Genomic DNA, 57671 nt, shown 5'->3' with positions numbered 1-57671 from the left:
AGCTCTCGAAATATCGCGCGGAACAGGCGGTTCTGAAGCTCGTGGCCGAGCGGGGCCTTCCCGCCGTGATCGTCAATCCCTCCACGCCGATCGGTCCGCGCGACATCAAGCCGACGCCGACCGGACAGATGATCGTGGACTGCGCGTCCGGACGCATGCCGGCTTATGTCGAGACGGGGCTGAACATCGTCCATGTCGACGATGTCGCCGAGGGCCATGCTCTGGCGCTGGAGCGCGGCGAGATCGGACAGAAATATATTCTCGGCGGCGAAAATCACAGTCTGGGCGACCTGTTTCGGATGGTCAGCGAGATCGCGGGCGTCAAGCCGCCGCGTATCAAGCTTCGACAGTCCTGGCTCTATCCGGTCGCCACGGTGTCGGAATGGATGGCGCGTGGATTCGGTATCGAGCCGCGCGTAACGCGCGAGACGCTCGCGATGTCCCGCAAGCTGATGTATTTTTCATCCCGCAAAGCGGAGGAGAAGCTCGGCTACGCGCCGCGGCCCGCGCGAGAAGCGGTGTCCGACGCCATTGCCTGGTTTCGTGATCACGGTCGGATTGGCTAACGATGCTCCAGACGCTGATTGGCTCCCTTTCGCTCGCGGCGTGGCTGAAACTGGTTTTTGGAAATGGCCGTTTCTGGCAGTACGGTCCCGAACTGCACCAAACGCATTCGGAAGCATCATCATGGCCGGACGTGGCGGTCATCGTTCCGGCCCGTGACGAGGCCGAAACGGTCGCGCTGTGTATCCGCTCGCTCCTGAATCAGGATTACGGTGGCAAGCTGAGCGTGTTCGTCGTTGACGATCGCAGTCGTGACGGAACGGGCGACATCGCCCGGTCGGTGGCGGACCCCGAGGGGCGCCTTACGGTCATAGACGGCCAGCCGCGCCCGGCCGGATGGAGCGGCAAGCTCTGGGCCGTGCATCAGGGTGAGCAGGAAGCGATCCGGCATCTGGGACCGGACGGTTTCATTCTGCTGACCGACGCCGATATCGTCCATGAACCCGGCCATCTCTCGACACTGGTCCATAAGGCGATTTCGGAGCATCTCGATCTGGTCTCCGAGATGGTTCGCCTCAACTGCGAAAGTGCGGCGGAAAGGGCGCTTGTGCCCGCGTTCGTTTATTTCTTCGCGATGCTCTATCCGTTTGCCCGGGTGAACGATCACAATTCGCCCATGGCGGGCGCGGCGGGTGGCACCATCCTGCTGCGGCGTGACGCGCTTGAGCGTATCGGTGGCATCGGTGTCGTCCGGGGCGCGCTGATCGACGACTGCACGCTCGCCGCCCATGTCAAACGTTCAGGCGGTCGACTGTATCTGGGGCATTCGACACTTGCGCGGTCCCTGAGGCCATATGTGGGAGCGCCGGACATCTGGCGCATGATCGCCCGCACGGCGTATGTGCAGCTTCGATATTCGCCCGTCCTTCTGCTTCTGACCCTGTTCGCTATGGGGCTGGTCTGGTTCGTTCCCGTCGCGCTCACGGTGTTCGGTCGCGGGCGCGGGCGGGCGCTCGGGGCTGTGGCATGGGGGCTGAGCATGGCGTCATTCGTGCCTACGCTGCGACGTTTCGGTCTTTCGCCATGGCGCGTTATACCCCTGCCATTGGTGGCGGCATTCTATATGGCGGCCACGATCGGATCGGCGCTCGATCATTACCGGGGCAAAGGGGTGCGTTGGAAAGACCGCGCCTACACGGAAGAGGTGCAGGGTTGATGGATATGGTGACGGCTCCGCGTGGAGCGGATGAACGCACGATGAACGATGCTTCCGTGTGGGGTGTGAAGGATGTCACGTCCGCCAAGGGAGCGGCCGACGAGAATTTCCCGGTGGGCTCGTTTCTCATCAGTCGCCGGATGCGGCCCCATGTTCATGCCTATTATAATTTCGCCCGGGTCATCGACGACATGGTCGATAACGCCGATCTGACATCGGCGCAGAAGATCGCACGGCTGCGCGCCATGGGGGAGGTGATCCGGGGCGAACGCGAGGCACCTCAGCGCGCCGATGCCCAGACCGCCGTGACGCTGCGTCGTCATCTGCTGGAAACCCGCGTGCCTCTCGAAACGGCGACGGACCTGATTGAAGCCTTCTGCATCGACGCGGTGAAGAACCGTTACGAGACGTGGGAGGAGCTGCTGCATTACTGCCGCTATTCCGCCAACCCGGTCGGACATTTCCTCCTCAGGCTGCACGGCGAGGACGAGGACACGCTCGCGCCGTCCGACGCCCTGTGCAGTGCTTTGCAGGTGTTGAACCACCTTCAGGATGCCGCATCCGATCTGAAGGTTCTGGACCGCTGCTATCTGCCGCAGCCGTGGCTCGCCGAAGAGGGTGTCAGAACGGAAGACGTGTTGCTGGTTCGCAGTAAACCAGGGCTGAAGCGCGTGTTCGACCGCCTGCTGGACAGGGTGGACGAACTCAATGCCCAGGCCCGGCGGCTCCCGGATCTCGTCCGGGACCGGCGCATGAGGTTGGAAGCGGCTGTGATCGTGGCGCTGTCCCATCGTCTGGCCGAGCGGCTGCGTCATGAGGATCCGATCGCGGACCGTGTGAAGCCGACACGCGGGGACGGGCTGCGCGCCCTGGCTTGGAGTGCGCGCTACATCGTCTGACCGGCAGGGTGTTTCCCGGTTACGCCTGAAAAGGCGGTGTCGGCCCGATCCTTCGATTGCGCCAGCGCGTAGCGTTCCGCTATTGAGGGGCGGTCATGACGATCCTTCCCCAGCCTTCCTGCCCCCAGACATCTAAAGCCGCTGCGCCTGTCCTGAAGCCGATTGACCTCGGTGACGGCGTTGTGATCGATACGCCGGTCATTCTGGCGCCCATGTCCGGTGTGACGGATCTGCCCTTCCGTCAGTTGTCGCGCGAGCTGGGTGCGGGACTGGTCGTTTCGGAAATGATCGCGTCATGGGCGATGGTGCGGGAAAATGAAAACACCATGCGCATGGCGCGCAGCGCGGCGAACGGGCCGAATTCGGTCCAGCTCGCCGGATGTGATCCTGACGCGATGGCTCAGGCGGCGCGTATCGCCGTGGATCATGGCGCGGATATCATCGACATCAATTTCGGCTGTCCGGTGAAGAAGGTGGCGGTCGGCCAATCGGCCGGATCCGCGCTGATGCGCGATGAGGTCAAGGCGGCGGCTCTGCTGGAAGCCACGGTCAAGGCGGTGAACGTGCCCGTGACGCTCAAGATGCGCATGGGCTGGGATCATGACAGCCTCAACGCGCCCCGTCTGGCGAAAATCGCCGAGGAGGTGGGCATTCGCCTGGTCACCGTGCATGGCCGCACACGTCAGATGTTTTATAACGGGCATGCGGACTGGCATTTCGTTCGCACCGTCAAGGATGCTGTCCGGCTTCCGGTGATTGTGAATGGCGACATCGTCACGATCCGTGACGCACGCGCCGCTCTGGCGGCTTCCGGCGCCGATGGCGTGATGATCGGAAGGGGCTGCTACGGGCGTCCCTGGTTCCTGGCCCAGGTCGCGCAATCCCTGCGCACGGGCGTGAATGTGCATGATCCCGATCTCGTTACGGAGAAAAGCATAGCCCTCAGGCACTATCACATGATGCTCGAACATTTTGGCGAGCGGCCAGGGCTGCGTCTCGCGCGCAAGCATGTCTCATGGTATTCGGCGGGCCTGCCCGGATCGGCTTCTTTCCGGGCCGAGATCAACAAACTTGATTCCGCGCCGGATGTGATCCGTCGCCTTGAGAATTTTTACGACGAGCAGATCGCCGGCGGCATCCTGCGCGATCGTGAAGCCGTCTCCCAGGCGGCCTGATTCATGGTTCTTTGATGGATCTCCAGCCTGCCTGCCGCGGAACGCCTGAAGCACTGGCCCGCGACCTTCCCGGTGGATCGGCGGCAATCCGGAATTTCCGCGAACGTCTCATGACCTGTGTTGATGCCGAAGGGCCGATCTGGCTCATGGGCGAAACAGGCGTCGGAAAGGCCCGTGCCGGATGGCTTTTGCATCGTCTCGGCTGCCGGGCGCAAAAGCCGTTCGTCGTGCTGGACGTGACGCTCGATCTCGAAGGGCAGATCGCCGCCGCCGCCGATGGGACCGTGCTGGTTGCGGGCGTGGAAGCGTGTCATGCCTCGCGGCAATCCGCGTTGCAGGCCTGGCTGGCATGCTGGTCGCGGCAGACGGGTCCACGCCCGAGCATCGTGCTGACGGTTTCCGATCGTGAGGCGCTGGCTCGTCACGCCATGGGAGCTGGCGGGGCGATTTCCGGTCGGAATCATAACGGACGGAACGATATTCGTCTTGCCGTGCCGTCACTGAGCGAACGTCGTGAGGATTTCGGGTCGTTATGCTGCCATCTTCTCGCGGAAGAAGCTGATGAAGGGACGCCCGTGGCGACGGTGACGTCCGATGGCGCGCGTTATCTCGCATCGCTTGGCTGGCCGCGGAATATTGACGATCTGCGGGCATGCCTGAGAAGGGCGTCCCATCGCTGCGGCGGCGTCCCGCTTGATCGTGAGATCCTGGCCGCCGCGCGCCGCGAGGACGTGCTGATCCCGATGGCCCAGCGGCTGGCGGAGGTGCTGGGTTCCTATCTGGACTGTGCGCTTGAAGACGGCGGTGTCGTTGCCCCGGATCTTCACGAACGTCTGATCGAGGAAATCGAACGGCCTTTGTTTATCCGCGTGCTGCGGTCCACCGATGGCAATCAGCTGCGTGCGGCGGCACTGCTTGGCATGAACCGCAATACCTTACGCAAACGGCTCCAGAAGCTTGGCGTCGGCACGCCGCGCCGCGGTTCCCGCTGACACATGTCTCATGAGAGTGACGTGATGAAGGCAGAGCGATGAAGCGGCTCCTCTTCCGCCTGAGGGGAGGCATTGCCGAGAAGTCGGGCGGGACGCTGACCGCCCGGTTTCTGGCCCGTGTCGCGTCGATGAACACGGCGCTGATGCTCGTGATTGTCGCGCTTTGTCTCGGGTTTGTGACGTTCGTCGTCCTGGCGGGGGGCATGTCCCTCGCCCATCGTCCGCAGGTCGAGGCGACCATCTTCCTTTTTGATTTCATCGTCCTGATGTGCCTTGCCGCGGTCGTGACGGGACGTGTCGGACGCATGCTGGGCGAGCGGCGCTCCGGGCTGGCCGGAGCGAGCCTGCATCTGCGGCTGATCACGCTGTTCGGCGTGGTGGCGATCGCACCGACGGTGGTCGTCGGCGTGCTGGCGGCGCTGTTCTTTCATTTCGGAATTCAGATCTGGTTTTCCAACCGCGTGAATACGGCTCTCACCGAGGCGCGGGCGGTGGCGGCGGGATATCTGCAGGAGCATAACGAGAACATCCGTTCCGACGCCTATGCGATCGCCAATAACCTCATCACCGAAGAGAATGACGACGTTTTTCGCGGCTCCGGTTCCGATGACCTGTTTCACGACCCCGAGCGCCTTGGCACCATTCTCGATACGGAAGCCACCGAACGGGGGCTGAACGAGGCCATCGTGTTCGACCCGGCGACGCACAAGGTGACGGCGGCGGGGGGGCTCGAGGCGCGGCGGATCGGTGGCGGCGCGCTCGACCTGCCGCCACGGGCGGCGACCGATCTTGCGCGCGCGGGCGACATTGCGATCCTCGACAGTCCGGACGAAAGCACGGTGCGGGCTGTGGCGAATATTGGACAGACCTCGGGTCTGATGCTGGTCATCACCCGACCTGTGGATCCCAAAATTCTGGAGCATACGCGGCTGACCGACGAGGTCGTCGCGGAATATGAACGCCTCAATGCCAATCGCGCGCGGATACAGTACGCCTTCGTCCTGATCTTTGGCCTACTCGCGATGCTCGTGCTCGTCGTGGGTATGTTGACCGGACTTACACTTGCAAATCAGATCGCCCGACCGCTCGGACTGCTGATTCTGGCGGCGAGACGGGTCAGCGAGGGTGATCTGAGCGTTCGCGTGCCCGAGATGCGCGGTCGCAGCGACGGGCGCGACGACGAGGTGGCGACGCTTTCGCGCGCGTTCAATCGCATGACGGACCAGCTCGATGCCCAGCGTTCGGAACTGATGTCGGCCTACGATCAGCTCGACGAACGTCGCCGTTTCATGGAGATCGTGCTGGGTGGCGTTTCGGCGGGGGTCATAGGGCTGGATCGCAATGAGGTGATCGAACTGCCCAACCGTGCGGCGTCCCGCGTGCTGCATCGTGACCTGGGTGCCGCGATCGGTCGCAGCCTGCGTCAGAGCGTGCCCGAGTTTGAGGTTCTCATCGAGGCGGCGCGGCTGGCTCCGGACCACGTCAGTACGGCTGAAATCCAGATCGATGCCGAACGCGCGGGCTCGGCCCTTGGAGATGGTCCGACCGTCGGCGCCAGCGGTCGCACGCTGCTGGTGCGGGTCGCGGCCGAGCACCGTGGCGATCGCATCGAGGGTTATGTAGTGACGTTTGACGACATCACGGCCCTGGTGTCCGCGCAACGCAAGGCGGCCTGGGCGGATGTGGCGCGGCGCATCGCGCATGAAATCAAGAACCCGCTGACCCCGATCCAGCTCGCGGCCGAGCGTCTCAAGAGACGCTTCATGCGCGAAATCAGCAGCGATCCCGATACGTTCGGACAGTGTGTCGACACGATCGTGCGTCATGTTGGCGACATTCGTCGCATGGTTGACGAGTTCTCGGCCTTCGCGCGCATGCCGCAGCCGGTTTTGCGCGACGAGGACTTCTCACGGATCGTGCGCGAGGCGCTTATCCTTCAACGCAATGCGCATCCCGAGATCGTTTTTCTCACGGAGGCGCTGCCGCTCCATGGTCCGAAAGTGCGATGCGACCGGCGTCTGGTCGGGCAGGCGATCACGAACCTGCTACAGAACGCGGCGGATGCCATTGCCATGACGCCCAAAGAGGGGGATGGTGGCGTTGTGAGCAACGTTCTGAATGATCATGGAGGCGGACATCTGCCTGTGAATGTGCGCGGTCATATCGCGGTCGCGCTGCATGTCGACGGGCAAGACGCGGTTCTGACAGTGACGGATGACGGGATCGGTCTGCCTTCGGCGGATCGTCATCGTCTGACCGAGCCTTATGTGACACATAAGCCCAAAGGTACGGGGCTTGGCCTCGCGATCGTCAAGAAAATCATGGAAGATCACGGGGGAAGCATACGCCTCGAAGACCGGGTCGAGGGAAAGGGTGCCGTTGGCATCCTGACCGTGCCGGTCGCCGACCCGACCGAGACGACGGCGCGGGACGAGGTCGGAGCCGCATGAAGCGCCGATGGGGATGACAGATGGAACATGAAATCCTGATCGTCGACGACGAGCCCGACATCCGACTGCTGGTCGAGGGTATTCTGGGCGACGAAGGTTACAGAACACGCACGGCAGGCAATTCGGATCAGGCCCTCGCGGCGTTCCATGAAAGTCGTCCGTCTCTCGTTGTGCTCGACATCTGGCTGCAAGGCTCCAGAATGGATGGGATCGAGGTTCTCAAGGCCATGAAGGCCGAGGATCCGTCCGTCCCGGTTGTCATGATTTCCGGTCACGGCACCATCGAGACGGCCGTGTCCAGCCTTCAGCTTGGCGCCTACGACTTTATCGAGAAGCCTTTTCAGGTCGACCGTCTGGTGGTCGTTGCGCGCCGGGCGATCGAGGCGGCGAAACTGGCGCGTGAGAACGCGGAGCTGCGTCTGCGTACCGGTATCGAGACCTCTCTTTTCGGGAAAGGCTCTGCCATTACGGCGGTGCGCCAGCAGATCGACCGCGTTGCGCCAACCGGGTCCCGGGTTCTGGTCACGGGTCCCGCCGGGGCGGGCAAGGAAGTGGCGGCGCGGATGATCCACGCGCGTTCCCGGCGCGCTGACGGTCCTTTTGTGATCCTCAACTGCGCGACGCTGGCGCCGGCACGTTTTGAAGAAGAGCTTTTCGGTTTCGAGGGGCAGGCGGACGGCGCGATGCGTCGCACGGGCGTTCTGGAACGTGCCCACCGCGGTACGCTGCTGCTCGATGAAGTCGGCGACATGCCGATGGAAACGCAGGGCAAGATCGTGCGGGTCTTGCAGGATCAGGCGTTCGAGCGTCTGGGCGGAGGCGCGCGGGTCAAGGTCGATGTGCGCGTGCTGGCGACGACCAACCGTGATCTTCAGGCGGAGATCCTGCAGGGCCGATTCCGTGAGGATCTCTATTACCGTCTCGCTGTCGTGCCGCTGCGCGTGCCGAGCCTGCGTGAACGGCGCGAGGATATTCCCGCGCTGGCCCAGCATTTTGTCCAGCGATACGCCGAGAACTCAGGCATGGCCATTCGCGAGCTTTCCGTGGATGCCATGGCGGCGCTGCAGGCCTATGAGTGGCCCGGGAACGTTCGTGAGCTGCGCAATCTGATGGAGCGGTTGCTCATCATGATGCCGGGCGGCAACGAGCCGATCCGCGCGGATATGTTGCCGCCGGATCTGAGCGACAGCGCGCCTTCGATGGCCAGGCTCAACGCGCAGTCCGATGTCATGAGCCTGCCTCTGCGCGAGGCGCGCGACCTGTTCGAAACCCAGTATCTCCAGGTTCAGCTGCTGCGGTTCGGCGGCAATATCAGCAGGACGGCCAATTTCGTCGGGATGGAGCGCAGCGCCCTGCATCGCAAACTCAAGCAGCTCGGCGTGACGCAGGAAGAGCGCGTAGCGTCGTAATCTGATGATTTGAATGAATTTGCGCGCTGATTTCGTACCGGACATGAAGCCTGATCATCTCCGGTTGCGTTGTGCATGAGTACGGGTTCGCTGAAAGCGTCCGACTCCGAAAAAAGCACAACTGATACCGAAGGCCTCACCGTGAGCAACAACACAAGAACAACCCAGAACGCCGTGTCACGCGAGCATCCCCCCGGTGCCGCCGTCCAGGATGTCTTTCTTGGCCAACTGCGGAGCATGCACGCGCCCGTGACGGTTTTTCTGGTCAACGGCGTGAAACTTCAGGGCATCATTCCCTGGTTTGACGCCCAGGTCATCATCCTGCGCCGCGACGGTCATACACAACTGGTGTATAAGCACGCCATCAGCACGATCATGCCGGTCGCGCCCGTAGGTCTGTTCGACGAAAGCGTGGAACAGGCGGAAGATGCGGTTTCCGGCTAGACCACGCATAGTTACGGCCGCATTCGGCTTCGGGAGTATTCTTGAGTTTGGGCACGACCAGCACCGTTCCTCCGGCGACACGCGCCGCGGTCATTCTTCCATGGGAGCGGCCCACGCCGCATGACGAGTTTCGCGCGGCGGAGGCGCGTCTTGAGGAGGCCGTCGGCCTCGCGGCCTCCATCGGACTGGTCATTGTGCGGCAGGCCGTTCTCAGCATCCGCGCCGTCAGGCCATCGACCCTGTTCGGAAGCGGGCAGGTCGAGCAGCTGGCCGAGATGGTGCGACAGGACGACGTCAAGGTCATGATCGTCGATTCCAGACTCTCTCCCGGACAGCAGCGCAACCTCGAGCGCGCCCTGAACTGCAAGGTTCTGGACAGGACCGGACTTATTCTCGATATTTTCGGCGCCCGCGCCGCGACGCGTGAGGGCGTGTTGCAGGTGGAACTCGCTCATCTCGAATACCAGCGTTCCCGGCTCGTGCGTCTCTGGACCCATCTCGAGCGCCAGCGCGGCGGTTTCGGCTTCCTCGGCGGCCCCGGCGAGACGCAGATGGAGGCGGATCGCCGCATGCTTGACGAGCGGCTCGTCAAGCTGCGCAAGGAACTCGAACAGGTTCGCCGGACGCGCGGTCTGCATCGCACGGCCCGCAAGAAGGTGCCATTTCCCGTCGTGGCGCTCGTGGGTTACACGAACGCGGGTAAATCGACGCTCTTCAACGCCCTGACGGGTGCGGCCGTTCACGCGCAGGACCAGCTTTTTGCGACGCTGGATCCGACGATGCGCGGCGTGACACTGCCGTCGGGGCGTCGCGTCATTCTTTCCGATACGGTGGGATTCATCAGTGAACTGCCGACGGAACTGGTCGCGGCCTTCCGTGCGACGCTCGAGGAAGTCGCCGAAGCCGATATCATTCTCCACGTGCGCGATGTGGCGCACCCGGACTCGGCGGCCCAGCGCGCGGATGTGATCAACGTGCTGACGGGCATGGCGCGAGACGGCATGCTGGACGCGAACTGGCCCGATCGTTGCATCGAGGTACTCAACAAGGCCGATCTGCTGGGCGGTGTCGAAGCCGTGGAGCGCAGTCCCGGTAGCGTGGTGATTTCCGCGATCACCGGGCAGGGCATGGCGGATCTTTTCTCCGCTCTCGACGCGAAAATGACCGCGACGATGATTCTGTCCCATGTACGGCTGGACGTGACCGACGGCGCGGCGCTCGCATGGCTGTACGCACACGGAGAAGTTCTGGAACGCTGCGACCGGGAGCGTGATATTACGCTTGAGGTCCGGCTTTTCGAAGAAGATCGCGCCCGTTTTGAAGGGCTCTATCCTGGAACGCTCGTAGGAGTTGACCAGGACTGACTGCCGCGTGCCCGTCCGACGCCTTGTCAGGTGTTGAGAACAAGGAGACGATAGAATGTTTGCATGTGTTGGATACGGAGCCGCTTCCGCTGACTCCACGCTCGCGCCCTTCAGCTTCGAGCGTCGTGAACCCGGTCCCAGAGACGTGAAGATCGACATCCGCTATTGCGGCGTCTGTCACTCCGACCTGCATCAGGCACGCAATGAATGGCGCAATACGGTTTTTCCCTGTGTGCCGGGGCATGAAATCGTGGGCGTCGTTTCGGCGGTCGGGGCGGATGTGACGCGCCACAGGATCGGCGATCGCGTCGGCGTCGGCTGCATGGTTGATTCCTGCCGGGAATGCGAAGCCTGCAAGGCGGGGCTGGAGCAATACTGTCAATCGGGCGCGCGTTTCACCTATAACAGTCCCGAAGCGGACGGGAGCGGGCACACGTTTGGCGGTTATTCCCGGGCGATCGTGGTCGATCAGGATTTCGTCCTGAAAGTGCCCGACAATCTGGATTTCGCCGCCGTCGCCCCGCTGCTTTGCGCGGGCATCACGACATGGTCTCCCCTGCGCCACTGGAAGGTCGGCCCAGGGCAGCGTGTCGGTATCGTCGGACTGGGCGGCCTTGGGCATATGGGCGTGAAACTCGCCGCCGCGCTTGGCGCGGAGGTGACGCTGTTCACCACATCGCCCGGCAAGGTGCAGGACGGTCTGCGTCTCGGCGCGCATCGCGTCGTGATCTCACGCGACGCCGAGGCGATGGCCGCCGAACAGGGCCGGTTCGACTTCATTCTGGACGCGGTCGCGGCCCAGCATGACATCAACGCCTATATCGCGCTTCTGAAGCTGGACGGCACGCTGGTGCAGGTCGGCGCGCCGGAAGAGCCCTTGCCCGTCAGTGTTTTCGGTCTGCTCATGGGCCGCCGCAGCTTCGCCGGATCTCTCATCGGCGGCATTCCCGAAACGCAGGAAATGCTGGATTTCTGCGGCGAGCACGGGATCACGGCCGATATCGAGATGATCCGTATGGATGAAATCGAGACGGCCTATCAGCGCATGCTCGGCTCGGACGTGAAATATCGCTTCGTGATCGACATGGAGACCTTGCCGCAGGCCGCGTGACGGCGCATCGGCGCTCTGCGAGCGCATTTTTCGAGGCGGGACATCGTTGCGCCGCAGAATGCGGGCAATTGACGGGCCCGTCCGCGGATCGTGAGGGACGCGGCAGGAAAGGAACTGGGACATGACACCGACCGAAGCCGTCGTGACCTCCGCGGAACTGGCGCATCTGGTGGCCATTGCGCGTGAGGCCGCGCGTGACGTCATTCTTCCCCGTTTCCGCCGCCTCGGCGCCGGTGACGTTCAGACCAAGACCAGTTGCCTTGATCTCGTGACGATCGCTGACGAAGAAGCGGAACGTCTGATTGCCGGTCGGCTTCGCGATCTCTGGCCCGAAGCCGTGATTGTCGGGGAAGAGGCGTGTTCACAGGGGTCGGCCGTCAGAGGCGCCCTGAGCAGCGCGCCGCTTGCTGTGGCGATCGATCCGATTGACGGCACGTCGAATTTCGCGGCGGGTGTGCCGCTCTTTGCGGTCATGATGGCGGTCGTGTCTTACGGACAACCGATTGCAAGCGTCATCCTCGATCCGATAAGCGGCGAGGCGGCCGTTGCCTTGCGCGGGGGCGGCGCGTGGATGGACCGGGACGGGGAAAAACTCCGCGATCTTCGGGTGTGCGGGGCCGCGCCGATCGAACGCCTGACGGGCAAGGCCGCCTGGCGCAACATGCGCTCTCTGGACCCCGAACATGCGGTATCGACGCTGCGAAGGGTGGCGGCGTTGTGGGACTTCCGATGTGCGGCGCATGAATATCTGCTGACAGCCGACGGGCGGGGACATTTCCAGCTTTATACGCGCAGCCTGCCCTGGGATCATCTGCCCGGCTGGCTGATCCTGCATGAAGCGGGTGGATATGGCGCCCGGCTCGACGGTCGGCCCTACGATCTCGCCAGTCCTGAGGGCGGTCTGCTCTATGCGCCCGATCGGGCAACGTGGCATGTGCTGGCGGAAGCATTGGCCCTGCCGCTTCGCGACTGATCGGGATGGCCGACGTTGAACGGGCCGGTAAGGGAAGATCTTGGAAAGAAGAGGAAAAATCTCGCTTCGGGTTGCTTTGGCCGTCGTGCGGTCCCATGTCTGGGGCATGCTTTCGTGCACCGGGCACGAGGCAGCCGTCATGGATGTGACGGCTTGATGTTCGTGAATGGAAAGAATGACGATGGCGACTCATGAGCCTGTTCTTTACGCCGTATGCGACGGCGAAAAAGCCCGCTTCCTTCGTTACGACGGCGGTCAGCTCCGCACGGTGAGCAAATTCGACGTTCACAGCAAGGGCACGAACGCCGAGGCGGAAGTCGGCTCCGTCAAGGAACCGAAATCCGACCCGCATGTGCAACTCAAGCAGCATTTCGCGCATGACGTAGCGGGCCAGATCAACGAGGCGTTTCAAAAGGACACGGTTCTGGCTGGTCTCGTTCTGACGGCTCCGGGCCATGTGCTTCATGAGATCCGCACGCATCTGACGAAGGCCGTGGCGGCCAAGGTCATTGTCGCGGAAGACAAGGATCTGACGAACACGCCGGATCACGACATTCTCGGGCACTTCGATCGCCCCGCGACTGGCTGGCGTCTGCCGACCGCATAAATCAGGGCGCTATGGCGCTGAGGTATGAAGGACGGTCGGCATCGTTTGCCGACCGTTTTTTTTGTGGGCGGTTGGGTAGCTTCGGGGGGACTGCGGAATGTCGGCTCTGAGGCACACTCAACTGAAATCTGACGTACCCAACGATCTCGACAAGCTTCAGAGTTTTGCGTCCGACCGCGCAAATAGCCCTGTGGCACGGACAGAAACGCTGCCCCCTTTCCACGGAATGATTCTGAGGCTCAATCGGTTTCGATCCAGGCACTCACCTTAAGGTCTTGACTGAAGCATCCTCCAATATATCCGCTTTCCACTGTTACGTTGCCAAATTTCGAGAGAGATACCCCACTGTGTTCATAGTCGGGGCGACCGGATCTTGTCCCGAAGGATTCGTATTTGCCAGGTTCGTCGCGCAACCGCGAGGAAGTTCCTGGCCAGACCAGCATCGCATCGAGTAAGGCGTTTCGCGCCCGTTGTAATAGCGCTGGCGCCGGGATCAAATCATCTGAATGTAGGCGGGAGGTGGGTATATAATCCTCTGCAAAGCGCATATCGGGGTGACCTGAGACGCTTGCGCGCCGCGTGCCGACATTGAACAGTCTGTGCAGATCGAACTTCATTGTCTTTCGGTCGAAGGGGTCCCCTGCGAGGTAAAAAAAAGCATTTTCGTCGGCATAAAGAAACTGTGCGATCGGGCGATAATCTACTCCACAGAGCAGGTAGCTCCCGCTTTCCGACGGGAGAACCACCGCGCCACCGTCGTTCCGCCGCATGGCCGGCATCCTTCCTTCAAATCCGGACAATTCCGCAGATTCCGGCAGATAGAACCGGCTCCTGTCCAACTTCACCTCCCCTGACAGCCGAATGGGAGCATCGACCGTCACGGGTGCGTCGATATAGATCCACGACGGGGCCACGGCATCCAGTCGTTCGACGAAGGGCGCATGGGCCGCAGATTTGCCGATAACCGAGTCACGTCTAACGGGGTTTACATAGCGGCGGAGCGCCGGTAGCCACGCGCCGTTGAACCAGCCACCGGAGATCTTGAGTCCAACGGGCTTCTGCCCGATTTCCTCCGTGTCCGGCCAACACAGCAGCGCATCGATAACGCAATCGTCGACGCGTCGCCAGAGCCCGTAAGGAACGGCCAGATCGCCCATTTCTTCACGCGCGCGCCACAACGCGGCAGAGCGCACATGATCCAACGTCCAGAGGAATCTTATCGAACCGGTGTCTAATATGCGCTCCTGGACGACGCGAAGAGGATACTCACCATCTGGATCCCGGTAGAGAAAGCTCAGTGCACGATCGGGATCGCGTCCGACGAGCGACAGGCTCTGTCCTGTAAGTCGGCGCCAGAGTGTTGTAGAGGGCGGATCGTATTCCCAAAACGCACCGATCATGACCGACGCACGACCGTGCAGGATGCCGTCGTCGCTGGTCTCGTCGAACACTGAACGCAGCGTTCCTCCCCACCAGACGAGCGGATCGTCCAAAGAGACTGCGGCGTCGAGATTTGGTCGGGATTCTGTGCCGCCTACGCAATGACTTTCTAGGCGCACCTCCGAGCAGCCCCCTGTGGTCATGGCGTCACCAAAGGGCGTCCACTCCTTCTGCCGATCGAATAGCAGCCCATCGCGACAGAAGTCGGCGAGCTTGCGTTCGATCGACAGCGGCGCATAAATCGCATCGAAGACGAATCCGCCCGGATCTTCTTTCCTGTACTGGGGGCAAGATACCGCCCCCCCCAACCGTCGGTCGAAAAGAACGCTTGTTCTGGGAGCGAATTCAATAGACCATGGTGGAGGTGATCGTGCCGCATTGTCCTGCTGTCCGTGCAAGCCGAACAGAACCATGTCGGTCGCCAGATCGGAATCGCAATAAAATATCCTCGCCGAGGATGTCCTCACATCATCGACCGAGATAGGCAGTCCGACCAGATAACGCTCGCCATCGCCCGCGACGAGACAGGGACGCGCCTGTAGTGCGGATGCAACCTCTTCTCTGAGAGCGGCAGGCAGATTGGCATCCAATACCGGCGTAAAGCTCCCGGTGGGGGCGATCCGCCATGGTGAGGGCGGCGTCAGGTCCAGGGGAATGGAAACAGGAGTTTGGAAGACAACGTTGTTCACAAACCCTCTATTGTAAGGGTATTCGGGGGCTTTTCCAGATACCCGATAGAACGCCTCGGTCCAGGAACCGTTCATCCACCCGGCGTTAAAGGCTATAAAGACGGGCGCAGGACCGAGACCGTTGGCTGCCCCCCAGAATGGCAGAGCATCGATCAGGAACTCATCGAGACGTTTCCATATCGCGTAAGACATCTGACCAATCTTCGCTGCCTTATATTTTTTCTGTTCCTGGTCGTGTAGCCTGGCGGTTCGTGCGTAATCGACGCGCCAATTGACTAACCATTTACCATCTCCAGTATTGAATTTTCGCCATTCAATGAGGAGTGGGCAGGTAAGATCGGAGTCTTCGTAAACGAACAGCATCCATTGCCGCGTCTTGTTCGTCACCGGCACGATTCCCGGCAGCGTTGCCGCTATGTTGCTAAAGGATAGTGTCTGGCCTGTGACGGAATGAGTAATTTTACGTGCAGCGGGATCAAAAAGCCACCATCCGCTCTTAATGTCGCTCATTGAAATTACCTTCAGCGGGATTCTTTGATTGTCCTGTCCACCATATCGCTGGTCAAGGCCGAATTCATCGACGCATTGGATCCTCAGGCAAATACGAATTTAGACTTGGTGAGCGGAATCTGAGGCGGTCATTCTGCCACTGCCTATGAACTGTGCGGGCGGTAGCGAATTGTCTGCTGGTTGAATTTAATATTCTACCTCTGGGTCGCTCTCGGGTTCAAATAATGTCCGCTTCGGAGTGCCGGGAATGAGAGGCGGAACGACCGACATGAAGGCGAAAACTGCATGCCAGCTTCAAATAATCCTCCTGCCGGTCCTGCATGGCCGCCATGCGGTGGCTTCCCATCTCATTCATTGGAGTTCCTTGCTACGTTCCTGCAATGAGGCACAGGATCGAACGTTTACTGCCATTTTTCGTGACCATCGCGATTACGTCATGGGCCAGTGCCTATCCGGTCGTGCGCATCGCGTTGCACGATCTGTCGCCGATACCGCTGGCGGCGGATCGTTACGCTGTCGCCGCCGTTCTGGCGGTGGCGTGGCTGGCGTGGAAGAAGCCGCCTTTGCCGCGACGGCGCGATGTTGCGCAAATTCTGGCCTGTGGTCTGGTCGGTATCACGCTTTACAATATTCTCTTCAACTGCGGTGAAGTCACGGTATCCGCTGGCGCGGCCAGCCTGCTGATCAGCGCGGCGCCGCTCATGGCGGGGCTGCTTGCCATGGTGTTCCTCGGCGAGCGGATGTCCGGCTGGGGTTGGGCTGGCTCCGTCCTGAGTTTCTGCGGCGTCGTGCTGATTGCCGAAGAGCAGGTGGGCGGCCTGTCCTTCGGTTCGGGGGCGACGCTGGTGTTTGGAGCCGCAGTCTGCGGGGCGCTGTATACCATCCTGCAGAAAGGCCTGATTCATCGTTACGGTGCACTGCCGACGATCGCTTACGTGCTCATTTCCGGCGCGCTGCTTCTCTCTCCGTGGTTGCCGGAAGGGCTGGCGGGTTTTGCGCAGGCGTCCACGGCCGGGAAACTCTCGGTGCTGGAATTAGGGATTTTTCCGGCGGCTTTCGGTTATGCCGCCTGGGCTTTCGTCATTGGCCATCTCGGTGCGACGCGGGGCGCGATCCTTCTCTATCTGCTGCCCCCCGTCACCATGATCCTGGCTTTCATTCTCACCCATGAGATCCCGACGCTCCGGACGTTGGTCGGCGGGGTCATCGTCATGGCAGGCGTCATCCTGACCAAGACCTACGGGCGGCGCGTGCAACCTGCCCGACAGGCTGGCTGAGGCATTCCGATCAGGATGTGCCGCCGATCCTGTCCTGCATCCGGGTCTCGAAATCCGAGGCGTCGTGCCGCTCATGCAACTGGCTGGCCGGATCTCCCGAGAGGCGGTTGACCATGCGGCCGCGACGCACAGCCGGGCGCTCCGCGATCTCATCGGCCCAGCGTTGCAGGTGGGAATATTCCTGCACGTTCAGGAACTCGGCGGCGCGGTCATAAGACCAGCCTTTGGCCAGACCGCCGTACCAGGGAAATATGGCCATGTCGGCGATCGTGTAGTCGTCGCCCGCGATATAGGGTGTTTTCGCCAGTTGACGATCCAGAACGTCCAGCTGCCGCTTGGCCTCCATCGCGAAACGGTCGATGGCATATTCGATCTTTTCCGGCGCATAGGCGAAGAAATGCCCAAAGCCGCCGCCCAGATACGGTGCACTGCCAACCTGCCAGAACAGCCAGTTAAGGCATTCGGTCCGTCCCGCCCGATCGGTGGGCAGGAAAGCTCCGAACTTCTCGGCGAGATAGAGGAGAATGGAGCCTGATTCGAAAACGCGGACCGGCTTTGGTTCGCTGTGATCGACCATCGCGGGGATTTTCGAGTTGGGATTGATCGCGACGAACCCGCTGCCGAACTGGTCGCCCTGGCCGATACGGATGAGCCAGGCATCGTATTCCGCGCCTTCATGGCCGAGAGCCAGCAATTCCTCGAGCATGATCGTGACTTTTACACCGTTGGGCGTGCCCAGCGAATAAAGCTGAAGGGGATGTCGACCGACCGGCAGTTCTTTCTCATGGGTCGGCCCGGCGATCGGACGGTTGGTGCTGGCGAAGGTGCCTCCGCTTGGCTGGTTCCACGTCCAGACTTTCGGGGGCGTATAGGACGGTTTGTCGGTCATGGTGCGGCTCCGGCAGTGATGTCGTAAGGTCGGTTAACATGCGCGGTTACGCACGGTACGAAAAGCCGTTTTCCTGTAATGTGGCGTGGGGCCGGTGGCCGTCTACGCGGATGGTGTGGCGGGGGGAGGGTTGCCGTTGCCCATGCCGTCCTTCCATGTGGGATGGAAGCGAGCCATGTGCGTCGTGTGCATGTAGCGTCCGCGCGTGAAAATGGCGAAACGCGATTCATGCTCGCGCTCGAATCCGAAGCGCTCATAAAGGGCGATTGCGCGCGTGTTGTCCGACGCGACGCTGAGTTCCAGTCGCAGGACGTTGAGCCAGTTATCGGACATGTTGAGCATCTCGCGCAGCAATGCGCTGCCGATACCCTGATCGTGGACGCGGGGATGCACGCAGATCCCAAAGGTGGCGACGTGTTTGCGGCGTGGCGCACGGTTGAGGATCATCCCGAGATGACCGACGACGCGCTCCTCGATTTCCGCGACGAGTTCGACCGCATCGGGATCACGGGTGCGGTAGAAATCGCGCCAGAATGTTGCATCCCGGTACGGGAGTTGTGCCGTGTAGGCGACGACGTCTTCGAACGCGTAGATGGCGGCGATGTCGCCCGCGTCTTCGGCACGGGCAGCGCGGACATTGACGAGTGTCATGGCTCGAACTCTGGACTGATGTTGCTGGTTTCCCGCCTTCAGAGGGCGAGGAGGGGTTCGGATGACAGGCGCAGGACGCCATGCTGGGTGATATTGAGACCCTCGACGGAAACCTCGATATCACGGTCGCGAAGCTTCCCGATGATTTTCTCAAGGGTCTCGACGGACGTAACGTCCCAGAAGTGAGCTTCGTTCAGGGCGATAGCCACCACTTTGGATGCGGTCTGAAAATCGATGGCGTCGTAGAAAAGGTCGGCGGATGCGAAAAAGACCTGTCCCCTGACGAGATAGAGATCCGCGCTGCCACTCGTATGCTTTTCGACTTTCAGCATGCCGGTCACGCGCCAGGCGAAAAAGACGCCGCTGAGCAGAACGCCGACCGCGACACCCGCGGCAAGGTTATGTGTCGCTACGACGACGACGACCGTGGCGAGCATCGTCAGGCTGGAAAGGCGCGGATGACGTATCAGTTCACGAAATGAAGGCCATGAAAACGTGCTGATCGAGACCATGATCATGATGGCGACGAGGGCCGCCATGGGCACCTGCCCGACATAGCGATGCAGGGCGACCATGAGGATGAGCAGGAAGACGCCCGCCGTCAGCGTCGAGAGACGTCCGCGACCGCCATATCGCAGGTTGCCCACGGTCTGGCCGATCATGCCGCAGCCCGCGATCCCGCCGAACAACCCGACCATCATGTTGGCGATGCCAAGTCCGGTCGCTTCCATGCGCGGTGCACCATGCGTGTCCGTCATGTCATCCACCACGCTGGACGTCATGAGGGATTCCAGCATGCCCACAGAAGCCATTGCGAGAGCGTAGGGCATGACGATTGCGAGGGTTTCAAAGGTCAGCGGCAGGTGAGGCAGAGTCAGTCCCGGCAAACCTGTGGGGAGCGCGCCCAGATCGGCGACGACATGGATCGGCATCGGAAATGTCAGGCTGATGGCTGTAAGAGCCACGATGCAGATCAGGGGCGACGGGATGGTCGTGCTGATTCTGGGCAGCAGATAGATGATGGCGAGCCCCAGAGCGATAAGCGCATAGGTGTGCCATGTCACGTGTAGCATCTGCGGGATCTGCGCTGAAAAAATCAGAATGGCCAGAGCGTTGACGAAGCCCGAGCGGACTTCGCGCGAGACGAAGCGCATCAGCACATGCAGGCCGCAAAGCCCGAACAGGATTTGCATCGCGCCTGCCAGCAGCGTGGCGGCAAGCATGTATTGCACGCCATGAGCGTGCACGAGCGCGGCCGTGACCAGTGCGACCGAGCCGGCGGCGCCGGAAATCATGCCCGGTCGTCCGCCGGTGACCGAGATCGCCACGCTGATGACGAAGGACGCGTAAAGCGCCGTGGCGGGAGATACGCCCGCGATATAGGAAAAGGCGATGACCTCGGGAATGAGGGCGAATGTGCCGACCATACCGGCCAGCACTTCACGTAGCGGATTATAGGACCACTGCGCGCGGTATTGCGTGAACGTCACGGCGTTGAAAACCTTTCGACGAGATCATGACAGGAGGATCGTCGTATTCGGGCCCGACGTGGCAATGCCGGAAGTAGTTTAAGGAAGCCTTTGTAGGACCGCAAGGAAGGCGCCTCCCGAGCAGAGCCGCACGCGTTTCAGACACAGCAAAAAGAGTGTGAGAAGGGGCTGGACTTGAGCGGCGGCTTTCTCTAAATGGGGCGTCGCTGTGTGGCGGACGTAGCTCAGTTGGTAGAGCGCCGGTTTGTGGTACCGGTTGTCGCGGGTTCGATCCCCGTCGTTCGCCCCAGCGATTTTTCCCTTGAAAATCAATGATTTAGAAGGCCGGGTGTCAAAGCTCTAGCGCCGTACCCCTCGCGTTGAGATGGGTGGAAAAGATATGAGAAACATGATCACCCGAGGAGGAGTCTGTTAGGCTCATTCATCGTCTGCAAAAGAACGTTGGCCAGATGTCGCTTGGAGCCCGATGATGCCCGAAAGAATATAGCCGAAAAATCTTGCGGTATCAATGATCTGTGCTTCTCGTATGATCGAGGGAAAGAGTTTTTCGAGCCACTTAGCTCATTTTGTGTCAAAGTTGACATATTTTTAAAAATAATGCATAGGCTGACTTAGCCTTTATCATATAACGAAAATCAGTGTCTTTAAAGAATTATATATGAATATTGGTTTTGTCATTCATAATATTCATCTTATGGGTGGGACGGAAAGATCAGTTTCCGCGGTCATGAATGGACTGGTAGATAAAGCTCAGATTTATCTGATCGAAGTGTCTGCAGTGGATGTTCCTGCATATCCGCTTGATGTGCGGATCAAGCGCTCATGTTTATTTACCCATCCTGTTTCTCTTCTCAATTCATGGTTTCGCCTGGTCATTCGTCTGGCCCATCTGATAAGGCATCTCCAACTTGATGCTCTGGTAATCGTAGAGAGTACTCATGCGCTTTACGCCGTGCTTGCGGCGCGAATGGTTGGAGTGAGAAGTATTGTATGGGAACACTTCAACTTTAACGTACTTTTAGGTAGGAAGAAGCGTGGGTGGGGTCGTCGTGTTGCTGCCCGTTGGGCTGACGATATTATTACTTTGACCGAACGTGATCGCACATTATGGACCGATGCAGTTTGTCCTAAGGCCCAGATAACCTGTATTCCCAATATGGCACCTTCTGCTTCAAATATGTTTTCGACCTCAGCCCTCAAGGTCATGGCGGTGGGACGATTAACAAAGCAGAAAGGCTTTGATCGGCTTCTTGATGCTTGGAGATTGATTGAAAAAGATAGGAGATCGACAGAGTGGGTTCTTGAGATTGTAGGTGAAGGCCCTGAACATACAAAATTATTACAGAAAATTATTTCTATGCAGCGTGTGAGTATTATTCCACCTATAAAAAATATTGAAAATCTATACAGAGATGCGGGTATAATTGTTTCATCATCGCGATATGAAGGCTTGCCAATGGTCCTGCTGGAGGCATCTGCCTATGGTATTCCGATTGTGGCTTTTGACTGCGAAACTGGTCCTGCTGAAATTATTGCTCATGGAGAAAGTGGTTGTCTGGTGCCGGAGGGGGATATTAAAGGGCTTGCAGAAGCACTTATTCAACTTATGGCTTCTTCCGAGTTGAGGCAGAAATTTTCTCAGGCGATAAGCAAGAGTAGCAGCCGATTTTGTAAAGAAGTAATTTTGCAAAAGTGGTCTAATTTATTAGATATTCCGAGATAGTATAGTGTTTTTTTTGTTTAATCAGACGGTTATGGGACAGTGATATTTTCTTTGACCATTGGTGTTGTCATTCATGATTTTAGTCTGGGTGGCTCGGAGCGAATCGCCATTAGATTAGCAAATTACTGGAGTGAGCAAGGGCATGATGTGACTGTTTTTTGTGGTCGAGAGCATGGCCAGATGCTTGGCCTTGTTTCTAAAACAGTCAAGATTGTTACGTCTATTCCTGTGATTGTTCGGGGCAGGAACTCTGTTCAGACTCTCGCGTATGCTGCGCAGAAATATTTTACCTTGAATCCTGTCGATTTCTGTTATGTTCCCGGGAATTACCATTGGCCCGTTTCGTATCGATTGGGGAAAATACCCATATCTTCCAGACCTATTATTGTTTCTCAAATCAGTTCCCTCATTTATAAACCAAATAGAAAACCAATTTTTCAAAAGCTTTTTAATTTCAGAATGAGAATTCTTCTGAAAAAAAGTGACGTCGTGGTTGCAATGGACCCAATCACTGCACAGCAAAGCAATGCTATCCTTGGAAGAGATGATACTATTGTTATTCCTCTCCCAGCCTTGCCAGTGCGTTCATTCCCGCTGTCAGATCTTCCGTCTGCCGTACCGTATTCTGTTATGGCAGCTGGACGTCTAACAGAACAGAAGGGTTTTGACACGCTTATCAATGCGTTTCGTCTCGTAGTTAACGTGCATCCCGAAGCTCGTCTAACAATTTATGGTGAAGGTGAAGATCGATCTGCCCTTGAATTTCAAATAGAGACTCTTCAACTACAAAATAACGTTCATCTTTTTGGATATGTTTCTAATATTATTCCATTTTTGAAAGAAAACTCTTTATTTGTTTTATCTTCACGTCGAGAAGGGTACGGAGCAGTCTTGCTAGAAGCTCTTGATGCTGGCTGCCGTATCGTGACAACCGATTGCACTCCAGCTATTCGTGATATATTTTTAAATACATTGGTTGGAAAGGTTGTCCCTGTCGACGATGTTTTGAAACTTTCTAAGGCTATTATAGAAGAGCTTTCTCATTTTTATTCGGAAATCGACTTTGATTCTAAAAAACTGGACAGATATCGTATAAACATTGGTGGAGATTTATATATTAAAGCCGTCCGTACAATAAAAAGATACAATCAGAAGGTATGAAATATGGGGATACGTAAAGATATATGGAAAGTTTTTCTGATAAAAAAAAGCCTGGAAAAAATCGTAAAATCAGGATCTTTACCATCTGAGTGTATTGATATTACTGGAGATCTTAATTTTTATACATTTTTGGCTGATCCTTTTGGTATCGTAAAAGGTAAGTTTTTATATGTATTTGCAGAATACTACGATTACAGATCACGAAAGGGAATTATTGAGTGTTTTGTTTTTGATGAAAATATTAAATTAATAAGGAGAGTAAATGCTCTTTCTGAGGCCTGGCACCTTTCTTATCCTTATGTATTTGAGCATGAGGGAAAATATTTTCTTTTACCAGAATCATCAAAAAACAATAAATTGACTCTTTATGAGGCAGAAATATTTCCTGATCAATGGATGAAAATATGTGATATTGATTTGGGTGAAGACGTTGCAGTTGATGCCACCCCTTTTTTTCATAACGGTATATGGTGGCTATTTTATATGTTGGCCACTAAAAAGCCTGATAGAAAGCATGAGCTTCACGTTGCTTACGCATATTCTCTAACTGGCAAATGGACTCGACATAGGGCGAATCCTATAAAAAAAGGACCATCATTTTCTCGTCCTGGCGGGACGCCTATCGCTTTTCCCGACGGGAGCATCATTCTTCCGGTACAGGATTGTGAATCAACTTACGGAGGGGGAATACGACCACTCATATTTGACATACTCACGCCAGAGCAAGTTCGTTGCGAAGTCGCTCCGGCCCTCAAAATACCGTTGTCGCTAGCCCCTTACACGGAAGGCGTTCACACTCTTTCCAGTATTGGAAATATGACATTAATTGATGCAAAAAAAACAGATCTATCACTCAAAGGGATTTCTATACAAATAATCCGGGAGATCAAAAATTTATAAACTCATATTTATTATAATTGATGAATTCAATGATAAATACTTTAATATATATTATATTTATTTGGAATGTGCGGGGTGCGTCACGATGATTCCGCGTGCGGAATCTCGCTGTGCGTTTCCATTTGCGAAACAGCCGCCCACCCGACTGACCGCTGATGATCGTCAGTGACCATGACGCCAAGATGACTTCAAACGCGCCCCTGACCTGGCAGCAAAAGCGGTCGGTTCCGGGACGAATGCCTGAGCAAACGTCAGTTCCGTGACAGCGTCCACGCTCGAACGGTCATTGGCGCGTGACGGGCTGACCCTAAAGCCGTCATGCCTCGCACCGGCCTCAATGGCATGACACCAGAGACGTTCAGTCAGCGCATCAACAGGACATACGAGTAACCACAAATCCTAACTTCAAACCGAGGGCGTGTCGGGGGAGCATCACCAGCAATATGGAGGCTCATTCGTAATCGCATCCCGCCAAAATCATGCTAAACCATAGGCGATGAGCATCTTTAGAACCGATATCTGGCGCGTTGGCGTCGTGCGGGCCGGATTTTCCACTATTTGTCACGCAGGTTCCCTAGATCCGTTCTCTATCCGCTGGCTTCCTAATCCGGGTCGATACCGTTTCCTGGCGGACCCGTTCGGAATATGGCGTGACGACAAACTGTATGTCTTCGTCGAACATTATGATTACCGAACGCGCAAAGGTGAGATTCATCTACTGATTATGAATCACGCACTGGAAATTCTTCAGCAGGGAAGGGTTCTTTCTGAACCGTGGCACCTGTCCTATCCCTTTGTATTTGAGGCCGATGGCGAGACCTGGATGCTGCCCGAAGCCTATCGCTCGGGAAAGCTGACCCTGTATCGGGCACGTCGTTTCCCGTGGGAGTGGGAGGTCGTTCCCGAATTTCGCTTTCCCCATGCCGCAATCGATGCCTCGCCGATTTTTACCGCAGGTGCATGGTGGATGTTCTACGCCCCCTCCACACCACGATCCGATCGCATGGCCGCGCTTCGACTGGCGCGGGCCGATACGCTGATGGGCAAATGGGAGGACGTTTCCACGCAACCCCTGAGACGTGGAGCCGGAAGCAGCCGTATGGGTGGGACACCCCGGATCGTGGATGGACGGCTCATTCTTCCCATGCAGGACTGCGTCGGGACCTATGGAGGTGCGATCCGTCTTCTCGCGACTACGACTTCCCCTGACCGCTCCATGATTTTTCAGGAAGGGTGTCGGATCGCTGCGCCACAAAGTGCACATCCTTTTACGGCAGGGCTGCATACACTCTCAGCCGCAGGCGACGTCACGCTCATTGATGCAAAACGCATCCTGCGTAGTGTACCCACGCGTGCCGGAATCGATCTCCGCCACCATGTCGGGCAATGGTGGGAACAAAGGACGGCACGGTGAGGATCGCCTATATCATCAACTCGGTGGAAGGAGGCGGGGCGGCCCTGCCGGTGCCCGCCGTCACCCGCATTATGCGTGAACGCGGGCATCATGTCGAAATCTTCGCGCTTAGCCGTCGCGACGGACGCGCCATTGCCCCGATGGAACAGGAGGGCTTACGCGTGCATGTCCGGGATGGCGCTCCTGGCGATCATCTGGCTGCATTTTCCTGGCTGAAGCGCCGGATTCAGGCATTTTCGCCAACGGTCATCTGGACGTCTCTGACCCGCGCGACCCTGATGGGACAACTGATAGGCGCTTGGCGACACTGCCCGGTGATCAGTTGGCAGCATTCAGCACGTCTCAAACCAGCCAATGCTCGGATGCTGCGCCTCTTGCGGTCCCGCACCTCACTCTGGATCGCGGATTCCCACTGTGTCGAGAAAACGACCCGTGAGACGCTGGGAATCCCGTCAGAGAAGCTCGCCTGCTGGCCGATCTTCCGTGCGAATGCCGATGTTCCTCTGGCGACACCGTGGCAAGCGGGCCAGCCAGTCCGTATCGGTTCACTCGGACGTCTGCATCCGGTCAAGGGTTACGATATTCTGTGTCAGGCTCTGGCGCGGCTGCGCCAGAAGAATGGCCTGCCGCCTTTTGAAGTCCTGATCGCCGGAGAAGGCGAAGAACGCGCCCATCTGGAAGCCCTGATCGCACAAGATGACCTGCCGGTCCGTCTCGCTGGTTATATCGAGCATCCCAAAGATTTTTTGGCGACCCTGCACGCTTATGTGCAGCCTTCCTTCTGGGAAGGCTTGTGTCTGGCGGCGCATGAGGCGATGCTGGCGGGCCTCCCTGTCATTGCGTCAGCAGTCGGAGAACTTCCCTTTACCATCACGGGAGGCATGGGAATTCTGGTGCAACCGCGCGATTCACAAGCCTTGGCAGATGCGTTTGAAAAACTGCTCCGCGCGCCAGACAGACTGGCGAAATGGGGACAAACGGGGCGTCAGCGAGTGCTTGAACGGTTCAGCGCCGAACACTTCGACAGCACCGGGCACGACATCGTAAAACGCGTAGAGCAGATTGTTCAGGCGCAGCGGCGGAGATAATCCACCATGGCGTCCGCCGCTGCCGGCGCGGTTGGCCGGTTGTCGGGCACTTCGAACGTCTCAGAGAAATAGGCTGTCTGTCGGCTTTTGAACTGCGGATGGATCAGAAATGCGTTGTCCAGCGTATCCGCAAGGCGATCAGGGTTGTCCAGTACTTCGCCCAACTGCCAGAAGCTGTAATTGCTGTCGTTTTCCCAGTGGGCATTATGAGCGTTGAGAAAGACACAGGGGCGCGGACGGATCATGAATTCCGCCACCTGACTGCTGACATCACCCAGATAAAGATCCGCCGCCATGGTATAGGTCATGTCGACGCTCCGCGTGCTACCCGGATCGATCAGCAGATTTTCACAACCTGAAAAACGCTGCCGCAAGATCTCGCCAGCTTCTCTGTCGCGATCGAACAGGCGGATATGAGGCGCGAAGATCAGATTATAGCGATCCTGTTGTGCGAAAAAACTGAGGATTTGATCGCCGAATTTCTCCCATGAAGACAAGCGTGAGGAAAAATGCGGATTATAGAGCACGATCGGGCGGCCATTGCTGAAAAGCGGTCGGGCCGCGTGATTCATGCGCTGAACGATATCGAATTTCGCATAAGTGCCACGATGATACCGACCGGGTGTAATGGCGCCCTGCTGAAGCAGACGCTTTTCAATCTTCTTCCCGGATAGAACAATAAAATCGAACAGACGTGTATCTTTTGCGAAACCGACCGCCCTGTCACCAGCACCATGGCGGGTCCATGCCAGACGTGGTTTCCAGACACCCATGCGCTTGAGATACAGAGAGGTGCGCTCAGGTACGACGATACCCTTGAACCGCGAGAAATAGGAGCGGTTCATGGCCAGCACGGCTATTTTTTCGAGCGGACCGGGTCCCTTTTCCTCGATCCTGCGCCGCAGACGCTGAGGCATCCGCAACAATTCATACGAAACCTTGCTCTCCGGATAGAAGTCGGCCAGCGTGCGGGCGTATTCCAGATGGCGTTCCGTCATGCAGGCGACCTGCACTTCGACATCCGGATTCCGGGCGGCCATTTCCAGTCCTATGGGAAGCGAATGAAGCGTCTGATGCGGCTGGGCTATGAAAGGTAATACGACTTTAAGCATAAAACGTTGTTCCAAACAGGGCGACTACCCTTCCTCCTTCTGAAACAGGAATTTCATTCATAGACAAGTGCATTTCATGTCATTTTTTTGACTATTTATTACGGATTGTAGTGGGTGTTTCATTAAGATTTTTTAATTACGTATATTATTGAAATAATACGACATATTTATTCTAAAAGTCAAGGACACTATCTCACGTCGATCAATCCAGCGCTGCGCAACAATGTTCCCGTCGCGGTGAAATATACGATGCGGGTCCATTTCGTCATGCGTTGAAGGCGGTGATAGCCGACGCGGCGGTTGTCGTGATTTTCAGAGTAATCCTCTGGCGTCGAGCACCGCGAAAACAGCGAGCGTCACCATGCAGGTTATTTCGTTGTCGCGGATCATGCGGCGCACCTCCTCGAGCGGGAGCGTGTGGCAGGTGATGTCCTCTTCCGTGGCTTCGAGCGCGCGCGGACCCTGGGTCAGTCCGGTTGCGAGATAAATATGCCCGCGCTGGGTCGAGTAACCCGCGCCCTGATAGGTGATGCCGACATGCTCCATCTTGTTGGCGACAAGCCCGGTTTCCTCGCGTAACTCGCCCGCGGCGACCTCGTCCGGTTCGGCGTCGGGGCGCGTTTCCCACATACCCATGGGCAACTCCCACATGCGACGCTGCACGGGATAGCGAAACTGTCGGATGAGGGTCACCGTTTTTGTCCCGTTCTCCTCGCCAAGCGGAAGGATCACCACGAATTCGCCGCGCTCCACGACGCCATACAGCCCGTCCTTCCCGTTCGGCCGCCGGATGATATCCTCACGCAGCCGCGTCCATGGATTGGCATAGGCAATGCGGGTGGAAAGCGTGACATATCCGCCGGTGTCGGGCGTCTCGTCGTCGCGTTCCCCAGGGCGTCGGGTCGTGTCCGTCATGAAAGGGTCTTTCCAGTTTCGCCGGTCGTGACGACTATGAATGACAGGATACAAGCCTCCTGCCCAGACGATACAGGACGCCATGGCGTCTGAGATTCTGGTCGATCTCGAAACTGCTGGCGGGACTGTCGTCACGCGCCCATCCGTGATCGGAAGCAGGGCCGAAAAACGCGCATGTTTCGGACCCTCCATGTGATGACACAGTCACGTTTCTGACATAACGCGGGTGGCCTGATTGTGAGGCTGAGTGGGGAGTGGAAGCATGGGAAGCTTATAGCCATGAAGGGTCTCCCGATGCATCGCCGTTCTCTTCTTGCCGCCATTCCGACCGTTTCTCTTTTTCCGGTGGCTGCTGCGCGAGGGGCATCCTTGGAGCGACGCCCGATCTTGCTTGTCCATGGCATGTTTGGCGGTGGTTGGGTCTGGCGGTTCGTGACGCCGGAACTTGAGAGGCGGGGACACAGGGTCTTCACCCCGACTCTCACCGGCGTCGGCGAACGATCCCACCTGCTGTCACGTGAGGTCACGCTCGACGTTCACATTGAAGACGTCGTCAACATGATCGACATGCTGGAACTGACGGACTTCACGTTGGTTGGCCATTCCTATGGCGGAATGGTGGTGACGGGTGTGGCAGACAGGCTGCGCGATCGCGTTCGGCGCCTTATCTATCTGGACGCGCTGATTCCGGAAGATGGTGAAAACGCCTTTGCACTCCTGCCGGGCGATCTGGCGGGCGAACGCCGGACCGCTGTCGCGCGCTATGGCGCCGGCGTGGCATTTCCCGTGCCCGACGCATCGGCGGTTCCTCTTCCCGAAAATGAAGCCAAAGACTGGTTCATGCGGCATCTGCGTCCGCATCCGGTCGGAACGTACGAGACGCCCGTCCGACTTCGCCAGCCTGCGGGCTCTGGCCTGCGGGTCACCTATGTCGCGTATGAAAAACCTGCTCTGGAGTCGATTGCGCCCAGTCGTCAGCGTGCCAGAGAGAAGGCGGGATGGGAGTATCTGTCGCGCCCAGTGCCTCATGACGCGGAAGTCGCTGATCCGGAACTGGTTGCGGGGCTGATCGCGGATCGGGCCTGAGAAGGGGCGACTTTGAGTGTCCTTGATCGCTTCTTTTGCGTGCGTCGATACTTGGGTCAGCGCCATAAACGGCTATGCCAGCGTCGCCATCCATCCCAGGCGAGGCCGACGAACAGGCCGTAGAGAAGGGCCGTCAGATACAGCCCGCGCGTGCAGAAAAGTCCGACATAAAGCCCGTCGATGACGATCCACGCTGCCCAGCAGAGACGGTAGCGCCGCGCCATCCAGAACTGCGCCACGATGCTGGCGCTGCTCAGCGCCGCATCCATGAACGGGACCGGATCGTCGGTCCATGTTGCCAGAACGCATCCCCACGCCAGCCCACCGAGCAGACCGGCGAGCACGGCGGCCGACAGATGGAGCCGGGACGGCGTGACGATGGAGACCGCCCCCTCAGCCCTGCGCCCGTTCCGTGCCCAGTGCCACCAGCCATAGAGCAGAAAAGCAGCGAATACGGCCTGCAACGCCATGTCGGCGTAGAGGCGGGCGTCGAAGAAGACGACGCCATAGAGCAGGGCCGCCAGAAGCGAGACGGGCCAGCACAGAAGCTTTCGCCGCGCCGTGAGCCAGACACCGAGCGCGCTCAGACCAGCGGCCAGAATTTCCATCGGCGACATGGCGGACGCTTCCTCTTGGCGCGCTTCCTTTCAGGGAAGTTCGTTGACCAGCCAGTCGAGCAGATCACGGCCCGGATCGCTGCCGAACCAGCGCAGATGTCCGAGAAGATAATCGCCATAGGCGACATCGGCACCCGCCCTGTCCCCCAGCAGCGTGCCGTAATACGCGACCTCCGAAAGCGCGAATTCGACATGTACGAGCGGCAGGAAGCCGATCATCATCGCGTAATCGCTCGGAGTCAGAAGATGATATGACTCATACCCGAACATCATGGCGCTGAGCTGCTCATAACGCACGGGGTCGGGGTCGTCGAGATTCAGCCATGCCACGGCGCTGCGTTCGATGGCGACGGCAAGGTCGAAAGCCGCGAAGGTCCGGTCTGACATGCCGAAATCGAAAATGCCGGATACGGCGCCGTCCTTCCATGCGAGATTCGACCCATGCCAGTCGCCATGGCCCCAGCATGGCGTGAGATCGGCGAGATAAGGCTCGAGGGCCTTCCGATACGGCCGTGTCTGCTGCGCGACCTCTTCCTTCCAGTCCCGGCCCTCCAGCGCGGCGGAAAGGCCCGGCTCCGCGACCACCCACGCTTCGAGTTCGGCTTCGAAATCGGGCCGGATGATCAAGCCGCAGCTGGAGACCAGAGGGCGGTGCGGACGGGCAGGCGCGTCGTAATCCGCAGCGGCAAGGTGCAGCAGCGCCAGTGTCTTTCCGGCGTTGTAGGCATCGTCGTCGCTCAGGAAAGCGCCCCAGGACTGGACGTCGCGATAGAGATCGTCGCCTTCAAGTTCCGGATAGACCTCGTAGATCCAGCCATCTCTCTGCACGCTCCGCTGGCCCGCGAGGGTGAAGCTTGCGAGTGAGACCGGAAGATCTTTCGCGGCGAGATGGTCCGCGAAACCGTGTTCTTCAGCCAGCGCGGTGGCGTCGCGAAGACGGAGATCATGCCGTTTGAGAAAGACATTCCGACCGTCTTCCAGCGGCACGATGCCAGTGGCGGAAAACGGGCGCTGGCCGTGCCAGGCGACGTCTCCGGCCACGGGAGGCAGCCCGTAGGGTTCCAGCACCGCGGCGACTTCTTCGCGTGTCAGTGCGGGCCAGTCGCGCGTCTCCTGAACGCCGAGAACGCCGAACTGCGCGGGTGTGTCCGTCATGTCAGAATCCCGTTGAAGCCGTGAACAGGGCGGCGAAACCACCGCCGATATAATAGGTCGGCGCGCTTCCGGCGATGGTCGAGCCATGGCGTCCGGTCGTGTCACGGGCGTTGAATGTCGGCGCGGCGATGCCAGACAGATAGTGCGTATTGGCGATGTTGACGAAATTCATCCGTAATGTCGGCGCATGGAGGTGTACGGCGTCCCTGAAACGATAACCGAAGGCAAGATCGCCTGTCGTGTGATCCGACACGCGTTCGTCATTCATAAAGGTCGCATATTGATGACCGGTGTACCGAACGGTCGCGACGGCGAAAAAATGTCCGTCATCATAGGTCAGTCCGGCCGATGCCTGCAAAGTCGGGCTGCGCACGGCCGTCCTGCCCTTCGTCGGCAGGAGGTCGCCGTCCACGACCATGTCGTTATCGATGGTCGCATGGAGATATTCGCCCGACACGTAAGGGCTGAAATGATGCCAGGGGCGCGTGCCGATCTCGACGTCCACGCCGCGTGTCGTCTGGCCACCGCCATTGACGGTCGATGAAACCAGCGCGCCGTTCTGGGAGACGAGCGTGGAAACCTGGCGGTTGGTGAAATTGTAGTTGAACAGGGTCAGGCTGCCGATGATCCAGCGGCCCGTACGGCGATATCCGAGTTCCTCGGTAATCGAATATTCGGGGCGCGTATCGGGTGTCGCGGCGGCATTGAGCGCTCCCGAACTGGGATTGTAGGTGTTGTAGAAGGCCGTTTCGTCGGGCGCGCGAAAATTCGTCGTCGCGTTGAAGAAGATCTGGTTGGCGTCATCGATTCTGTAACGCACGCCCAGACGCGGCAAAGGCTCCACATCATTGGCGTTGGCGCGGTACTGCGGCCCTGGCATCGCGTTCGTGCCGTTGCGCGTGAGCATGACGACTTTGATTCCGGCATCGATCGACAACCGGTCCCGCAACAGGCTCAGGTGATCGCCGAGATAGAGCGCATTTGTTTGCGAGATCGTATGGTTGCTGCCTCCCAGAAGCTGGCTTCTATCCGCAAGCAGGACGGTATCACGCCGTTTCGTGGACCAGATGTCGGCGGCATGACCGTGGCCGTCGACCGTGGTGAAGGGCTGCTGTTCGGTATCGTCGCTGTAATCATACCAGTAGCCGAGCATGAAATCGTTCCGGCCGGTCCTGTAATGCAGGCTGGCGGTGAAACCGGAGCGATAGCTGCGCTGGGTATAGTTCGTCCGCACATTGGCGACGCCATCCACGGCGCCTGGAAGATTGAGGGTATCGGGCAGGGGCTGCGTGCCGGAATACAGGCCGGTTTCGCTCAATGTCGAACCTCCGGGCACGTTGCCGTAGGCCAGCTGGGCATAGGGCGTGGTGTCGAGTGTCAGGTGATCCGTCAGGCGCAGATGGACCGGCGTGCCGGCATAGAAGGTGCGTTCCGGAGCCCGCCAGAGTTTCCAGTAATCCGTGCCGCCATTGGCGTTGTTGACGTCGTAGCGCGCCGCGAGGTCGTTCGCGCCGTGAATGCCGTAGGCTTTCCAGTCCGCCGCCGTCACCTGCGGATAATAGCTCGTGACCGTGCTGTTCCAGGACCCGAGCAGGCTCGCACGGTTTTCGCGGCCCCATGCCTTGAGGATCTTGAAGTCGATGTGATGACGCTTGTCCCGTCCCGGCCCGCGCCAGTTATCGGTCGCGCCGTGAGAGTAGGAGACGAAGGCCCGAACGCCGGAATGGGCGATATCGCCGGTCTCCAGCCGCAGGAATTCCCGATTGGTGTCATAAGAGCCGTAAGACGCGCTGGCATAGCCTCCGGGCTTCATTCCGGGATCGAGGAAAGTCAGGTTCATCAGTCCGCCCGAGGCGTTGAGAACCGGGCTGTCGAGATCGGCGGAACCCTGCGCGAGCGCCACTTCACGATAGTTCTCGCTATCGGCGAACTGGCTGGGATAGCCGTTATAATAGGCGACATCGTTGAGAGGCATGCCTTCAAGCACGTAGCCCAGAGAGTCGTTGCTCAGTCCGCGCACGGTGATGTTGGTCGCGGGCGAGAAGCCGAAGGGATCGGACGTCGCGACGTTCGCGCCAGGCAGCATGGCGGCGAGCTGGTAGGCGGTGGCCATGGGCGGCTGCCTGTCCATGAAATCCCGACCGACCGTACTGACGGCGCGCGTGCCGGACTGAGGCCGGATCAGCCCTCCGCCCGGCTGCGCGCCCGTGGCCTGATCCGACTGGCGGCGGACCGTGATGCGCTCGACGCCGGACGGTCCGTCAGGCACGCGGGCGCGTGCAGGCGCCGACGTCCGGGCGGACGGCGCGGCCTTCGAAGGTTTCGTCTCCGCGTTTGCGGGCGGACTGATCGTCAGAAGCGCGGACGCGGCGGCGCCGAACCACAAGGCCGCGCGCTGGCGTCGCGGGCGCGGGCCAGCGCTGGCGTGAGGGACGGGGAAGCGAAAAGACGGGACGATCATACGCCTCTCTTAAGGCAAAGACCCTGGGGAGAACTACGGTCATTCTGTCCGTATCATGGGGGCGTGATGAACAAACGGTTATATCGGCGCTGCCATGCATTTTTGAATGACTGTTATGTCTTCGATCGGAGCCTCAATGCTTGCCGCCTTGAGCGCTCCGGGGTGTAAGGTGCAGGGAACACGGTCGGGAGCCGTGGATTTTCTGAAGGGCCACGTCCGATGGCGCCCTCGATCGATGGCGAAAGACTGATCGCATTTCCGGGGAAGCGTCCGCTCTCTCCGCGGGATGCCGCGCGCTTCCTGCGAATCTCCCCCATGCTTTTTCGCGTTCTCCGCCTGTTGCGGCAATTGCCCAGGCCGATCACGATCAATCGGAAGCGCTTTTATAATCGACAGGATCTCGCCGCCCTGCGCGCCCGGCTGCTGGACGGGGTGGGACTGGGACACAGAGAGAGCCGCGTCGGCGGGTCTACGTTTTTTCCCGGCGGGGAGCCAGAGGAGATGTCCGCCTGCGATCCCCTGATGGTTGTGCTGTGCCGCGATCTGGCGATCCGGCGCGGCATTCTCGTCGGGCTGTGGGGCATGCTGCTGGTCGGAGCGCTGGTGCTGGCGACGTGTTATCCGACGCTCCTGCGCGACTCCATGAAAGCCCAGAGCGGCGACGCGCTCCCGGTGGAGGACGCTTCCATGCCGCCGCCGCCCGGAACGCCGTTCCTGCCTTCCACGGCACGCCCTGCGCCGCCGCCATCCGTGCCCCAGGGCAACTCGTCCCGGGGCAACTCGTCCCGGGGCGCGTCAGAGGGCCGATAAGCGTTACGGCCGGTCTCGCCGTCCGGCGCCGTAGTCGATCAGGCGCTGATCGTAGCTGCGGCGGCTTTCGAAGCAGAGCGCCATGATCAGGGCGCCGATCCATCCGATGAGCGTCACGCCGAGAAAGAAATTCACGAGGAAGATGGACAGAAGACCGGTCGCGCCACGCGCGCAGCCGATGATGAACGGCAGAAAGTAGAGCACCGTTCCCCCGATCGCGAGCAGCACGAAAAAGCCGAGCGCGATCCCGAACACCGTCGTGGCTTCCTTGTTGGTGAGCGTTGTCGAATAGGACTGGACGCTGTCGCCGTCCGGCTTCTGTTGTGAAGGCGCTTCGGCCCTGGGCGTCGAAGGCGATGTCTCGGCGGCGGAGGCGTCAGCCGTGAGCGGCAGGGCGCGTGCCTGCGTTTCGGTGATGTAGCCGGTCTGCACCAGAAACGCCGACAGGGCGACGGGGAAGGGCAGGGGTTTGTTTTCCTCATCCGTGCAGGGCTGGTTCCCTTTCGTCGAGAGCAGATTTTTCAGGGTGCATCGCGACATCGCGAATGTCGGGTCGCTCTTGCTGTCCTGCTCGCGCAGCATGGTCTTCCATGCCGGGACGAGGTTGCCGACGGTGGCGCTGGAAGCGACATAGCCCGCGAGAAAGCCATTGGGTTCGTTGCGGCCGTCCTTGATCCACTCCTGGCGCCGCTCCGCGAGAGAGCGTGCGATGTCGTCATGAAAAGCGGGATCCCGCGTAACGTCCGTCAGCGCATTGTCCCGGAGCGACTGGATCACGAGCGGGGCGTAGGAGCCCGCATAGGACGAAAACGTGTAGAGAAAGCGATCGTCGCTGGTGACGAGAACGGGCGTGCTGTTCCGGCCCATGGCCATGACGGGGAACGGCTCCCCACCGTTGCGCATGCCCATGTTCACATGCCGCCACGTACCGTCCGGCGCACGGCTGAAGATCGTCGTGACTTCGCAGCAATGGGCGCCGCCGGTGAAGGCGGAGACCATGACCTGCGGTCTGTCATTGGTCGGATCGAGTTGCCACATCGAGAGGGTCAGACCCATGACACCCCGATGGTCGGCGTCGTAAGTCGTCAGGCGGGTCACGCTCGCCGGGATGTCAGGGTGTTGCTTGTCCGTGATCGTCAGGGTCGCGACCGGACAGGAGGCCGCCTGGGTTTCGCCATTCGTGTCCCAGAGCGTTTTCAGGGTCCGGCATCCCGACACGGTCTCGACCTTGACCGATGCCTGGATGTTGTCCGCATTAATGCTGGCTAGGGAGTGGTCGCCCAGTTCCGCTTTGGCCAGAGGGCTGAGATGCAGCCCCTGAGCCCGCGCGCGCGGGCCGGAAGCCATAAGAAGCAGGAAAGCCGCCAGGCCATAACTGGCCCCGCGTATCACGAGTGACTTCATGAGGTCTTTAGACTCCCGATCGATCTGGCTGGATGGCGTCGGCTTTACGGTGTGGCGAGAGCTTCGTTCAGCACGGCGGCCAGACGGACGCCCGCCTGCTTGAGGCGAAGCTGTATGATGGGCCAGGCGATGGCCGTGTAGCTGTCACCCAGAGCAGCGTCCCTGTTTTGCGTCAGGGCACCGTAGGCGACCGTCCGGGCAAGGGCATGGCTCTCATCGGTCCAGTCGATGGTGGCGTCGCGCATATGGCCGGGTTGAACGTCCGCCGCCCAGTAGGTGGCTTCATCCGGCGTGATGGTCGCCCCGAGCCTGGTGGCTACGGCGCGCGCGGCGGCGGGGTCGATGCTGTAATACGGCCCGACCGTCAGATGAGCCTGATGGTCGATGATGCCGCCATCCCACAACGCATGCAGGTTCATGTGTCCGTTGGCGTTATCGCCCTCATAGGTCAGGCGCACGGTGTTGCCGCCCTTGTCGTCATCGCGCTGGGCGGCATGAAGAGGCTGGTGGATGTCGCCGACGAGATGGACCACCCATTTCAGGGCCACGAGCCGCTCCGCGGCTGGCGCATTACGGTCCGCCAAGGTCTTTTCGAGGGCAGGAAGCTTTTCCACGACGCAGGCATCGGCCGGACAGTCGCGTGTCCGGTCATAATCACGGTTGTTCACATCGATGTCGACGTAATGCCAGAGCAGCGTTTCAGGCGCGCCGCCCTTGTTTTTGGGCACGTGTCCGATCGTGTCGGGCCAGGAGGCGACTTCATCCAGCGTGTGATGGTTTTCAAGCGCCAGCAGTTCCTTGACCGCTTTGGCCGCCTGGGGCGAGAGACGATCCTGGGCGATTTCGGCAACGATGGCATGGCCATACGGTCCCCATGCCTCTGCGGGGGGAGCAGCCAGCACGGCACCACAGGAGAGAAGCGCGGGAAGGCTGAAGCGGGAGGAAAAGCGCGAAAGCATGATGCGGGTTCTCTGTCTGACAACGGGATCGCCGTCATCTCTGTCATCCTTGTGGCATCCTCTCAAGCCGGGAATTGAGGCTCGAACAAGGCATTCGGCAGGATCACGTCTCTGCGAACCACATGACAGGGGCGTCCGGAACGCCGGCGTCTGAGTCCGCCTTGGCGACACGCAGCACAGGGTTCCGGTGCTTTCCAGGTCTGGATTGCGTGTTTTCCGGCACATGAAATCCGGCTCACCTGACGACAGGCCGGACGTGTGAACCTTTTAGACTGATGGCCTTGGATGCTATGCCTGCGAGGCCCGTCCAAGCTGGCGCGGGAAAACGAGGAAGCGAGGTTCAGGTGGCGGAGACATTTCGTATCGTGATCGTCGGCGGAGGCGTTGCGGGCCTCGCGATGGCAACGCGGCTCGGGAACAACCTTGGACGCGCGGGACAGGCCGAGATCACGCTTGTCGACAAGAGCTTCGCCCATGTCTGGAAACCGATGCTTCACTGCTTCGCGGCCGGCACGGCCCAGAACGAGAACGACCGCATCATGTTCATGGCGCAGGCTGCGCGCCACCACTTCGAATTCTGGCCCGGCGAGATCACCTCTCTCGATCGCGCAGCCAGGACGCTGACGCTCGCGCCGGTGATGTCGGCGGACGGGCAGGAGGTGCTGGGCGAGCGTCACGTCCGCTACGACCTCATCCTTCTGTCGATCGGCAGCCGCGCCAATGATTTCCGCACGCCTGGCGTGTCCGAGCATTGCCTTTTCATCGACAATCTGATCGAAGCCGGGAGCTTCAACGAAAAGTTCCGCATGGCGCTGCTGCGTTCCTTCGCCGATAACGAGGAACTCAACATCGCCATCGTCGGCGGCGGCGCGACCGGCACCCAGCTTGCCGCCGAACTCCACAAGGCCCTGGACTTCGCCGCGCTCTACTCTTTTGGACAGAAGCCCCCCAAACTCAAGGTGACGCTGCTCGAGGCGGGACCACGGATTCTGCCCGCTTTCCCCGAAGAAGTCTCGATTGCCGCGACCCGGCAGCTCGAAGCGATCGATGTCACGGTGCGGGCGGGCGCGATGGTGAGCGGCGCGGATGAGAACGGCTTCCTGCTGAAAGACGGAACGCGCGTCGATGCCAAGCTGCGTGTCTGGGCAGCGGGGGTCAAGGCGCCGGACGTCACGGCGCAGTTCGGCGGCCTGAAGCTGACCCGGTCCGGACAGATCGAGGTCAATCCGAGCCTCCAGGCGATGGACGACGAATTCATCTACGCGGTGGGAGACTGTTCTTTCATCGCAGCCTCTCCCGTCGCTCCGACCGCGCAGGCCGCACGCCAGCAGGCCCACCATCTCGCGCGGCATATCCCGGCGCTGGTCCGGTCCGGGCGGCCGATCCCTCCATGGACCTTCCAGAACAAGGGGGCGATCGTCGCCCTCGGCAGCTATAACGGTTGGGGAACATTCTCGGGCGGCACCGTTTTTGGCGGCGGCTGGCTGCACGGGCTGTCCGCGCGACTGGGGCACATGGCGCTGTATCGTCAGCACCAGTTCGAGCTTTACGGGCCCTGGCGGGGAGCGGTTGCCTGTATCGTGGACTGGCTCGACCGCTTCGTGCGCCCGCCCATCCGGCTCGACTGAGGGCTGGCGGCCGCTACTTTCCCTCCGCGAGGGCGGAAGGCTTCGTGCGTAGGGTAATGACCGGATTCGCGGCCGCTTGATCGAAACAGAGCCGTCCGCGCCGATGTCAGTTGCAGATCATCCCATCCTGACCGGGGCCGCCACGGCGATTCTGGCTCCCGCCCGAGCACAGATCGTAATCGTGCCCGTCGCGTGATGAAGGATTGTGATAGATATAGGGATGGTTCCATGGGTCGAGCGGCACCTTGCCGTCCTTGACATAAGGGCCGTTCCAGCCGCTCGCGTCTGAAGACGGCTTGCTGACGAGGGCTTCCAGCCCCTCGTCGCTGCCCGGATAATTGCCGGTATCGAGCTTGTACATATCGAGAATGGTGCCAATCCGCGCGATGGACTGGTGCGCCACGCTGTTCCGCGCGCCACCGAGCTGTCGCAGGGCGGCGGGCGCCACAAGGCCGACCAGCAGGGCCAGAATGGCGAGGACGACGAGAATTTCGAGCAGGGTGAAGCCTGCGTCCCCCTGTTCATCTCGTCTTGTCTGAACATCTTGCGCCGGAAGTGGAAAGATCGCGTTGTGAACGTCTGGCAAGGGCTTGTTCCTGATCTGCGTTACGATGTTAGAATGAGAAACAAACTAGCCTAACCCGATGGCGCATCCAATGTATGCCTCATCCGGTGTTCCGGCAGGCTGTGTCGCGCCGGTCATGTCGGCGCATCTGGAGAAGGCGAAAACCATGCCCATTCCGTTTCTCGCGTGCATGGCCGCCAGCGCCCTGTATTATCACCTGCCGCCGCGTGTCCTTCCCTCCATTCAGGCCGTCGAGGGCGGCACGCCGGGCATGGTGCGCACCAATACGAACGGAACACACGATTTTGGCGTCATGCAGGTCAATTCGACATGGGTGCCGCTGATCGCGCAGATCACCCGGCTGCCGATGGTCGATGTGGCGACACGTCTGGCGATGAAGCCCTGCTTCAACATCGCGGCCGCCGCGATGATACTGCGGTCCCATCTCAATCGGGACGGCGGAGACCTGCTCAGGGCGGTGGGCGATTATCATTCGCGTACCCCCGAACTGAATACGGCCTATGCGCGCAAGGTTCTGGGGGCGGCGGGACATCTTTTCACCGGTTCCCGCTCTGGTTGAATCAAAAACCGGAACGTTCTCTGGTCGTATAGTCAGTCCTTGAGGCCGATCGCGTGCAGGATACGGTGCTGCGGATCCGACGAGCCGGACGCCGGGATCGCTTTGAGCGTATCATGTAGCGTCGCCGCGCGCGGGAGAGCCTCGCGCATATCCTCGGTCAGTTTGGCGGCTTCGCTCTGGCTGTGAATCACGTGGGGTGTGATGAGCACGAGCAGTTCCGTACGTGTCCGCGTGTTGGTCTGCTGCCCGCCGAGCAGGCCAAGGATAGGAATATCCTTCATCCACGGAATCCCCTGATTGCCGCGTTGGCGGTTATCGGTGATGAGCCCGGCAAGGCCGACCGTCTGGCCGTCCGAGATCTCGACGCGCGACGTGACCTGACGCTGGGAGAAGGTCGGGCTGTTGATGCTGTTCGAGCCATTGGTCGTCGTCGTGGGCGAAGCGACCGAACTGACCTGCTGCGATACGTCCAGCGTGACCAGATCGCCGTTGCTGACATGCGGCGTGACCTGGAGGATGACCCCGGTCGGCTGGTAGCTAACCGTATTGGTGATGGTCGAATTGGATGTCAGGACGCTCGTCGTCGCACCGGTCAGATAGGGCACGAGATCGCCGACCATCAGCGAGGCGGGCTGGTTGTCCATGACCATGATCTGCGGCGAAGAAAGCACCTGCACGGTGGTGACGTTTTGTAAGAGATTGATGACGAACGGCGCGCCGCCCTGATCGCTTCCACCCAGAACGAAGCCCGGGAAATTGCTCGCAAGCTGCGACGCCGCCAGATTGGATGCCCCCAGAGTTTGACCGGCGGCGCTCAGAATGCCGTTGATGCCGCCCGATTTGAAAAAGAACTGCGTGCCGTATTTCAGATTGTCGTTGAGCGTGACTTCGGCCACGGTCGCGTCGATACGAACCTGCAATGGAACGATATCGATCTTGTGCAGCATGGCGGAAATCGAACCGAGTTCCTCCTGCGTGGCATAGACGAGGATGGCATTGTTCTGCATGTCCGGAATGATCCGGACGGTATCGCGGCTGCCCTGACCGTCCTCCATGTTTCCAAGACCGCCAAGGAGGGGATTGCTGGAGATGTCGTCGTCCTGATGGCTTCCGGAACCACTGCCCGCCTGGTTCTGGCCGTTATTCGAACCGTTCTGGGCATTGTCGTCGTTCGCGCCCTGTTGTCCCGGCATGCTCGACGCGCCGCCGCCGCCAAAACCACTGCCGCCCAGCCCGCCACCCGGATTGCCCTGGCCGCTGCCCTGACTCAGGAAATTGCTCATTTTGCCGATCGTGCTGTTATGCGGGGTCGGCGAGGCCGTGACATGGTCGGGCGTGAAAGCCTGCTGAAGGACATAGGCGACATCATTGGCGCGACCGTTCTGGAGGTAGAAGACGTTCCAGACGCGCACCGTCTTGCGGCGTCCGGCCTCGATCAGCGTAAAGACGCGTTGGGCATCCTGAAGCAGTCGTGGATTGCGCGCGATGACGAGGACGCTGTCGATCCGCGGCATGGCCAGGACCTGGACCTGCCCGCGCATGACGCCTTCCTTACCCGAAGCCAGCGCTGTTTCCAGGGCATGCCCAAGTTCCTGCGCATTTCCCGTATTGGTCGGCAGCAGGGCGTAGGACTGCCCCGCGAGGGCGTCGGTGTCGAAGGACCGCACGAGATCGACGAGGGACTGTCGCGTCGCGGGGTCGCCATTGATGATGAGCGTGTTCGAGCCCTGCGCGGCGGCGACATGGCCGCCATTCTGCTGAAAAGGTTCGAGCACTTTGGCCAGCGCGGTCGCCGAGGCATAGCGCAGCGGCACGGCGACTTCGCCGTCCTGCGCCGCCGCCCCGCGTCCGACGCCCGACGGGCCACCGGCGGCGGGTACGATACGGTAAAGGCCGTTCTCTTCGATCAGGCTGGCATTGGCGCCCGTGAGAAGACTGCGCAGAACCGGCAGGAGCTGGTCGCGCCGCAGAGGCTGGGAGGTGCGCAGCGTGGCCGTTCCCTGGACGGCGGGATCGATCGTGTAGTTCACATGCTGAATGTCGCCGAGAATCTGATCGGCAACCGTGCGGATATCGGTATTAGCGAAATTCAGCGTGATATCGCCCGGACCGTTTTCGTTCGTTGTCCGGGCCGCGCCGTTCGCCTGGGCATAGGAGGCGACGCCGCTGTAACGGCGCTGGGTTCCGATCTGGCCATCGAGCCTGGGCTGGGCTGTTCCGAGGCGGGTCGGACCGGAGAGCGGTCTGGGCCTGGGCGGGGCCTGTTCGCAGCCGCCCATTCCGAGAGTCACTGTCAGGGAAGCGCCTGCCAGCATGATGGCGCGCGAGGCGGGGAAGGTCGATAAGGAAAACCTGTTCACTTCATGTCACCATTCGAAGCGCCGCCGGCGCTTTCTTTTTCTGTCGGGGTATGAACAGCCAGGGCCGCGCGAAAGCCCATGACCACCAAGGTGGTTTCGACCATCTCGCCTGTCGGATGATCCGGAACTTCGACAGTCTGTATACGCAGATCGTCGGCGAAGAGACGCGGGCGCGAGGTTTCCAGGTCGCGAAGAAAGCCGATGAGATCGGACCATCGGGCCTGGAATTTCAGGCGCACGCCGATGCGGCGGAGGCGTCCCGAGGCCTCGGGCTGGATCACCTCTTCCTCGCTCGGGGTTACGCCGTGCCGGGCGAGCAGACCGTTCGTCATTTGCTGGAGCTGCGCCCCGGCCACGGCGTCCGTGCCCGCTTCGAGAAGAATGGTCGTGCCCGCAGCCTGCGCGGCGGCCTCCCGGACGCGTTTTGAAAGATCGGGAAGCGTGTCGCGAATGGCCCGCATATGTTCGAGCATGATGCGTTGATCGGCTATTGCCTGACCGCGCGCGGCGTACCAGCTCCACAAAGGCGAGATCACGCCGATCCATACAGCCGCGAGCGCCAGAAACGTCAGGGCGAGGGCCAGGAAACGGCCCCGACCGCCCTCGGGCAGCAATGGCGTGTCCGTCGTGCTCAACGCCCCGGTTCCGCATGAGGCGGTTGTGACGATTCGTCTGCGAACCGTGTCCTGATCGTAAAGACATCGTCCTTCTCGTCGTCCGAGCGCGTGACGGCGCCGGAAAGCGACGGGTCCTGAAAATGATGATCGCGCGCCATGCGTTCGAGGAGTGCGGCCGCCGAAGGCGCCCGTCCGGTCAGCTCCATCTGACGGGCATGAAGGGCGAACTCGGTGAGATACGCCTGATCGGGCAGCGCGGCTGACAGGGTTTCCATCGCTTTGCTCACCGAGCCTGACGCTTCCGACTGCCGCGCCAGAATGGCGGGATTGCCCGTCAGGGTTTCGTAGCGGCTTCGCAGCATCTGGGCATGGGTCACGGCTGGTCGGAGCGCATCGATCTGCGTTTCCAGCGCCCGACTTTGCGCATTCTGGCGAAGCCCCGCTCCAAGGGCGGCGGCGGCGACAAGGACCACACAGAGCCAGAGCAACCGCAGATTGCGGGTTCGGTCGGCGGCCTGTCCTATCGGGATGGATCGCCAGCCCGACGGGGCGGTCGCCGAGGTGGGGGCCACAATTTCCACAGGCCCGAAGCGATGTCTTGCGAGCCATGACACCAGTCCGGCGATCGGCGCGCGTGGCGTGCAGCGCAGTCTGACCAGCAGGCGTTGATGGGTTGCGATCCGTTTCGTGATGACGGCGGACCAGAACAGGCTCCGGGTCATGAAGGGTGTGACTCTCGGGATCTCGAACGTCATGACCGATGCAAGGGAACGTTCGGCGGCAAGAGGGAGGCGAATTTCGGTTTCGAGAAGGTCCTGCGGGGCAATGCCGATCGCCAGCGGCAAGGCGAGTCGTCCGGCGCGGGCCAGATCCGTCAGACGTGCGGCACCCTGTTCGTTGATCTCCACCATGCCTTCGTCGAACGCTCTCCCATCGACCCAGCGGATCACGTCAACGGTCGTGCCAAGAGGCTCGTCCTCGGGCAGGTCCGTCAGGGTGGCGGCATCGTTCAGCGGGATCAAAAGAAGGAAGTGGCTGCGCTCGCGCTGACGGTGCCATCGGCGTGGCAGCAACGAAAGGATCTGCGTTTTGTACCACGGCCAGAAGTCCTGCTGCCAGAAACTCCGCACGCTGTCGGAAAAACTCATGAAAGTCAGAAGGCTGCAAACAGGAAGGGCACAGGCATTGAGATAAGCCTCATGTTTCGATCTGTTCGCGACAGACATGATGTCGGATATGTGGGCGCGAAATAAGATTACGCTTTCCGAAGATTTTCAACAAGGTGTACAGGGGGCTCAGAGCCTATCTTCCGATCCCTCTTCTGATGAGGCATGATCCACCGCTCGTCGTTACGGAATGGTGATGGATCCGTCGGAACATCTGCGCAAGGATCATGATGAAGGCGGCTTCGCGCTTCTGGCCGTCCTTCTGGCTCTTGGTCTGCTGTCGCTCGTGGTAACGCAGATCGCCGCTGCGGGCCGTCAGGAAGTCCGTCTGGCCTTCGCACGTCAGCAACGCGCCATGCTCGAGGCCGCCGCGGATGGCGGCGTGCAACTCGCTCTTTTCCATATTTTGCAAACGGGAAACGGGCATTGGCGTGACGATGGATCATGGCGTCCGGTGCCGTTCGACACCGATGTCAGGCTTGCGGTGTCCGTGACAAGAATGGAGGGGCAGGTAAATCCATCCGGCGCCTCGCAGTCCTTGCTCGTGGCCATGATCCGCCAGTGTGGCATGGATGCGACGTCCGCCGGCAACATCGCCTCGGCGATCGTCGCGTGGCGGACACCCGGAGCTGCGGTGGATGCCTTGCCAGCCTATCGGGCGACGGGACGTTCCTACGGTCCTCGCGGGACCTCTTTTGTTTCGATGGCGGATTTCAGTCAGGTGCTCGGCATGACACCGACCCTGGCCGCCTGTCTCGCGCCGCATCTCTCGTTTACCCAGCTGGCCGATCCGTCTCCGACGACGACTGATGCGTTCGTGCGGGCGGCGTTGCGCGCGAGCGCGGATCAGGAGCCGAAGAAGGACGCCGTGGCCTCGGGAGAGGCGCTCCAGGGCAGCGGAATTCTGCGCCCGGTCGAACGGCGGATCGATGTCGTCGCGTCGAGCGGCGCGTTCCGGTTCCACCGGATCGCAATCGTCGATGTCACGGGACGTGGCGAAAGTTCATCTTACGTGATCCGACGCTGGTTTAGCGTCGTGGACGGAGCTGGTTCTGAAAATGCAATTCCCTGATCTCAGCGATGGCTCACATCGACGGCCAGCATGGCGTTTTCGACGATCGAAGAGGCTGCGATTCGTATCGTGACCGCCCAACCCGTTGCAGGAAAGAAACATAGGGCGAGAAGCGGTTTTTTCATTATCGAAAAGGCTTATCCGTGACGTTGTTTATCGAGAACGAAATTCCTGATCATGTGCGGCTAGCCGCGCGGGCGACGTATGGGCGGTGAGGCCGTGGCTGGATCTTCCGGCCAGTCATGCCGGGGATAGCGACCGCGCATGTCGCGCCGCATGTCCGGCCATCCGGTTTTCCAGAACGCCGCGATGTCCGCCGTGATCGCCTGGGGTCGTCCGGCGGGAGAGAGCAGCGCGAATTGAAGCGGCACCTTGCCCCCGGCGACGCGCGGCGTTTCGCGGATGCCGTAGAAGGCCTGCGCGCGGGCGGTGGCGGTGGGCGTGACGGCCGTATAATCGATCGAGACCTGGCCGCCCTGCACTTCGATCATGCGCGGCAGTTCGCGATCGATGCGCGTGAGCACCTCATAGGGCAGTCGACTGCGCAGGATCGTCAGCAGATCGAGCGCCTTGACCTGCGCAAGCTTCGTCAGTCCGGCAAGGTAGGGCTCCAGCCATTCCTCCAGAGTGGCGGCGAGAGCGTCGTCGCTTAAATCGGGCAGGGACGGGTCGAGATGCGTCCGGGCCAGGGCGGCACGGGCCTGGAACTGTCGTGCCGCCTCGGTCCAGGCGAGATTTCGGGTGAGGTCGCTCCGGATCTGCGCCAGAAGCAGGGAGCCCGCTTCCTCCGGCGCGACCGCGACGCTGCGATCCCGCAGCACGAGCGCGCCCAGGCGCAACCGTTTACGCGCCATGATTGAACCGGTGACGGGGTCCAGCGTCGTTTCGACCTGCTCCGTCGTGCGCGCGAGCAGCGCATCGGGCAGGTTCTCCGCGTCGAGCGGGGCGGCCAGACAGAGTTCGGTAGCGGTTCGCACATGCAGGGCCGCCACCGCCAGAAGGCTTTCGCGCGCCAGAGGGTCGGTCGCGCCCAGCCGGGCGCTGCCGCCTCCGGCGAGGCGATAGCGGCCCGGCTCGCCTCGGGACTGGGCGACACGGTCCGGGAAACCCGCCGCGATCAGGCCACCCGCGGCGTCAGGGTCCATGTCCGCGCCGCCGCGCAGACCGAGGCGCTGGCGGTAGCGGCGCGCGCCCTCGCGGATGCGCGCGAGGCTGGCGCGGTCGGCATCGGGATGATGTGTGTCGCCCGCGATCAGGTGCAGACGGCTGCGGATATCTGCTGGCGGGTTGCTGGCGCGCTGGCCCGGAACGGGCCTAGGGCGCAGGGGATCGCGTTCCTCAAGCAGGGCGGCCAGGGCAGCGGCGGTCGCGCGCGCGGAGGGCGTGTCGGCCGCGCAGAGCATGGCGGCGAGACGCGGCTGGGCGCCGATCCTGGCCATGGCCTCTCCATGGGGGGTGACGTGTCCGGTTTCATCGAGGGCGCCGAGGTCGCGCAACAGGCTGTCCGCCGCCTGTGTTGCGCCGTTGGGCGGCGTGTCGAGCAGAGCCAGCGCCTCCGGAGACGTGCCCATCAGAGCATGCCAGGCCGCAACATCGAGGCGATGGCCTCCGAGATCTCCGTTGAGGATTTCGGGCAGGTCCTGAAGTGGCAGGCCGCGACCGGTGGCTTCGGTCCAGAGCCTTATCGCGATGCCCGGAGCCTCACGTCCCGCGCGTCCCGCGCGTTGGGTGGCCGTCGCGCGCGAAACACGCTGGGTCTCCAGCCTGGACAGGCCAGAGCCCGCATCGAAGCGCGGTGTCCGGCGGAAACCGCCATCGACGACGATCCGCACACCGGGCACGGTCAGAGAGGTTTCAGCGATCGACGTCGCCAGAACGATCTTGCGCGTCGTGTTCGCGGTCGGTCGAAGAGCGCGGTCCTGCTCGGCGGTGGAAAGCTCGCCATGCAGGGGGAGCACGGGCGCCGGAAGATCCGCCAGCGCACGCTCGGCGCGCCGGATCTCGCCCAGTCCCGGCAGAAACGCCAGGATATCGCCGACTTCGCTGGCGAAGACGTCCCGGATCGCGCGGGCGACGGCTTCGGGCAGATCCCGCATGGCGGCGATGTCGCGCTTGGTGTGGCGGATCTCAATGGGAAACTGCCGTCCTTCGCTTTCGATCAGCTCTCCGTCCAGAAGTCCGGCGAAGGCGCGCCCGTCCGTGGTGGCGGACATGGCGACGAGGCGCAGTTCGGGGCGCAGGCTCCGCTGAAGATCGAGGCAGAAAGCCAGGGCCGTATCAAGATCGAGTGAACGTTCATGAACCTCGTCGAACAGGATCGCCGCGACGCCCTCGAGCAGCGGGTCCGTCAGCAGGCGGCGCAGCAGCAGGCCCTCCGTCACTACCTCGATTCGTGTCGAGGACGATATGGCCGAATCGGTGCGGGTGCGAAAACCGACGGTCTCTCCCGTTTCTTCGCCCAGCAGTTCCGCCATGCGATGCGCAGCCCCCCGCACGGCCACGCGGCGGGGCTCCACGACGATGAGACGTCCGGCCTTGCACCATGGCGCGTCCAGCAGGTGCAGGGGCGCCAGCGTGGTCTTCCCGGCGCCGGGCGGAGCGACGAGCACGGCGTTGCGGCCCGCGTTCAGGGCCGCGCGAAGGGCCGGGAGAACCGCCGTGACCGGCAGTTCGGGAAAAGTCGCACTATTGGCGAATGATGACGGGACATCCATACTATTGATCATATGATGCGTATGACGCTTTCGGTCGACGTCCCGCAATCCTGTTCCGCGCGACCTGTTGGCTGGTATCGGACACCGTATCACCTCAATTTTTGCCGTTCGTTCAGGGAAATCCGCGCTTGCGTCAGTTTGTGTCTCTTCTTTTGGTCATACTCTGGCTGGGCGGCACGGCCCATGCGGCCGAAAGTCAGGCCATCACGTCCGAACGGGACGAAGCCACGCTCGTGACCGATCGCGACGCCATCGGCCCGGACCAGATCCTGCATGTCGGCCTGCGGCTGAAGCTCAAACCCGGCTGGCATACCTACTGGGTGAACCCCGGTGACGCGGGCGAGGCTCCGGTCCTCAAGGTGCAGGCGTCCGGTGGCGCGGAAGGCGCGTCGGATACGATCGACTGGCCGACTCCGGTGCGTCTCTCGGAGGGCGGCCTGATGGCCTATGCCTATGAGGGCGATGTCGTTTTGCCGGAAGTCCTCAAACTTCGGGGCAAAAGCCTTCAGGGCAAGGGCGGCGTGACCATCAAGGCGCATGCCGAATGGCTCGTCTGCGAGAATACCTGTGTGCCCGAAGAAGGCGAGTTCACGCTCGTTCTGCCGCCAGCGGATGCCGATCCCGGACCGGGCGCCCAGGCGGCCCCCCTGTTCGCGAAAGCCGAGGCCGCGCGGCCGGTCCCGTCGCCTTTCGCGGCCTCTTTCGGCGCGGACGGAATACTGACCCTTTCGGGCGCCGGGCTTTCCGCGCAGTCGGTGCATGACGCCTGGTTCATGCCCTCGGCGGGGGGGCTGATCGATCACGTGGCCAAGCAGGCTCTGAGCGTCGGCGACGGGCATGTATCACTCAAACTGACATGGGCGGCGGGCAGCAAGGCGCCTTCGACGGTTGCAGGGATCGTAGTGCTCCAGGACGCGGCCGGTAAAACGAGTTCGCTCTGGATCGATGCGAAAAATTCCGGGGCGACGCCTTCCGCCGCGACGCCATCGGCGCCTGTGGCGGCCCATCCGGCGGACGCATCCTACGGACTGGGCATGCTGCTCGTTTTCGCCTTCCTGGGCGGCCTGATTCTCAATCTCATGCCCTGTGTCTTTCCCGTTCTCGCCATGAAGGCGCTTTCCGTCGCGAAAATGGGCGCACATGGACGTCGCGCGGCTTTCCATAGTGCCTTCGCCTATACCGGGGGCGTGATGGGCACGTTCGCGCTGCTCGGATTGCTCCTCTTCGGGTTGCGGGCAGCGGGGTCCGTCGCCGGATGGGGCTTTCAGTTCCAGTCTTCCGTATTCGTCGTCGGGGTGGGCTGGCTGCTCTTTTTGATGGCGCTGAATCTGCTGGGTGTGTTCGAGATCACGACCGGGCTGGGGCAGGACGTACGGCCCAAAACGGGGCTGGCGGGCGATGTGATGACGGGTGCGCTCGCCGTCGTGGTCGCCACGCCGTGTACGGCACCGTTCATGGGTGTCGCCATCGCGGCGGCTTTAGGCGGCGGGGCGGTGTCCAGCCTTGCGATCTTTCTTTCCATGGGGCTCGGGCTGGCCTTTCCTTATCTGTTGATCGCGGGCGTCCCGGGAATTGCGACGCGTCTGCCCAAGCCGGGCAACTGGATGAGCATCCTGCGGCAGTTCCTTGCTTTTCCACTTCTGGCCACCTGCGTCTGGCTGCTGTGGGTTGCCGGTCTGCAACGTGGGCCGGACGTGGTGGGGCTGGCGACGGGAGGTGCGGTCGCGCTGGGATTCGCCGCCTGGATGTATGGCCTCGCGCAGCAACGCGCGATGACGGAGGGCGTCACGCGGGGCGTCATCGTGGTGCGGGCTATCGCCATCGGCGTTTTCGCGCTGGTCGTGGCGTCTCTGGCGCGGATTGATGCGGCACCCGCGCCCCATGTCTCGACGGCGGCCATGGAACAGAGCGCGACGTCGCGCTCCGTGCCCTACTCCGCCGAGGCTCTGGCGAAGGCGCGCGCTCAGGGCAGACCCGTCTTCATCGACATGACGGCGGCATGGTGCATCACCTGCATGGTGAATGAGCGTGTGGCGCTTTATACGGCCGATGTTCAGGACGCATTCCATGCCCATGACATCGTTTACATGAAGGGCGACTGGACGAACCGCGACCAGGCCATCACCGACTATCTGCGCGCGCATGGTCGCGATGGTGTGCCGCTTTACGTCTATTATCCGAGTCATGGGCCGGAACAGGTGCTGCCGCAGATCCTGACCCCGGGCATGGTGCTCTCGACTATTAACGGATGAACGGATTAAAGTCGTTTCAGTTGGGTATCATAAGACTCGGGGAAAAGACTTGACTGAAGGCGAAGAGACGGCGACCAGAGTGACAGACAGCCCTTCTCCCATAGAGATGAAGCCCTCTGGAGACATGAAGCCTTCTGGCGCTACGGCTTCTTCCGCCCCTTCGTCCGAGACGAAAAATCCCTATCTCTCTCCTCCGGCTCCAGCGACAGTCGAGGCGAATCGCGGTGTGCGGTTCGATTTCAACGATGGCGCGCGGGTTTTTGTCCCGACGCTGGCGGAAGGCGCCGGACAATGGCGCATCCGTCTCATGGATGCCGAGACGGGGAATATTCTTTTCGATACAAAAATAGCGGGCGGCATGGTGTCATCCGCCAAGAAGTATTTCGTACCGTTCGGTATCGATGTGTGGTTTCATGCCCCCGACGGCACCGTCGAGCATGTCGTGAACCACGTCATGGAACTGCGTGAACGACAGGTTTTCGTCCAGATTCCCGTGGGCACGCTGGGCGATACCCTCGCATGGCTGCCAGCCGTTTCACGCTTTGCCCGCCAGACCGGCGCCATCGTAACGGCAACCGTTTCCGAAGCCATCTATCCGCTCGTACATGGGGCGGATCCGCATCTCTCGCTGGTGCCTCATGGCGAAGCCCGGGAAGACAAGGCGTTTACGGCGCGTTTCTATGCGACCTATGCGCTCGGGCTGTTTTTTACCGACAAGGATCGCGTCCGCCAGCCGACCGATTTCCGTCATGTCGGACTGCATCGGACGGCTGCCTATATCCTTGGCATCAATCCGTGGAACGACAAGCCGCCAGCCCTGAACGTGCCCGATACGACGCCCCCGATCGAAGGGCCGTATGTCTGCATCGCGGTTCAGGCGAGCACCCAGTGTAAATACTGGAACAATCCCGGCGGCTGGCGAGATGTGGTGTCGTTTCTGAAAAGCTGCGGTTATCGGGTCATATGCATCGATCAGAAGCCTGTTTATGGGCAGGGCATCGTCTGGAACCATCTTCCACACGGAGCGGAAGATGAAACCGGCAGTCGCCCCCTGGCCGAGCGTGTGCGATGGCTGCGTCATGCGGCGTTTTTCGTGGGGCTTTCCAGTGGTCTGGCGTGGCTCGCCCATGCGGCAGGTACGCCTGTGGTGATGATTTCGGGCTTTACCCATCCCGATAACGAGTTCGAGACGCCCTATCGCGTCATCAACTGGCACGCCTGCAATTCATGCTGGAACGACGCCGCGCATCAGTTTGACCACAAGGATTTCCTGTGGTGCCCGCGCCATGCGAACACGCCCCGTCAGTTCGAGTGCTCACGTTTGATCACGGGACAGCAGGTGGTGCGGACCATTCAACGCGTCCTGAAAGACCGCGTGCTGCCCGGCGCCGAACGGCCCGCTTACGTAACGGCCTGACCGGGACGGCCTAAGTGGGAAGGCCAGAGCAGGGCGGAGGCGGCGCTCGCCGGATCGCCCCCAATTTTTCCGAAGCATTTCACGCATGGCGAGCGTCTTCGTCCATCAGCGGATTTAAACGGCCGCTGATGTCTTCCGCCGGGTTTTCCTGGGCTTCGGAGAAGGAACGGGTTCGGTCCGCGCCAGCATCGGGCGCAGAAACCGTCCGGTATGGCTGTCCGGACAGGCCGCGATATCTTCCGGCCGTCCTTCCACCACCACGCGGCCGCCCCCTTCGCCCCCTTCGGGACCGATATCGATCAGCCAGTCGGCCGTCTTGATGACATCGAGATTATGCTCGATGACGACGATCGTGTTGCCTTGCTCCACCAGAGCGTGAAGCACTTCCAGCAGCTTGCGGACATCCTCGATATGAAGCCCCGTCGTGGGTTCGTCGAGAATGTAGAGCGTGCGCCCGGTGGCGCGCTTGGCGAGTTCCTTGGACAGTTTGACGCGTTGCGCTTCCCCGCCGGAGAGCGTGGTGGCCTGCTGGCCGAGCGTGACGTAGCCGAGACCGACCTGTTGCAGAATGGCGAGGCGATCGCGGATGCGCGGCACCGCGTGGAAGAACGGCAGGGCTTCGTCCACGGTCATGGCCAGCACGTCGGCAATCGATTTGCCCCGGAACTTCACGTCGAGCGTCTCGCGATTGTAGCGCTGTCCCTTGCAGGTCGCGCATGTCACGTACACGTCGGGCAGAAAATGCATCTCGATCTTCAGGACGCCGTCACCCTGACACGCTTCGCAACGGCCGCCCTTGACGTTGAACGAGAAACGACCGGGTTTGTAACCGCGTGCCTTCGCTTCGGGCATTTCGGCGAACCAGTCCCGGATCGGGGCGAAGAGATCCGTGTAAGTGGCCGGGTTGGAGCGCGGCGTGCGACCGATCGGGGACTGGTCGATCTCGATGATCTTGTCGAGCTGCTCCATGCCGTCGATCGCGCGATAGGGCAGGGGTGTTGCCCCAGACCCCATGAGTTGACGCGACAGGGCCTTGTAGAGCGTGTCGATGACGAGCGTGGACTTGCCGCCGCCGGAGACGCCGGTGACGGCGACAAAACAGCCTAGCGGGAAGTTCGCCGTCACATCGTGCAGGTTGTTCCCTGTCGCCCCGCGCAGTGTCAGCATGCGAGCGGCATCCACGGGGCGGCGCTGCGCGGGAAGCGGAATGGCGCGGCGGCCCGAGAGGTAATCACCTGTAATGCTGGCGGTGTTCTGCGCGACTTCGGCGGGTGTGCCCACAGCGACGACCTGGCCACCATGAGAACCCGCCCCCGGTCCCATGTCGATCAGCCAGTCCGCCGCCCGGATGGCGTCCTCATCGTGCTCGACGACGATGACCGTGTTGCCCAGTTTCTTGAGGCGCTCAAGCGTGCCGAGCAGACGTTCATTGTCGCGCTGGTGCAGCCCGATCGAAGGTTCGTCGAGCACATAAAGCACGCCCGTCAGCCCGGAGCCGATTTGGGACGCGAGGCGGATGCGCTGGCTCTCGCCGCCCGAAAGCGTGGCGGAGCCGCGCGAGAGCGTCAGATAGTCGAGGCCGACGTCGTTGAGGAAATGCAGGCGATCGGTGATTTCGCGCAGGATGCGACGTGCGATTTCGGCGCGCTGGGGTGTCAGGGACGCCTCGACGGTCGAGAACCACGCCAGCGCCCGACGGATGGTGAGGTCGGACGCTTGCGCGATGTTGAAATCGTTGACGCGTACGCAAAGCGCTTCCGGTCTCAGGCGTGCGCCGTGGCAGACATGACAGGGCTGGTCTGACTGATAGCGTGAAAGTTCTTCCCGTACCCAGACACTGTCGGTTTCGGCTGCGCGACGGCGCAGATTGTTCAGCACGCCCTCGAAGGGTTTGGTGATCGAATATGCCCGCCGGTCGTCGCGATAAGTGAACTCGATGGGCACCGGCGCGCCGTCGAGAAGCGTTTCGCGGGTCTGGAGCTTCAGCTTGTGCCAGGGCGTCTTCATGGACTCGCCGAAATGCTTGGCGATGGCTTCCAGCGTCTGGTCGAACCATGGTGTCTTGGCGTCCGCCCAGGGCGCGATGGCCCCCTGAGCCAGCGACAGGCGTTCGTCCGGCAAGACCAGATTGACGTCGAAATGCGTTTCGGTGCCGATCCCGTCACAGGCGGGACACGCGCCCATCGGCGCATTGAACGAGAACAGGCGCGGCTCGATTTCTTCGAGCGTGAAGCCGCTGACCGGACAGGCAAACTTGGCCGAAAAGACCATGTGGAGCTTTTCGGTTTCGCTCCCTTCGCGCTGAACGTCTTCCGCGTAGGCAAGACCATCGGACAGGGCGATGGCTGTCTCGAAGCTGTCGGCGAGCCGCGTTTCGATGCCAGGCTTGACCACGACGCGATCAACAACGACCTCGAGCGTGTGCCGCAGCTTCCGGTTGAGATCCGGAGCGTCTCCGATGTCGTAGAGTTCGCCGTCGATCTTCACGCGGGCGAAGCCCTTGCGCTGCAACTCGGCCAGTTCCTTGCGATATTCGCCTTTGCGGTCGCGAATGACGGGTGAGAGCAGCATCAGCCGCGTGCCTTCTGGAAGCGCCATGACCCGATCGACCATCTGGCTGATCGTCTGCGCCTCGATGGGCAGGCCTGTCGCCGGCGAATAGGGAACGCCTGCCCGCGCCCATAGCAGGCGCATATAGTCGTGGATTTCGGTGATGGTGCCCACAGTCGAGCGCGGATTTTTCGAAGTGGTTTTCTGCTCGATCGAAATGGCGGGTGACAGCCCTTCGATCGAGTCGACATCGGGCTTGCCCATCAGTTCGAGAAACTGGCGCGCATAGGCCGAAAGACTTTCGACGTAGCGCCTCTGGCCTTCGGCGTAGATCGTGTCGAAAGCCAGTGAGGATTTCCCTGATCCCGACAGACCGGTGATGACGGTCAGCGCGTCACGCGGGATATCGGCGTCGATGTTTTTCAGATTATGGACGCGGGCGCCGCGGACGCGGATCGCATGCTTGAAGGGATCGGACATCGTTTCTGGCGGGTCTCTGTCATGAGGGGCCGCGCGAAACGCGGCTGTCCCGCACCATGTAGGGATCGTTCCCGTCTTGTCCACCTCTTGACGGGTTCACGTTTCGTTTCTGCCCGTGTTCGCCTTGAGAGACTGACGCTTCAGAAGGTATCTGCGGTTTTGATCCCGGTCTGCATGTACGTGACGGCGCTTGCCGCCGAGTTGGTCTCATTATGGGCATGCGACGCCGAAAGCGCTGAGTAGAGTGCGTTCAGCAGAGAACCCTGACCATTCGAACTGATAGTTTGCGATGTGCTGGAGGTCGGCTGGCTCTGCGCCGTGGTTGCGTTCAGTTCGCTGGTGAAGTCACGTGTGCCGGAAATGATCCGGGGCGAATGCAATGGCTGCGTCGTGACGCCGCCCGTCGCTGAGCCATGTGAACGCGGTGACAATAGGGATGCGTGGGCCGAGAGGGACATCGTCCGGTTCCTTCCTGTGGAGACGCTGCTGGGCATCCGCCTTCCGCCAACCATGCGCATGAAAAAGTAAATCGATGGTTGACGGGTCGCCCCAGGGTGAGCGCCGGGCGAGGCTCCCACGGATGAACGTCGTCAGATGACGGGGGTAAGTAAAGGTTTTCCGGCGAACTGGGCGAGAAGATTATCGATGACGAGATGGCCCATCGCCGTGCGGACCTCGACGGTCGATGTGCCACGATGAGCCTGAAGAACGACGTTATCGAGCGCCAGAAGCGCTTCTGGTACATGCGGTTCGTCGACGAAGACGTCCAGCCCCGCTCCTGCGATCCGCTTTTCCGTCAGGGCCGCCACCAGTTCGGGCTCGTCGACGACGCTGCCGCGCGCGATATTGATGAGATATCCGTTCGGACCCAGTGCGTCGATCACGGCACGATTGACCATGTTGCGTGTTTCGGGGGTTCCTGGAACGGCGAGAATCAGTACGTCCACGTGATCGGCGAGGGCGACGATGGAGTCGAAATACGGATAGGAGACGCCATCTTTCCTGTGACGCGCATAGTAGGCAACGGCCATACGCAGAGCGTCCGCCCGTTCGGCGATGATCGAGCCGATCTGGCCGAATCCTACGATGCCAACTTTTTTCCCCGTCAAGGCATGAGAGTTTGGAACTGGCAGTTTTCCCCAGTGCCCCGCCCTGACGAACCGATCATTCGCTGAAATGCCGCGCATGACGTCAATCATGAGACCGATCGCCATATCCGCGACGTCGTCGTCCAGAACGCCCTGTGTGGTGGCGACGCGGATTCCGCGCCGCTTGGCCTCCACGAGATCGATTTGGTCCGTGCCGACTCCGTTGACGGAAATGATCTCGAGATGAGGCAGGGCCGCCATGATCTCGGGTTTCAGGCCAGCGCCCCCGCCGGTGGTGACGCCGCGTATGGACGATGCGACCGGCCCGAGCGCGTCCATTCCCCGATAACGATGGAGCGTGAAATGGTCGGCCAGCCGCTGGGTGATGTCGTCTGGCATCGGGTCGATCATGAGGATATCGGGTTTTGACGTTGCCGTGGATGTCATGGGTGCTGCCCTTCTCCGGAAAGCGCCGGAGCCGGGCCGACGCGATCGATCACGATTCATGACGTAGCGCTTGTCCGCGTCGGGACAAAGCCCCCGTCATAGGGTTTGACGAAGTCTCAACGTGTATTTGAAGGGCTGCATTTAGTATCGTCTGCCGTTCAGGCTCAGTCGTTTCCGTCGAAAGTCCGCGAAGCGAGGCAGCGACAGGCCTCGGAGACGTCCCGCCAGACGGTCTCGAAAGCCGCCTCGGTTTCATAATATGGGTCTTCGACGTCCTCACCGCGGCGGTCGGCGACGTGGTCAAGCAGCAATGATATTTTCGCGTATGCGGATCGGGGAGCCAATCGCAGCAAGACCCGACGATGGCTCTCGTCGAGCGCGAGAATATGACTGAAGCGGTCAAAATCTTCCAAGGAGATCTGGCGTGCGACACAGGTGTCGATGTTGAGGCCGTGGCGACTGGCCGTCGCGCGTGCCCGACGGTCCGGCGGGTCACCGACGTGCCAGGCCCCTGTTCCGGCTGAATCGATGTCGATGGTCAGCCCACGCCGTGCGGCTTCAGCGCGCATGGCGCCTTCCGCGAGAGGCGATCGACAGATATTGCCTGTGCAGACGAAGAGAAAACTGGGTGTGTCGGACAAACGGCCTGCTCCGATTCTCTGAACGTTTTTTGTCAGTCGTCGTGTTTTGTCAGATAAGATGCGCGTGGAAAGAAAATAACTACCAGCGGGATCGGGGCGATGCGGCGCGTCGCGATCAGGATGAAATTGCGGTCATGGAACACCTTTTCAACGTGCTCGTCGGGCTTCTCGTCGGCTTGTTCAGCCTGATCGTCGCGTCCATCGCGTCCATTGAATACGTGGCGCGCGAGGCCCTTCAGCGGATCGGTATAGGAGGACAGGCCCAGACGGCTCTTCTGGCTCTTCTCCTTCTGGCGCTCGTCGTGCTTGCCCTCAGGATTTTCGGCCGGTTTTTCGGCATTATGATCGCTGTTCTCCTTGTCATTGTCCTCATTCACGCTTTGGCCGCGCCCGCGCTGGTCGCGCCGTCCGTTTCATTTTGAGCTCTCGCGAGCTCGTGGACGAATGCGCGTCGTCGTGACCGTTGATGGTAGCTGGCGGCAAGAACGGAGACAGGAATGACGGCGCCGAATATGCTGACAACTTTCGCCATCGCGCTTGGAGGCGCGGTTGGAACGGTCATGCGATATTGGATCGGTCTGGCGCTGGCGCGCTGGAGCCAGACGCTGCCCTGGGGAACCATCGTGATCAATGTGACGGGCTCGTTCGCGATCGCCCTGTTCGGCGCTCTGACGGTTTCCGGTGCGCGGCTTCAAGCGCCCGAGACGGCGAGGCTGGTTTTCATGGTGGGGCTGTGCGGGGGATATACGACGTTCTCGTCTTTCAGCCTCCAGACGCTCGATCTGCTTCGCAATGGCACACCCTTACGGGCTCTCATGAATATCGGTCTCTCGGTTGGCCTGTGTATGGCAAGCGTGACGGCAGGCTATCTCGCGGCACAGGCCATCAATCACATGTATGCGACGAATGTCCCGTTTTCCGCATCCGACGAATGAGCGGGCAGGCGCTTGCTCTGTCGAAAAATGAGCGGTACGTTTTTCGTACGCAACAGAAGCATGGTAAACGGGAATTCAAAGGCGCCAGATGACGTTTCAGAACTGGTGGTTGTTCGTAACCGCCGTCTTTCTCCTCTCCGCGACGCCCGGCCCCAATATGCTGCACATCCTGTCACGCAGCGTGCTGGTGGGAGTCCGGCAGACGACGATCGCCATGGCAGGCTGTCTTTCCGCCCTTTGCATGATTCTGTCGGCTTCGGCACT

The 57671-nt window shown here is 60.7% G+C and carries 49 protein-coding genes and 1 tRNA gene (2 of these 50 running past the window's edge); 28 read left to right on the top strand and 22 right to left on the bottom strand.

Going from position 1 to position 57671, the window contains the following annotated elements; translation table 11 throughout:
- The 12 genes from hpnA to PWM43_RS08010 all read left to right on the top strand — a co-directional run.
- Positions 1-566, top strand: the 3' portion of a protein-coding gene (hpnA, locus tag PWM43_RS08065; protein ID WP_289841980.1) for a hopanoid-associated sugar epimerase. Its footprint begins 430 nt before the window's first position; 566 of the gene's 996 nt are visible here — the last part of the coding sequence; its start codon lies beyond the left edge, outside the window; it ends in the stop codon at positions 564-566.
- A 2-nt stretch (positions 567-568) separates the two neighbouring features.
- Positions 569-1720 (top strand): glycosyltransferase, encoded by a 1152-nt coding sequence (locus PWM43_RS08060; protein ID WP_289841979.1) that lies wholly within the window; start codon positions 569-571, stop codon positions 1718-1720.
- Positions 1721-1761: 41 nt separating this feature from the next.
- Positions 1762-2619: a squalene synthase HpnC gene (gene hpnC / locus PWM43_RS08055; RefSeq protein ID WP_289841978.1), complete on the top strand. Its 858-nt coding sequence runs from the start codon at positions 1762-1764 to the stop codon at positions 2617-2619.
- A 95-nt stretch (positions 2620-2714) separates the two neighbouring features.
- Positions 2715-3794: a tRNA dihydrouridine synthase DusB gene (gene dusB, locus PWM43_RS08050; RefSeq protein ID WP_289841977.1), complete on the top strand. Its 1080-nt coding sequence runs from the start codon at positions 2715-2717 to the stop codon at positions 3792-3794.
- 14 nt (positions 3795-3808) lie between these two features.
- Positions 3809-4786, top strand: a complete 978-nt coding sequence (locus PWM43_RS08045; RefSeq protein ID WP_289841976.1) for a helix-turn-helix domain-containing protein — start codon at positions 3809-3811, stop codon at positions 4784-4786.
- A 38-nt stretch (positions 4787-4824) separates the two neighbouring features.
- A complete protein-coding gene (locus tag PWM43_RS08040) occupies positions 4825-7236 on the top strand; it encodes a sensor histidine kinase NtrY-like (protein ID WP_289841975.1) in 2412 nt (803 codons plus the stop codon).
- A gap of 20 nt (positions 7237-7256) precedes the next feature.
- Complete coding sequence (gene ntrX / locus PWM43_RS08035) at positions 7257-8645, top strand: nitrogen assimilation response regulator NtrX (RefSeq protein WP_289841974.1); 1389 nt, start codon at positions 7257-7259, stop codon at positions 8643-8645.
- A 174-nt stretch (positions 8646-8819) separates the two neighbouring features.
- Positions 8820-9089, top strand: a complete 270-nt coding sequence (gene hfq / locus PWM43_RS08030; RefSeq protein WP_289842039.1) for an RNA chaperone Hfq — start codon at positions 8820-8822, stop codon at positions 9087-9089.
- Positions 9090-9130: 41 nt separating this feature from the next.
- Positions 9131-10453: a GTPase HflX gene (gene hflX, locus PWM43_RS08025; protein WP_394356053.1), complete on the top strand. Its 1323-nt coding sequence runs from the start codon at positions 9131-9133 to the stop codon at positions 10451-10453.
- Positions 10454-10508: 55 nt separating this feature from the next.
- A complete protein-coding gene (locus PWM43_RS08020) occupies positions 10509-11564 on the top strand; it encodes an NAD(P)-dependent alcohol dehydrogenase (protein ID WP_289841973.1) in 1056 nt (351 codons plus the stop codon).
- Positions 11565-11685: 121 nt separating this feature from the next.
- Positions 11686-12537 (top strand): inositol monophosphatase family protein, encoded by an 852-nt coding sequence (locus PWM43_RS08015; RefSeq protein ID WP_289841972.1) that lies wholly within the window; start codon positions 11686-11688, stop codon positions 12535-12537.
- Positions 12538-12718: 181 nt separating this feature from the next.
- On the top strand, positions 12719-13144 hold the full coding sequence (locus PWM43_RS08010; protein WP_289841971.1) for a host attachment protein: 426 nt from the start codon (positions 12719-12721) through the stop codon (positions 13142-13144).
- 239 nt (positions 13145-13383) lie between these two features.
- On the opposite strand, the gene PWM43_RS08005 is transcribed toward PWM43_RS08010, so the two are convergent.
- A complete protein-coding gene (locus PWM43_RS08005; RefSeq protein WP_289841970.1) occupies positions 13384-15783 on the bottom strand; it encodes a hypothetical protein in 2400 nt (799 codons plus the stop codon).
- Positions 15784-16163: 380 nt separating this feature from the next.
- Between PWM43_RS08005 and PWM43_RS08000 the strand changes: the two genes are divergently transcribed.
- Positions 16164-17060, top strand: a complete 897-nt coding sequence (locus PWM43_RS08000; RefSeq protein ID WP_289841969.1) for a DMT family transporter — start codon at positions 16164-16166, stop codon at positions 17058-17060.
- A 10-nt stretch (positions 17061-17070) separates the two neighbouring features.
- Here PWM43_RS08000 and yghU read toward each other — a convergent pair whose 3' ends face one another.
- The 3 genes from yghU to PWM43_RS07985 all read right to left on the bottom strand — a co-directional run bounded on the left by yghU (position 17071) and on the right by PWM43_RS07985 (position 20090).
- Positions 17071-17949 carry a glutathione-dependent disulfide-bond oxidoreductase gene (gene yghU / locus PWM43_RS07995; RefSeq protein ID WP_289841968.1) on the bottom strand — a complete coding sequence of 293 codons (879 nt, stop codon included), beginning with the start codon at positions 17947-17949 and terminating at the stop codon, positions 17071-17073.
- 102 nt (positions 17950-18051) lie between these two features.
- The gene (locus PWM43_RS07990) at positions 18052-18600 is read right to left on the bottom strand and encodes a GNAT family N-acetyltransferase (protein WP_289841967.1); all 549 of its coding nucleotides are present in this window, start codon (positions 18598-18600) and stop codon (positions 18052-18054) included.
- Positions 18601-18638: 38 nt separating this feature from the next.
- Positions 18639-20090 (bottom strand): SulP family inorganic anion transporter, encoded by a 1452-nt coding sequence (locus PWM43_RS07985; protein WP_289841966.1) that lies wholly within the window; start codon positions 20088-20090, stop codon positions 18639-18641.
- 213 nt (positions 20091-20303) lie between these two features.
- Between PWM43_RS07985 and PWM43_RS07980 the strand changes: the two genes are divergently transcribed.
- From PWM43_RS07980 to PWM43_RS07950, 6 genes are all read left to right on the top strand, one after another.
- A tRNA-His gene (locus PWM43_RS07980) sits at positions 20304-20379 on the top strand.
- Between the two features lie 369 nt (positions 20380-20748).
- Positions 20749-21813, top strand: coding sequence for a glycosyltransferase family 4 protein (locus PWM43_RS07975; protein ID WP_289841965.1), 1065 nt, complete (start codon positions 20749-20751; stop codon positions 21811-21813).
- A 51-nt stretch (positions 21814-21864) separates the two neighbouring features.
- Entirely contained in the window at positions 21865-22974 is a 1110-nt protein-coding gene (locus PWM43_RS07970) for a glycosyltransferase (protein ID WP_289841964.1), read from the top strand.
- A 3-nt stretch (positions 22975-22977) separates the two neighbouring features.
- Complete coding sequence (locus tag PWM43_RS07965; protein ID WP_289841963.1) at positions 22978-23874, top strand: glucosamine inositolphosphorylceramide transferase family protein; 897 nt, start codon at positions 22978-22980, stop codon at positions 23872-23874.
- Positions 23875-24370: 496 nt separating this feature from the next.
- Positions 24371-25288: a glucosamine inositolphosphorylceramide transferase family protein gene (locus tag PWM43_RS07955; RefSeq protein WP_456304628.1), complete on the top strand. Its 918-nt coding sequence runs from the start codon at positions 24371-24373 to the stop codon at positions 25286-25288.
- Positions 25285-26376, top strand: coding sequence for a glycosyltransferase family 4 protein (locus tag PWM43_RS07950; protein WP_394356052.1), 1092 nt, complete (start codon positions 25285-25287; stop codon positions 26374-26376). The genes PWM43_RS07955 and PWM43_RS07950 overlap by 4 nt, the downstream gene beginning before the upstream one ends.
- Here the strand turns inward: PWM43_RS07950 and PWM43_RS07945 are convergent.
- The gene (locus tag PWM43_RS07945; protein ID WP_289841960.1) at positions 26355-27488 is read right to left on the bottom strand and encodes a sensor domain-containing protein; all 1134 of its coding nucleotides are present in this window, start codon (positions 27486-27488) and stop codon (positions 26355-26357) included. The genes PWM43_RS07950 and PWM43_RS07945 overlap by 22 nt on opposite strands.
- Positions 27489-27800: 312 nt before the next feature.
- Positions 27801-28403: an NUDIX domain-containing protein gene (locus PWM43_RS07940; RefSeq protein WP_289841959.1), complete on the bottom strand. Its 603-nt coding sequence runs from the start codon at positions 28401-28403 to the stop codon at positions 27801-27803.
- A gap of 279 nt (positions 28404-28682) precedes the next feature.
- Here PWM43_RS07940 and PWM43_RS07935 point away from each other — a divergent pair, with 279 nt between their 5' ends.
- Entirely contained in the window at positions 28683-29489 is an 807-nt protein-coding gene (locus PWM43_RS07935; protein WP_289841958.1) for an alpha/beta hydrolase, read from the top strand.
- A 56-nt stretch (positions 29490-29545) separates the two neighbouring features.
- Here the strand turns inward: PWM43_RS07935 and pnuC are convergent, their stop codons facing one another.
- Genes pnuC through PWM43_RS07920 form a run of 3 tightly spaced genes read right to left on the bottom strand, consistent with a single transcriptional unit; the run spans position 29546 to position 33722 of the window.
- The gene (gene pnuC, locus PWM43_RS07930) at positions 29546-30106 is read right to left on the bottom strand and encodes a nicotinamide riboside transporter PnuC (RefSeq protein WP_289841957.1); all 561 of its coding nucleotides are present in this window, start codon (positions 30104-30106) and stop codon (positions 29546-29548) included.
- A 30-nt stretch (positions 30107-30136) separates the two neighbouring features.
- Positions 30137-31261, bottom strand: a complete 1125-nt coding sequence (locus PWM43_RS07925) for a phosphotransferase enzyme family protein (protein WP_289841956.1) — start codon at positions 31259-31261, stop codon at positions 30137-30139.
- Between the two features lies 1 nt (position 31262).
- Complete coding sequence (locus PWM43_RS07920) at positions 31263-33722, bottom strand: TonB-dependent receptor (RefSeq protein ID WP_289841955.1); 2460 nt, start codon at positions 33720-33722, stop codon at positions 31263-31265.
- 219 nt (positions 33723-33941) lie between these two features.
- Here PWM43_RS07920 and PWM43_RS07915 point away from each other — a divergent pair, with 219 nt between their 5' ends.
- On the top strand, positions 33942-34532 hold the full coding sequence (locus PWM43_RS07915; RefSeq protein WP_289841954.1) for a hypothetical protein: 591 nt from the start codon (positions 33942-33944) through the stop codon (positions 34530-34532).
- A gap of 3 nt (positions 34533-34535) precedes the next feature.
- Here PWM43_RS07915 and PWM43_RS07910 read toward each other — a convergent pair whose 3' ends face one another.
- Together PWM43_RS07910 and PWM43_RS07905 are read right to left on the bottom strand one after the other, a co-directional pair.
- Complete coding sequence (locus PWM43_RS07910; protein WP_289841953.1) at positions 34536-35936, bottom strand: superinfection immunity protein; 1401 nt, start codon at positions 35934-35936, stop codon at positions 34536-34538.
- 44 nt (positions 35937-35980) lie between these two features.
- The gene (locus tag PWM43_RS07905) at positions 35981-36895 is read right to left on the bottom strand and encodes a S1/P1 nuclease (RefSeq protein WP_289841952.1); all 915 of its coding nucleotides are present in this window, start codon (positions 36893-36895) and stop codon (positions 35981-35983) included.
- A 344-nt stretch (positions 36896-37239) separates the two neighbouring features.
- Between PWM43_RS07905 and PWM43_RS07900 the strand changes: the two genes are divergently transcribed.
- Positions 37240-38523 (top strand): NAD(P)/FAD-dependent oxidoreductase, encoded by a 1284-nt coding sequence (locus PWM43_RS07900; protein ID WP_289841951.1) that lies wholly within the window; start codon positions 37240-37242, stop codon positions 38521-38523.
- A gap of 106 nt (positions 38524-38629) precedes the next feature.
- Here the strand turns inward: PWM43_RS07900 and gspG are convergent, their stop codons facing one another.
- Positions 38630-39109, bottom strand: a complete 480-nt coding sequence (gspG, locus tag PWM43_RS07895) for a type II secretion system major pseudopilin GspG (RefSeq protein ID WP_317134983.1) — start codon at positions 39107-39109, stop codon at positions 38630-38632.
- A 145-nt stretch (positions 39110-39254) separates the two neighbouring features.
- On the opposite strand from gspG, the gene PWM43_RS07890 reads away from it, so the two are divergent.
- Positions 39255-39668, top strand: a complete 414-nt coding sequence (locus PWM43_RS07890) for a lytic transglycosylase domain-containing protein (RefSeq protein WP_289842036.1) — start codon at positions 39255-39257, stop codon at positions 39666-39668.
- A 32-nt stretch (positions 39669-39700) separates the two neighbouring features.
- On the opposite strand, the gene gspD is transcribed toward PWM43_RS07890, so the two are convergent.
- The 3 genes from gspD to PWM43_RS07875 are packed head-to-tail and all read right to left on the bottom strand — an operon-like array spanning position 39701 to position 43793.
- A complete protein-coding gene (gene gspD / locus PWM43_RS07885) occupies positions 39701-42028 on the bottom strand; it encodes a type II secretion system secretin GspD (RefSeq protein WP_289841950.1) in 2328 nt (775 codons plus the stop codon).
- The gene (gene gspM, locus PWM43_RS07880) at positions 42025-42663 is read right to left on the bottom strand and encodes a type II secretion system protein GspM (protein ID WP_289841949.1); all 639 of its coding nucleotides are present in this window, start codon (positions 42661-42663) and stop codon (positions 42025-42027) included. Before gspM ends, gspD begins: the two co-directional genes overlap by 4 nt.
- Complete coding sequence (locus tag PWM43_RS07875; protein WP_289841948.1) at positions 42660-43793, bottom strand: PilN domain-containing protein; 1134 nt, start codon at positions 43791-43793, stop codon at positions 42660-42662. The genes gspM and PWM43_RS07875 overlap by 4 nt, the downstream gene beginning before the upstream one ends.
- Before the next feature lie 214 nt (positions 43794-44007).
- Here PWM43_RS07875 and PWM43_RS07870 point away from each other — a divergent pair, with 214 nt between their 5' ends.
- A complete protein-coding gene (locus PWM43_RS07870; RefSeq protein WP_289841947.1) occupies positions 44008-44883 on the top strand; it encodes a type II secretion system protein GspK in 876 nt (291 codons plus the stop codon).
- A gap of 2 nt (positions 44884-44885) precedes the next feature.
- Here the strand turns inward: PWM43_RS07870 and PWM43_RS07865 are convergent, their stop codons facing one another.
- Positions 44886-45008, bottom strand: coding sequence for a hypothetical protein (locus tag PWM43_RS07865; RefSeq protein ID WP_289841946.1), 123 nt, complete (start codon positions 45006-45008; stop codon positions 44886-44888).
- Positions 45009-45068: 60 nt separating this feature from the next.
- Positions 45069-47597: an ATP-dependent helicase HrpB gene (gene hrpB, locus PWM43_RS07860; protein WP_289841945.1), complete on the bottom strand. Its 2529-nt coding sequence runs from the start codon at positions 47595-47597 to the stop codon at positions 45069-45071.
- Positions 47598-47725: 128 nt separating this feature from the next.
- On the opposite strand from hrpB, the gene PWM43_RS07855 reads away from it, so the two are divergent.
- On the top strand, positions 47726-49849 hold the full coding sequence (locus tag PWM43_RS07855; protein WP_289841944.1) for a protein-disulfide reductase DsbD family protein: 2124 nt from the start codon (positions 47726-47728) through the stop codon (positions 49847-49849).
- A gap of 124 nt (positions 49850-49973) precedes the next feature.
- Positions 49974-51266, top strand: coding sequence for an autotransporter strand-loop-strand O-heptosyltransferase (locus PWM43_RS07850; protein WP_289841943.1), 1293 nt, complete (start codon positions 49974-49976; stop codon positions 51264-51266).
- Between the two features lie 114 nt (positions 51267-51380).
- Here PWM43_RS07850 and uvrA read toward each other — a convergent pair whose 3' ends face one another.
- The 5 genes from uvrA to PWM43_RS07825 all read right to left on the bottom strand — a co-directional run bounded on the left by uvrA (position 51381) and on the right by PWM43_RS07825 (position 56849).
- A complete protein-coding gene (gene uvrA, locus PWM43_RS07845; RefSeq protein WP_289841942.1) occupies positions 51381-54296 on the bottom strand; it encodes an excinuclease ABC subunit UvrA in 2916 nt (971 codons plus the stop codon).
- A gap of 140 nt (positions 54297-54436) precedes the next feature.
- The gene (locus PWM43_RS07840; protein ID WP_289841941.1) at positions 54437-54754 is read right to left on the bottom strand and encodes a hypothetical protein; all 318 of its coding nucleotides are present in this window, start codon (positions 54752-54754) and stop codon (positions 54437-54439) included.
- 132 nt (positions 54755-54886) lie between these two features.
- Positions 54887-55831, bottom strand: a complete 945-nt coding sequence (locus PWM43_RS07835) for a 2-hydroxyacid dehydrogenase (protein WP_289841940.1) — start codon at positions 55829-55831, stop codon at positions 54887-54889.
- 164 nt (positions 55832-55995) lie between these two features.
- A complete protein-coding gene (locus PWM43_RS07830) occupies positions 55996-56472 on the bottom strand; it encodes a low molecular weight protein-tyrosine-phosphatase (RefSeq protein WP_289841939.1) in 477 nt (158 codons plus the stop codon).
- A 32-nt stretch (positions 56473-56504) separates the two neighbouring features.
- Positions 56505-56849, bottom strand: coding sequence for a hypothetical protein (locus PWM43_RS07825; RefSeq protein ID WP_289841938.1), 345 nt, complete (start codon positions 56847-56849; stop codon positions 56505-56507).
- Positions 56850-56969: 120 nt separating this feature from the next.
- Here PWM43_RS07825 and crcB point away from each other — a divergent pair, with 120 nt between their 5' ends.
- Together crcB and PWM43_RS07815 are read left to right on the top strand one after the other, a co-directional pair.
- Positions 56970-57407, top strand: coding sequence for a fluoride efflux transporter CrcB (crcB, locus tag PWM43_RS07820; RefSeq protein WP_289841937.1), 438 nt, complete (start codon positions 56970-56972; stop codon positions 57405-57407).
- An 88-nt stretch (positions 57408-57495) separates the two neighbouring features.
- On the top strand, positions 57496-57671 hold the 5' end (the start) of the coding sequence (locus PWM43_RS07815) for a LysE family translocator (protein WP_289841936.1). The gene runs 454 nt beyond the window's last position; the window shows 176 of its 630 coding nt (coding positions 1-176); it begins with the start codon at positions 57496-57498; the stop codon falls past the right edge of the window.

It is taken from the genome of Brytella acorum, assembly GCF_029309905.1.
GTDB lineage: Bacteria > Pseudomonadota > Alphaproteobacteria > Acetobacterales > Acetobacteraceae > Brytella > Brytella acorum.
The sequence above is the reverse complement of the archived record's forward strand: the minus strand, read 5'-3'. Positions and strand labels throughout refer to the sequence as shown.

Coding starts and splice junctions, on each gene's coding strand:
- PWM43_RS07870 (WP_289841947.1), top strand. CDS start 44,008: ATGGATCCGTCGGAACATCTGCGCAAGGATCATGATGAAGGCGGCTTC.
- PWM43_RS07865 (WP_289841946.1), bottom strand. CDS start 45,008: ATGAAAAAACCGCTTCTCGCCCTATGTTTCTTTCCTGCAACGGGTTGG.
- dusB (WP_289841977.1), top strand. CDS start 2,715: ATGACGATCCTTCCCCAGCCTTCCTGCCCCCAGACATCTAAAGCCGCT.
- PWM43_RS08015 (WP_289841972.1), top strand. CDS start 11,686: ATGACACCGACCGAAGCCGTCGTGACCTCCGCGGAACTGGCGCATCTG.
- PWM43_RS07840 (WP_289841941.1), bottom strand. CDS start 54,754: ATGTCCCTCTCGGCCCACGCATCCCTATTGTCACCGCGTTCACATGGC.
- PWM43_RS07990 (WP_289841967.1), bottom strand. CDS start 18,600: ATGACACTCGTCAATGTCCGCGCTGCCCGTGCCGAAGACGCGGGCGAC.
- PWM43_RS07890 (WP_289842036.1), top strand. CDS start 39,255: ATGCCCATTCCGTTTCTCGCGTGCATGGCCGCCAGCGCCCTGTATTAT.
- hpnC (WP_289841978.1), top strand. CDS start 1,762: ATGAACGATGCTTCCGTGTGGGGTGTGAAGGATGTCACGTCCGCCAAG.
- pnuC (WP_289841957.1), bottom strand. CDS start 30,106: ATGTCGCCGATGGAAATTCTGGCCGCTGGTCTGAGCGCGCTCGGTGTC.
- PWM43_RS07955 (WP_456304628.1), top strand. CDS start 24,371: ATGAGCATCTTTAGAACCGATATCTGGCGCGTTGGCGTCGTGCGGGCC.
- PWM43_RS08010 (WP_289841971.1), top strand. CDS start 12,719: ATGGCGACTCATGAGCCTGTTCTTTACGCCGTATGCGACGGCGAAAAA.
- PWM43_RS07835 (WP_289841940.1), bottom strand. CDS start 55,831: ATGACATCCACGGCAACGTCAAAACCCGATATCCTCATGATCGACCCG.
- PWM43_RS07935 (WP_289841958.1), top strand. CDS start 28,683: ATGAAGGGTCTCCCGATGCATCGCCGTTCTCTTCTTGCCGCCATTCCG.
- PWM43_RS08000 (WP_289841969.1), top strand. CDS start 16,164: ATGAGGCACAGGATCGAACGTTTACTGCCATTTTTCGTGACCATCGCG.
- PWM43_RS07965 (WP_289841963.1), top strand. CDS start 22,978: ATGGGGATACGTAAAGATATATGGAAAGTTTTTCTGATAAAAAAAAGC.
- PWM43_RS07915 (WP_289841954.1), top strand. CDS start 33,942: ATGGCGCCCTCGATCGATGGCGAAAGACTGATCGCATTTCCGGGGAAG.
- PWM43_RS08005 (WP_289841970.1), bottom strand. CDS start 15,783: ATGAGCGACATTAAGAGCGGATGGTGGCTTTTTGATCCCGCTGCACGT.
- PWM43_RS08020 (WP_289841973.1), top strand. CDS start 10,509: ATGTTTGCATGTGTTGGATACGGAGCCGCTTCCGCTGACTCCACGCTC.
- PWM43_RS08040 (WP_289841975.1), top strand. CDS start 4,825: ATGAAGCGGCTCCTCTTCCGCCTGAGGGGAGGCATTGCCGAGAAGTCG.
- PWM43_RS07975 (WP_289841965.1), top strand. CDS start 20,749: ATGAATATTGGTTTTGTCATTCATAATATTCATCTTATGGGTGGGACG.
- ntrX (WP_289841974.1), top strand. CDS start 7,257: ATGGAACATGAAATCCTGATCGTCGACGACGAGCCCGACATCCGACTG.
- PWM43_RS08045 (WP_289841976.1), top strand. CDS start 3,809: ATGGATCTCCAGCCTGCCTGCCGCGGAACGCCTGAAGCACTGGCCCGC.
- PWM43_RS07945 (WP_289841960.1), bottom strand. CDS start 27,488: ATGCTTAAAGTCGTATTACCTTTCATAGCCCAGCCGCATCAGACGCTT.
- yghU (WP_289841968.1), bottom strand. CDS start 17,949: ATGACCGACAAACCGTCCTATACGCCCCCGAAAGTCTGGACGTGGAAC.
- PWM43_RS07905 (WP_289841952.1), bottom strand. CDS start 36,895: ATGCTTTCGCGCTTTTCCTCCCGCTTCAGCCTTCCCGCGCTTCTCTCC.
- crcB (WP_289841937.1), top strand. CDS start 56,970: ATGACGGCGCCGAATATGCTGACAACTTTCGCCATCGCGCTTGGAGGC.
- PWM43_RS07920 (WP_289841955.1), bottom strand. CDS start 33,722: ATGATCGTCCCGTCTTTTCGCTTCCCCGTCCCTCACGCCAGCGCTGGC.
- hrpB (WP_289841945.1), bottom strand. CDS start 47,597: ATGGATGTCCCGTCATCATTCGCCAATAGTGCGACTTTTCCCGAACTG.
- PWM43_RS07875 (WP_289841948.1), bottom strand. CDS start 43,793: ATGAGTTTTTCCGACAGCGTGCGGAGTTTCTGGCAGCAGGACTTCTGG.
- PWM43_RS07850 (WP_289841943.1), top strand. CDS start 49,974: ATGAAGCCTTCTGGCGCTACGGCTTCTTCCGCCCCTTCGTCCGAGACG.
- PWM43_RS08060 (WP_289841979.1), top strand. CDS start 569: ATGCTCCAGACGCTGATTGGCTCCCTTTCGCTCGCGGCGTGGCTGAAA.
- PWM43_RS07910 (WP_289841953.1), bottom strand. CDS start 35,936: ATGAAGTCACTCGTGATACGCGGGGCCAGTTATGGCCTGGCGGCTTTC.
- PWM43_RS07925 (WP_289841956.1), bottom strand. CDS start 31,261: ATGACGGACACACCCGCGCAGTTCGGCGTTCTCGGCGTTCAGGAGACG.
- PWM43_RS07940 (WP_289841959.1), bottom strand. CDS start 28,403: ATGACGGACACGACCCGACGCCCTGGGGAACGCGACGACGAGACGCCC.
- uvrA (WP_289841942.1), bottom strand. CDS start 54,296: ATGTCCGATCCCTTCAAGCATGCGATCCGCGTCCGCGGCGCCCGCGTC.